This is a genomic window from Pseudoalteromonas sp. NFXS53 (assembly GCF_056629255.1).
In genome coordinates, this window is record NZ_JBWVBR010000023.1 from 1 (window position 1) to 57,671 (window position 57,671).

Annotated in this window: 46 protein-coding genes (1 of these 46 running past the window's edge); 28 read left to right on the forward strand and 18 right to left on the reverse strand. The window is 42.9% G+C overall.

Features of this window, described 5'->3' with window-relative positions; translation table 11 throughout:
• Positions 1-686 precede the first annotated feature (686 nt).
• Together AC1HJP_RS18970 and AC1HJP_RS18975 are read left to right on the forward strand one after the other, a co-directional pair.
• Complete coding sequence (locus tag AC1HJP_RS18970) at positions 687-1,295, forward strand: trimeric intracellular cation channel family protein (protein ID WP_480363129.1); 609 nt, start codon at positions 687-689, stop codon at positions 1,293-1,295.
• Positions 1,296-1,312: 17 nt separating this feature from the next.
• Entirely contained in the window at positions 1,313-2,824 is a 1,512-nt protein-coding gene (locus AC1HJP_RS18975; RefSeq protein ID WP_480363130.1) for a YifB family Mg chelatase-like AAA ATPase, read from the forward strand.
• Here AC1HJP_RS18975 and AC1HJP_RS18980 read toward each other — a convergent pair.
• The gene (locus AC1HJP_RS18980; protein ID WP_138481679.1) at positions 2,821-3,525 is read right to left on the reverse strand and encodes a response regulator transcription factor; all 705 of its coding nucleotides are present in this window, start codon (positions 3,523-3,525) and stop codon (positions 2,821-2,823) included. The two genes, AC1HJP_RS18975 and AC1HJP_RS18980, sit on opposite strands and share 4 nt — an antisense overlap.
• 178 nt (positions 3,526-3,703) lie before the next feature.
• The gene (locus tag AC1HJP_RS18985) at positions 3,704-6,154 is read right to left on the reverse strand and encodes an alpha/beta hydrolase family protein (RefSeq protein ID WP_480363131.1); all 2,451 of its coding nucleotides are present in this window, start codon (positions 6,152-6,154) and stop codon (positions 3,704-3,706) included.
• A 109-nt stretch (positions 6,155-6,263) separates the two neighbouring features.
• Here AC1HJP_RS18985 and AC1HJP_RS18990 point away from each other — a divergent pair, with 109 nt between their 5' ends.
• Positions 6,264-7,340 (forward strand): hemolysin family protein, encoded by a 1,077-nt coding sequence (locus AC1HJP_RS18990; protein WP_480363132.1) that lies wholly within the window; start codon positions 6,264-6,266, stop codon positions 7,338-7,340.
• Here AC1HJP_RS18990 and AC1HJP_RS18995 read toward each other — a convergent pair.
• A complete protein-coding gene (locus AC1HJP_RS18995; protein WP_480363133.1) occupies positions 7,330-8,538 on the reverse strand; it encodes an EAL domain-containing response regulator in 1,209 nt (402 codons plus the stop codon). The genes AC1HJP_RS18990 and AC1HJP_RS18995 overlap by 11 nt on opposite strands.
• Positions 8,539-8,676: 138 nt before the next feature.
• Here AC1HJP_RS18995 and AC1HJP_RS19000 point away from each other — a divergent pair, with 138 nt between their 5' ends.
• Positions 8,677-9,690, forward strand: coding sequence for a site-2 protease family protein (locus AC1HJP_RS19000; RefSeq protein WP_480363164.1), 1,014 nt, complete (start codon positions 8,677-8,679; stop codon positions 9,688-9,690).
• A 58-nt stretch (positions 9,691-9,748) separates the two neighbouring features.
• Here AC1HJP_RS19000 and AC1HJP_RS19005 read toward each other — a convergent pair whose 3' ends face one another.
• Complete coding sequence (locus AC1HJP_RS19005) at positions 9,749-11,059, reverse strand: short-chain fatty acid transporter (RefSeq protein ID WP_480363134.1); 1,311 nt, start codon at positions 11,057-11,059, stop codon at positions 9,749-9,751.
• Between the two features lie 292 nt (positions 11,060-11,351).
• Here AC1HJP_RS19005 and AC1HJP_RS19010 point away from each other — a divergent pair, with 292 nt between their 5' ends.
• Complete coding sequence (locus AC1HJP_RS19010) at positions 11,352-11,591, forward strand: hypothetical protein (RefSeq protein WP_130255620.1); 240 nt, start codon at positions 11,352-11,354, stop codon at positions 11,589-11,591.
• Here the strand turns inward: AC1HJP_RS19010 and AC1HJP_RS19015 are convergent.
• A complete protein-coding gene (locus tag AC1HJP_RS19015; RefSeq protein ID WP_480363135.1) occupies positions 11,574-12,485 on the reverse strand; it encodes an AEC family transporter in 912 nt (303 codons plus the stop codon). The two genes, AC1HJP_RS19010 and AC1HJP_RS19015, sit on opposite strands and share 18 nt — an antisense overlap.
• A gap of 132 nt (positions 12,486-12,617) precedes the next feature.
• Here AC1HJP_RS19015 and AC1HJP_RS19020 point away from each other — a divergent pair, with 132 nt between their 5' ends.
• Entirely contained in the window at positions 12,618-12,989 is a 372-nt protein-coding gene (locus tag AC1HJP_RS19020; RefSeq protein ID WP_480363136.1) for a YacL family protein, read from the forward strand.
• A 20-nt stretch (positions 12,990-13,009) separates the two neighbouring features.
• Here AC1HJP_RS19020 and AC1HJP_RS19025 read toward each other — a convergent pair whose 3' ends face one another.
• A complete protein-coding gene (locus tag AC1HJP_RS19025) occupies positions 13,010-13,726 on the reverse strand; it encodes a 2OG-Fe(II) oxygenase (RefSeq protein WP_480363137.1) in 717 nt (238 codons plus the stop codon).
• 29 nt (positions 13,727-13,755) lie between these two features.
• Between AC1HJP_RS19025 and AC1HJP_RS19030 the strand changes: the two genes are divergently transcribed.
• Positions 13,756-14,145, forward strand: a complete 390-nt coding sequence (locus tag AC1HJP_RS19030) for an acyl-CoA thioesterase (RefSeq protein WP_480363138.1) — start codon at positions 13,756-13,758, stop codon at positions 14,143-14,145.
• On the opposite strand, the gene AC1HJP_RS19035 is transcribed toward AC1HJP_RS19030, so the two are convergent.
• From AC1HJP_RS19035 to uvrA, 3 genes are all read right to left on the reverse strand, one after another.
• Positions 14,126-15,298, reverse strand: coding sequence for a hypothetical protein (locus AC1HJP_RS19035; RefSeq protein ID WP_480363139.1), 1,173 nt, complete (start codon positions 15,296-15,298; stop codon positions 14,126-14,128). The two genes, AC1HJP_RS19030 and AC1HJP_RS19035, sit on opposite strands and share 20 nt — an antisense overlap.
• A 23-nt stretch (positions 15,299-15,321) precedes the next feature.
• A complete protein-coding gene (locus AC1HJP_RS19040) occupies positions 15,322-16,434 on the reverse strand; it encodes a hypothetical protein (RefSeq protein ID WP_480363140.1) in 1,113 nt (370 codons plus the stop codon).
• 142 nt (positions 16,435-16,576) lie between these two features.
• A complete protein-coding gene (uvrA, locus tag AC1HJP_RS19045) occupies positions 16,577-19,396 on the reverse strand; it encodes an excinuclease ABC subunit UvrA (protein WP_480363141.1) in 2,820 nt (939 codons plus the stop codon).
• 127 nt (positions 19,397-19,523) lie between these two features.
• On the opposite strand from uvrA, the gene AC1HJP_RS19050 reads away from it, so the two are divergent.
• From AC1HJP_RS19050 to AC1HJP_RS19065, 4 genes are all read left to right on the forward strand, one after another.
• Positions 19,524-20,303 (forward strand): substrate-binding periplasmic protein, encoded by a 780-nt coding sequence (locus AC1HJP_RS19050; RefSeq protein ID WP_480363142.1) that lies wholly within the window; start codon positions 19,524-19,526, stop codon positions 20,301-20,303.
• A gap of 68 nt (positions 20,304-20,371) precedes the next feature.
• Positions 20,372-21,739 carry an MFS transporter gene (locus AC1HJP_RS19055; protein WP_480363143.1) on the forward strand — a complete coding sequence of 456 codons (1,368 nt, stop codon included), beginning with the start codon at positions 20,372-20,374 and terminating at the stop codon, positions 21,737-21,739.
• A gap of 17 nt (positions 21,740-21,756) precedes the next feature.
• The gene (gene ssb, locus AC1HJP_RS19060; RefSeq protein WP_480363144.1) at positions 21,757-22,425 is read left to right on the forward strand and encodes a single-stranded DNA-binding protein; all 669 of its coding nucleotides are present in this window, start codon (positions 21,757-21,759) and stop codon (positions 22,423-22,425) included.
• A 200-nt stretch (positions 22,426-22,625) separates the two neighbouring features.
• Complete coding sequence (locus tag AC1HJP_RS19065) at positions 22,626-24,275, forward strand: EAL domain-containing protein (protein WP_480363145.1); 1,650 nt, start codon at positions 22,626-22,628, stop codon at positions 24,273-24,275.
• Here AC1HJP_RS19065 and AC1HJP_RS19070 read toward each other — a convergent pair.
• A complete protein-coding gene (locus AC1HJP_RS19070) occupies positions 24,255-25,175 on the reverse strand; it encodes a 1-aminocyclopropane-1-carboxylate deaminase/D-cysteine desulfhydrase (protein WP_480363146.1) in 921 nt (306 codons plus the stop codon). The two genes, AC1HJP_RS19065 and AC1HJP_RS19070, sit on opposite strands and share 21 nt — an antisense overlap.
• 213 nt (positions 25,176-25,388) lie before the next feature.
• Here AC1HJP_RS19070 and AC1HJP_RS19075 point away from each other — a divergent pair, with 213 nt between their 5' ends.
• The 9 genes from AC1HJP_RS19075 to tldD all read left to right on the forward strand — a co-directional run bounded on the left by AC1HJP_RS19075 (position 25,389) and on the right by tldD (position 38,158).
• Complete coding sequence (locus tag AC1HJP_RS19075) at positions 25,389-27,455, forward strand: SUMF1/EgtB/PvdO family nonheme iron enzyme (RefSeq protein WP_480363147.1); 2,067 nt, start codon at positions 25,389-25,391, stop codon at positions 27,453-27,455.
• Positions 27,456-27,523: 68 nt separating this feature from the next.
• Complete coding sequence (locus tag AC1HJP_RS19080; protein WP_058028534.1) at positions 27,524-28,567, forward strand: rod shape-determining protein; 1,044 nt, start codon at positions 27,524-27,526, stop codon at positions 28,565-28,567.
• A complete protein-coding gene (gene mreC, locus AC1HJP_RS19085; protein ID WP_138481648.1) occupies positions 28,567-29,406 on the forward strand; it encodes a rod shape-determining protein MreC in 840 nt (279 codons plus the stop codon). Before AC1HJP_RS19080 ends, mreC begins: the two co-directional genes overlap by 1 nt.
• The gene (mreD, locus tag AC1HJP_RS19090; RefSeq protein WP_138481646.1) at positions 29,399-29,878 is read left to right on the forward strand and encodes a rod shape-determining protein MreD; all 480 of its coding nucleotides are present in this window, start codon (positions 29,399-29,401) and stop codon (positions 29,876-29,878) included. The genes mreC and mreD overlap by 8 nt, the downstream gene beginning before the upstream one ends.
• A complete protein-coding gene (locus tag AC1HJP_RS19095) occupies positions 29,875-30,453 on the forward strand; it encodes a Maf family protein (protein ID WP_480363165.1) in 579 nt (192 codons plus the stop codon). The genes mreD and AC1HJP_RS19095 overlap by 4 nt, the downstream gene beginning before the upstream one ends.
• The gene (gene rng / locus AC1HJP_RS19100) at positions 30,446-31,918 is read left to right on the forward strand and encodes a ribonuclease G (protein WP_480363148.1); all 1,473 of its coding nucleotides are present in this window, start codon (positions 30,446-30,448) and stop codon (positions 31,916-31,918) included. Before AC1HJP_RS19095 ends, rng begins: the two co-directional genes overlap by 8 nt.
• A gap of 15 nt (positions 31,919-31,933) precedes the next feature.
• Positions 31,934-35,902, forward strand: a complete 3,969-nt coding sequence (locus AC1HJP_RS19105; protein ID WP_480363149.1) for a YhdP family protein — start codon at positions 31,934-31,936, stop codon at positions 35,900-35,902.
• On the forward strand, positions 35,902-36,726 hold the full coding sequence (locus tag AC1HJP_RS19110) for a carbon-nitrogen hydrolase family protein (RefSeq protein ID WP_480363150.1): 825 nt from the start codon (positions 35,902-35,904) through the stop codon (positions 36,724-36,726). The genes AC1HJP_RS19105 and AC1HJP_RS19110 overlap by 1 nt, the downstream gene beginning before the upstream one ends.
• Positions 36,719-38,158: a metalloprotease TldD gene (gene tldD, locus AC1HJP_RS19115; protein ID WP_475158380.1), complete on the forward strand. Its 1,440-nt coding sequence runs from the start codon at positions 36,719-36,721 to the stop codon at positions 38,156-38,158. The genes AC1HJP_RS19110 and tldD overlap by 8 nt, the downstream gene beginning before the upstream one ends.
• 76 nt (positions 38,159-38,234) lie before the next feature.
• Here the strand turns inward: tldD and accC are convergent, their stop codons facing one another.
• From accC to cutA, 5 genes are all read right to left on the reverse strand, one after another.
• The gene (accC, locus tag AC1HJP_RS19120; protein ID WP_138481634.1) at positions 38,235-39,578 is read right to left on the reverse strand and encodes an acetyl-CoA carboxylase biotin carboxylase subunit; all 1,344 of its coding nucleotides are present in this window, start codon (positions 39,576-39,578) and stop codon (positions 38,235-38,237) included.
• A 23-nt stretch (positions 39,579-39,601) separates the two neighbouring features.
• The gene (accB, locus tag AC1HJP_RS19125) at positions 39,602-40,066 is read right to left on the reverse strand and encodes an acetyl-CoA carboxylase biotin carboxyl carrier protein (protein WP_421965190.1); all 465 of its coding nucleotides are present in this window, start codon (positions 40,064-40,066) and stop codon (positions 39,602-39,604) included.
• Positions 40,067-40,083: 17 nt separating this feature from the next.
• On the reverse strand, positions 40,084-40,545 hold the full coding sequence (gene aroQ, locus AC1HJP_RS19130; protein ID WP_475158384.1) for a type II 3-dehydroquinate dehydratase: 462 nt from the start codon (positions 40,543-40,545) through the stop codon (positions 40,084-40,086).
• 231 nt (positions 40,546-40,776) lie between these two features.
• Entirely contained in the window at positions 40,777-42,531 is a 1,755-nt protein-coding gene (locus tag AC1HJP_RS19135) for a protein-disulfide reductase DsbD (RefSeq protein WP_480363151.1), read from the reverse strand.
• Positions 42,531-42,851, reverse strand: coding sequence for a divalent-cation tolerance protein CutA (gene cutA, locus AC1HJP_RS19140; RefSeq protein WP_058028546.1), 321 nt, complete (start codon positions 42,849-42,851; stop codon positions 42,531-42,533). Before cutA ends, AC1HJP_RS19135 begins: the two co-directional genes overlap by 1 nt.
• Before the next feature lie 188 nt (positions 42,852-43,039).
• Here cutA and AC1HJP_RS19145 point away from each other — a divergent pair, with 188 nt between their 5' ends.
• From AC1HJP_RS19145 to AC1HJP_RS19175, 7 genes are all read left to right on the forward strand, one after another.
• Positions 43,040-43,582, forward strand: a complete 543-nt coding sequence (locus tag AC1HJP_RS19145; RefSeq protein ID WP_480363152.1) for an FxsA family protein — start codon at positions 43,040-43,042, stop codon at positions 43,580-43,582.
• 149 nt (positions 43,583-43,731) lie between these two features.
• The gene (locus AC1HJP_RS19150) at positions 43,732-44,019 is read left to right on the forward strand and encodes a co-chaperone GroES (RefSeq protein WP_058028548.1); all 288 of its coding nucleotides are present in this window, start codon (positions 43,732-43,734) and stop codon (positions 44,017-44,019) included.
• A gap of 46 nt (positions 44,020-44,065) precedes the next feature.
• Positions 44,066-45,712 carry a chaperonin GroEL gene (gene groL, locus AC1HJP_RS19155; protein WP_480363153.1) on the forward strand — a complete coding sequence of 549 codons (1,647 nt, stop codon included), beginning with the start codon at positions 44,066-44,068 and terminating at the stop codon, positions 45,710-45,712.
• A gap of 181 nt (positions 45,713-45,893) precedes the next feature.
• Positions 45,894-47,147 carry an endonuclease/exonuclease/phosphatase family protein gene (locus tag AC1HJP_RS19160; RefSeq protein WP_480363154.1) on the forward strand — a complete coding sequence of 418 codons (1,254 nt, stop codon included), beginning with the start codon at positions 45,894-45,896 and terminating at the stop codon, positions 47,145-47,147.
• Between the two features lie 271 nt (positions 47,148-47,418).
• The gene (locus AC1HJP_RS19165; protein WP_480363155.1) at positions 47,419-48,483 is read left to right on the forward strand and encodes an efflux RND transporter periplasmic adaptor subunit; all 1,065 of its coding nucleotides are present in this window, start codon (positions 47,419-47,421) and stop codon (positions 48,481-48,483) included.
• Complete coding sequence (locus tag AC1HJP_RS19170; protein ID WP_480363156.1) at positions 48,483-51,536, forward strand: efflux RND transporter permease subunit; 3,054 nt, start codon at positions 48,483-48,485, stop codon at positions 51,534-51,536. Before AC1HJP_RS19165 ends, AC1HJP_RS19170 begins: the two co-directional genes overlap by 1 nt.
• A gap of 114 nt (positions 51,537-51,650) precedes the next feature.
• Entirely contained in the window at positions 51,651-52,136 is a 486-nt protein-coding gene (locus AC1HJP_RS19175) for a DUF3016 domain-containing protein (protein WP_480363157.1), read from the forward strand.
• Positions 52,137-52,215: 79 nt separating this feature from the next.
• On the opposite strand, the gene AC1HJP_RS19180 is transcribed toward AC1HJP_RS19175, so the two are convergent.
• The 3 genes from AC1HJP_RS19180 to coaBC all read right to left on the reverse strand — a co-directional run bounded on the left by AC1HJP_RS19180 (position 52,216) and on the right by coaBC (position 57,322).
• Entirely contained in the window at positions 52,216-54,972 is a 2,757-nt protein-coding gene (locus AC1HJP_RS19180; RefSeq protein WP_480363158.1) for a S9 family peptidase, read from the reverse strand.
• Between the two features lie 365 nt (positions 54,973-55,337).
• Positions 55,338-55,928 carry a nucleoid occlusion factor SlmA gene (gene slmA / locus AC1HJP_RS19185; RefSeq protein WP_058028554.1) on the reverse strand — a complete coding sequence of 197 codons (591 nt, stop codon included), beginning with the start codon at positions 55,926-55,928 and terminating at the stop codon, positions 55,338-55,340.
• 206 nt (positions 55,929-56,134) lie between these two features.
• Entirely contained in the window at positions 56,135-57,322 is a 1,188-nt protein-coding gene (gene coaBC, locus AC1HJP_RS19190) for a bifunctional phosphopantothenoylcysteine decarboxylase/phosphopantothenate--cysteine ligase CoaBC (protein WP_480363159.1), read from the reverse strand.
• Between the two features lie 132 nt (positions 57,323-57,454).
• Between coaBC and radC the strand changes: the two genes are divergently transcribed.
• A protein-coding gene (radC, locus tag AC1HJP_RS19195) for a RadC family protein (protein ID WP_480363160.1) crosses the window boundary here: on the forward strand, positions 57,455-57,671 show its 5' end (the start). It continues 458 nt past the right edge of the window; only the first 217 of its 675 coding nucleotides appear in the window; the start codon lies at positions 57,455-57,457; the stop codon falls past the right edge of the window.

Consider the following 57,671-nt stretch of genomic DNA (forward strand, 5'->3'; position numbering starts at 1 on the left):
GCACGGTGATGAGATTGTAAGCAGTGATAAAAAGACGAATTAGCGCAAGGTGAAATGAGCAGCCTTCACAGTAGCGTCTCTTATCACTCTGAAACATACCCCCCTCAGCTTCAGCTAAAATAGCTTATCTCACCTTGCGCAAAGCAAACGTATTCGCTTCGCTCATTGTCGTTAACACTTTGCACTACATTCATCCATGAAGCTGGGTTCCATCGCACATCCATGTGCTCATCTCAATGAACTGCGAAGCTTCGCTTCGGTTTCATTTCGTCCATGTGAAAGTAGAACATCGCCAGCAAAGGTTGCCCCGGGCAATTAAAGAAACCCGTTGCAGCAATGCAGCGGGTTTTTTGCGTTTAGGGTGCTAAATCGTCCTGCACAGTGATGAGGCAATACTCGGTGATAAAAAGACGAATTAGCGCAAGGTGAAGTGAGCAACCTTCACCGTACTTAATCTAGACGCCCTTAACTCCAGCTAAAATGGTTTATCTCACCTTGCGCGAAAAGAATGTCAGCGTTTCACGCTGTGTCATTAACCTTTCGCACGATATTCACCTTGCGCAAAAGAACCGGACTCACTACGTTCGCTGTCGGTAACCTTTTGCACTTTACTTCATTATTTAAAAAATTAATTTATAATTCGTTTTTAATTAGCTTTTCATATCTATCTATTTTCAGGAATTTTAATGAGCGATCTCATCCATTGGTTCGACTTACTCGGTGTCATGGTTTTTGCTATTTCAGGGACACTTATTGCCCATAAAAAGCATTTAGATGGTTTTGGTGTTGTCGTGCTAGCTGCGGTAACAGGTATTGGTGGCGGAACGCTGAGAGATATTATTTTAGATGAGCCGGTTTTTTGGCTGCATGATCCAAGTTATTTCATTGCTATTTTTAGTGCAGTATTGATTAGTATTGTAGTTTTGAACCAGCAAAAGCAAATTCCGAGTAAATTTTTACAGGTGGCAGATGCGTTCGGTTTGGCACTTTTTGCTGTTATGGGCACGCAAAAAGCCATGTCTATAGGTATGCCTGCTACAACGTCAGTGATCATGGGGGTGCTAACTGGGTGTTTTGGTGGGGTGATCCGTGATGTACTCGCTGGTGATATCCCTCTGCTTTTAAAAGGGCAGCTCTATGCTATTACCTGTATTTTGGGCGGGATCGTCTATACTCAATTTATGTCTTTTTCTATAGCGATAGAAGTAAGCATGTTATTTGGCATGTTAACCACCTTAGTTGTTCGATTAATGGCGATGCGTTACAACTGGGTGATACACGTTTTTAAATATTAACTGATAGGGACAAGGATATGTCTTTAGCAAAAATTTTTACCCGTGCACAAGTTGGAGTTAAAGCACCTAAAGTAACGGTGGAAGTTCACCTAAGTAATGGTCTTCCTGCTTTTATCATTGTTGGTCTACCTGAAGCTTCAGTAAAAGAGTCTAAGGAACGAGTTCGCTCTGCACTCGTTAATTCAGGCTTTTTGTTCCCAGACCAACGTATAACAGTAAACTTAGCCCCTGCAGATTTGCCAAAAGAAGGCGGACGATATGACCTTGCAATTGCTGTTGGGATTTTGGTTGCCTCAGGCCAAATACAAAATACAGAGATAAGTAACTTTGAATTTTTTGGGGAGCTAGCATTAAGTGGTGAGCTTTCTGCTATTACTGCTATTTTGCCTTCGGTTATGGCTGCTACTGAAGAGAATCATGTTGCTTATATCCCTAAAGGTAACGATCAACTTGCAAGTCTAGTATCTCAGTCAAATAGAAAAGCTGTCACCAGCTTGCAAGAAATTTGGCTGGATCTGCATGGGCAGCAATCACTCACTTTAAATATTATTTACGACGAAGTTTCTGAACAGTCTTTTGAGCAATTAGATATGAGTGATGTGAAAGGTCAGAAAATAGCAAAGAGGGTATTAGAAATTGCTGCGGCAGGTGGTCATAACCTCCTTTTCTTGGGGCCGCCTGGTACCGGTAAATCTATGTTGGCTCAACGTATTCCAACAATTATGTCTCAAATGACAACGCAGCAAGCACTTGAAACTGCTGCTGTGTACTCTCTAGTAGGGCAGTCGGTCACACATCAAAATTGGTTGAACCGTCCATTCAGATCTCCGCACCATACTTGCTCAGCAGTTGCATTAGTTGGTGGGTCGTCCAACCCTAAGCCTGGAGAAATATCATTGGCGCATAATGGTATTTTGTTTTTAGATGAGCTGCCTGAATTTGATAGAAAGGTTTTAGATTCGCTGAGAACGCCGATGGAGACGGGCCGAGTCACTATTTCTCGTGCTGCTAGGCAGGTCGACTTTCCTGCAAACTTTCAGTTGGTTGCGGCACTTAATCCCAGCCCGACTGGGCATCATAGCGATAAACGGGCAACACCTGATCAAGTGTTAAAATACTTATCAAAAGTATCAGGACCATTTCTAGATAGAATAGACCTGCAAGTTGAATTGCCAAGGTTGACGACTGAAGAACTTCAGTCTAATCAGCCTGAAGAATCGAGCGCTGACATTCGTATGCGGGTAGAAAAAGCCGTTCAGTTTGCTTATCAACGACAAGAAAAAAACAACGCAGAGTTATCAACCAAAGAGCTGCAATTACATTGTTCATTATCAAAAGCAGATGCTATGTTTCTGGGAAAAGCGGCCGAGAAATTGGCTTTGTCACCACGTTCATATCACAAAGTTTTGAAGGTGGCGCGCACTATTGCAGATTTAAACTTGCAGGAGGATATAGATTTAGTCTCTCTAAAAGAGGCGCTAAGTTATCGCGCTTTCGAGCGATTACTTGCTCAGCTAACCGCGTATTAAGTAGATAGCATGTAGCCTTTACCGCGAACCGTAACGATGCGTTTTTGTTCTTTTTCATCGCCTAGCTTCTTACGCAAGCGACCAATGAGCACGTCAACTGTTCGGTCACTTGGGCTCCAGTCTGGTTGGCCGATATCTTCTGAAATTTTTTCTCTAGAAGTCGCCTTGCCTGCATTGGCGATTAAACAAATAAGTACTTTGTGCTCAGCTTCAGTTAATCGTGACTCTTCCGCTGCGCCATTAATCAGAGTGCGATTATCTGGATGAAGTTTGAAATCTGAGTATTCAATAAACTCTTCAGACTCATCGTCATCATTTGCAATCGTTAAACGCTTACACAAAGCACGCATTCTCAATTCAAGCTCGAGTAGGTCAACTGGTTTACAAACATAGTCATCAGCACCTTGTGCTAAGCCTGCGATCCTATCAGCTTGAGAGTCTCTGCTAGATAGCATGATGACACCAATATCTGTCAAGGTATTGAGTTCTTTCGCTAATGCTAAACCGTCAGTGGCAGGTAAAACAATATCGACGATAGCCAGCACAAATCGTTCTTGAGCTTGCGTTGCTTGCTGGACTTTGGCTAATGCAGTTGCACCGGTACTATCAATTTCGATGCTAAATTCTGTTTCAGCAAAATGGCTTATAATGCGTTTTGCTAAAAGTTCATCATCTTCTACTAATAATACTTTGATACTCATAGGTCAGCTATCTATTCAATAATTATGTATATATTAGCACTGTGAAAACATTGCTGAGAAGTGAATAATGACAATTTGTAACAATTGCATAAACATTTATGCAATTGGTTCTGTTAAGGGTGATTAAAATGGTTCACCTTAGAGTGCATACCCTAAGGTGAACATAGTATATGCATACTTATTTATAAATATACTGCCACCACTGTGGTTGATCTTTTAAGTGCATATCAAAATAAGCGAGCATTGTATCCCACCAGTGGAAGCGACGGTCACGGGCAAATACTTGGTGATCAGTGCCTTTATACTCAATCAACTCTACGTCTTTACCAAGCAACTTAAGTGCCGTGTACATGTTGTGGCTTTCACCTGGAGGCACATTGGTGTCAGCGTCACCATGGATAAGTAATAACGGTGAGTTTACTTTGTCAGCATGGAAAACTGGGCTGTGATCAGAATAAAGTTTCGGGTTATTCCATGGGAAGCTGTTTTTCGAAGCTTCGCCAGAGTATAGGTAGCCCCACCAACCTTGACCCCAATAAGAAGTAATGTTTGAGATGCCTGCGTGAGAAATCGATGCACTGAATAAGTCCGTTTTAGTCGCAAGTAGCATGGTCATAAAGCCACCGTAAGATGCACCTAAGTTACCTACTTTGTCTTTATTTACATAAGGGTGTGCAGCTAAGAACTTTTTAGTGCCTTCGATAATATCGTTTGCAGTGTACTCACCCCATGCATTCACGTGCTTAGCAGAGAATTCCTGACCAAAGCCAGTTGCACCAGTTGGTTGTAGCACATACACAACATAACCTTGTGCTGCCCATAGGTTAAACGGATAACGACCCGTAAAGCCACGTGAAACAGGAGAAGTACCACCATAATAGTAAACTAGAGCAGGGTACTGCTTGCTTTCATCTAAGTTATGAGGCGTGTATACACGACCCTTAATCTCAACGCCTTCTTTATTGGTGAAGTTAAACTCAGATAGGGTTGCGATTTCGCTATTTTCATAAGCAAGTGCTTTTGAATCCCACAGCGTTTTAGCGCGGTTTTTAGAAATATCTAAGCGCTTCAATTGCTGAGGGTGAGATGCTTGTGTGCCAGTCACGAGCAAGTCTGGGTTGCGCTCGTCAGAAATACTGAATCTGCCAACGACATCAAAGCCTGTTTTTAGCTTGGTGAATCGAGCTTTGCTTTCATCGTATAAATACAGTTGTTGCGTATCACGCTCAGTCACTTTGATCACGACATCATCATTGCGTAATACTTGCATTGAACCAATAGCAGGGTCGAATGATTTACTTAATGCTTTGGCATTTTTACCTTGACGGTCTAGCTTGTAAAGCTGGCCATCGTAGTTGTTCGCAAGCATATTCTCAGGAATTGCGCGGCCTAAACCATTCGCAAAGTCAGGGCCCGCAACCACATAGATACCATCATCGGCATATTTTGCTGAGCTAAATGTACGGTATTGACCAAGTACAGTCTGCTGGTTGTCTTTTAAATTAACTTCTACAAGCTCAGTTAGCATGTGAGGCGGTTTAGCATAATCGCTAGGATTACGCGTCACCAAGATTGTGCCAGCTTCATTATCAAAATCGGCCAATGAGTGACTCAACTTGCCTTCAGTGATAGGGTTAATAAATCCAGAGTTGATGTCTAACATGAAGACTTGGCTGTTATTACGAGCATAAGACCAGCGATCTTCTAACCCTCTGAAGTGTTTAACTAATGTATGCTTACTTTTATCCGACTTAGACCAAGCAAATACAAGTGTGTTGTTGTCAAAGTACTGGAAGCCATATGCGCCATCTAGTTGTTCAGCGACCACTTTCTCTTCTAAGTCTTTAAGGTTTAAAACCGTAACGGCTTTATTGCGAACAAATACAACCTGTTTGCTATCTGCGCGCCATTTAATTTGATTCGCAGATAAGCCGTCAAAGCGGTAAAGGACTTTACCCTCTTCATCGGTTAACGTTGTTTTATTGATGGCTTTATTACCATGATTACTCTGGTAATGACGCTCAGTAACAACATAGTATTCGCCGTTTGGAGAAATCGATACAGAACTGATTGTTGGTGCATCAAAAAGTTGCTTAGCTGAAAGTGCGCGAGTTTCTTTTGTTGTCAGTGTAATAGCGTCATGTTCTGCTTTAGGTAGGTACTCAAGCGAGACTTTTTTCCAGTCATCAGCTTGTTCTACCACGATCACAACTTGGTGGTCGCCCGTAACCGCATTGATGTCGTATTCTTTATTTCCAGACAAGGTTTCACCATTTAAAAATACATGGGCTTTTTCGATACCATTAAGTTTTAACTTACCTTGCACAAAGCGCTCTGCTGAAAAGTTGAACTTAATCGCTTGCAGGCCTGCAATTGTTAGATCATTCACTTCACCAAGTGGTTGCCAAGTCACTTTTTTACCTAATACCGACAGTGTCTTTGAATCACTTTGTAATTTAGGTAATAAGTTATTAATGATGGTAGCTTGGTAAGGCGTGTTATTTGGCTTGATTGTTGCTGTATCAGCAAGGGGTCCAATAAACTTTACTTTATTTGCGTCTAGCTCTGCAGCGACAAGTTGCGTAGACAGTGCCGAAAATAGTAAAGTGGCGACCGTTGTTAATTTCATTGATGCACCTATTGTAGGGAAAATAATTGCCCCAATATAGCACATCAAATTAAATCTTCAGCAGAGTTGCGATTAAGTCGCGAGAGTCTGCGAAATTAAGGAGTTTAGGTTGTTTCTGTTATTCAGTTACATGTTTTTGGCCATTGCCATTTCATTTCTATGTTCGGTGATGGAGGCGGTGTTACTCAGTATTACACCAAGTCATGTAGCGATATTAAAAAAAGATAAACCGCTACTCGCACAGCGAGTGCAGGGTTTAAAAGACAATATTGATAAGCCATTATCAGCTATCTTGACCTTAAATACGGTTGCGCACACTGCGGGGGCTGCGGGTGTTGGTGCACAAGCGGCTGCAGTATTTGGTGATGCTGCTGTGGGTATTGCGTCTGCTGTGATGACGTTATTGGTATTAGTGCTTTCAGAAATTATTCCTAAAACGTTAGGTGCAACTTATTGGCGTGCACTAACGCCAATTGTGTCACTGGCTTTAACTTGGATGGTTCGAATTCTAAAACCGTTCGTGTGGTTGTCAGATCAGCTCACTAAATTAATTGGCTCCAAACAAGACGAAGCGCATTTTATTCGTCAAGAAATTGAGGCTATGGCTGAAATGGGTAGCGAAGCAGGTGCACTGCAACAAGAAGAAAGTGAGACTATTCGTAGCTTATTGCAGTTTAGGCATGCCAAGCTTGAAAACGTCATGACGCCAAGGACTGTGCTTTTTAAAGTGCATAAAGATATGACCGTGAATGAGTATTTGTCTGAGCATGGCTCGGTATCTTTCTCTCGTATTTTGGTTTATTCAGAAAATACCGATGACATTATTGGCTTCGTGCATAAGAACGACATTATGTTGGCCTTCCATCGCTTAGGGGAAGATTACAAAATCGGTAAGTTAGTAAAGCCTATTTATACTGTGCCTGAGACGCTAGGTGCGCCAGTGCTGTTCCAAGCCTTACTAGAGAAGCGTATCCATATTGCGCTGATTATCGATGAGTATGGTGATGTGCAAGGTATCGTCACTCTTGAAGATATGATCGAGTCATTAATGGGCATGGATATTGTTGATGAGCGTGAGCAATCGACCAACATGCAGCAAGCCGCAAAACAAAAATGGCGTGATCGTGTCGACGGCCACTCTCATTTAATAGAAGCTGATACAGAAGAAGAACAGCCTAAGAATTAAAGTTTGTCATCCTAAGCCAAGAGTGGATCCAGCGAATAAGCTCATTCTTGGCTTTCGGGCGACTGATCAAAAAACCTTGCATCAATAAATCATGCTTGTATCGTTCTAGATACTGTAATTCCTCTATTCTTTCTACCCCTTCAGCAACAACTTTAAAGCCTTCTTTGATTGCTAAATCGACCAAGCTTTTGGTGATAACTTGTGAAAAGTAATCAGAATCAATGTGGGTGATCAAAGAGCGGTCTATTTTGATCTCTGTAAATGGTAGAGACTTCAGTTGGTTAATATTCGTAAAGCCGGTGCCAAAGTCATCGAGAGAAATTTCAAACCCTTTCATTCTTAAGCGATTTAGCGTTTCAAGCTGATTGGCACTTGATAGTGGTTTTTGTTCGGTGATCTCTAAAATGATATCACTTGGCTGAAGGTGATTTAACTCAAGTAATAAAGACAGCTTTGCCGGGCAATTCATATCTTCTAATTGGATTGGAGATAAGTTGAATGCCAATTTACATGGGTGAGGCAGCTCTTCTTTCAACGCTTCATATTCAGCCGTGGCTTTTTCAAATAACTGAAATGTTACTAAGTTTATTAAATCTAAATCTTCGGCAACATCAATAAATCTTGCTGGCAAAACAGTAAAACCGTGCTGCTCAGAGACAATACGAGCCAGCACTTCGAGGCTTTCAATCTGTTGGGTTGCACGATTTACCTTAGGTTGATAGAAAGGGGTGATCTCACTATTGCTCAATGCATGTAATAGCTCAGCTTCACTGATGAGTTGGCCATCTTCTGTCTGAGGCCGAGGGAGGGTGCTGAGCTTTTTAAGCAGTCTTTCTACTTCAACGAGTTGTATCGGCTTGGCAATATTACCCAAGAGCAATGCGTGATTCTGTCTAGCTAGGTTTGACGCGAGGTCAATAATGCGGCGGTCCATTTCTGAGATAATAATCACGCCGCCTTGATAGCTTTTCTGACCGAGTTGCCTTATCAGTTCCATGCCATCCATTTCAGGCATGTTTAAATCTGTAAAAATGGCATCAAAGGCTTTTGGTTGTTGCTCTACTAGTGACAATGCGGCTTGTGCTGACTCACAACAAGTCACGTGCTCAACGCCGAGCTCGGCCAAAATTGCCTGCATGACCATGAGTATGGCCTGTGAATCATCAACAACCAAAATACGCTGTGTTTTAAAGCTCATAAATCACTCCCTGAAATTGGTTAGGATATTTAAGTTTAGAACAGCGAAATAGAAATGACCAAATCGAGATCAAAAAATGATGGTTTGTCACTGTTAGAGTTTGTTGGGATAATAGAAAAAAACTTTAGTTTTAACGTCATGACTCGGATCGAACTTAACGTGGCTGGACAGCCAATTTCTCTGATTTTTAATCAACAACAAATAATTCAAGTTTTTCATCAACAACAAGCCTTAGTACTTGAATCGGAATCTGAGCATCTACAAAGTTGTCAGATAAACGAACAAGCAGTGAATTTTAATACCTCACAGCTTGCAGAAGGGCTGCTAGGGGTTGCTGTGAATGCGCAACCGCTACAGTGGCTCGAAGTGCCTCACCAACAAGCTGAAAGTAAGCGAGGCTGGTTGGGTTTAGCGATGCTTAGCTTTAAAATTTTCAAGAGTGCTAAGGTCGTAAAGGCTGCACTTGCGGGTGCCTCAGTTGCTGGCTATGCATGGCTATTCTCGTTGGAATTTGCCCTGATGATAATTGCTTGCTTGGTGGTACATGAATATGGTCATGTGCGTGCGATGAAGTACTTTGGTATCAAGACGAAGGGGATCTATTTAATTCCTTTCGTAGGTGGCTTAGCGGTTAGTGATGAAAAAATTACAACCCGTTGGCAAGATGTGGTGATCTCTTTAATGGGGCCTGCATTTGGCTTAATTACCTCAGTGTTGGGGGTGGTGCTGTATTACGTAACAGATATGGAGATTTTTGCCGGTGTCGCCGTGCTTAGTGCACTACTTAACTTATTTAACTTGTTACCTATTCTACCTCTGGATGGCGGTCACGTACTAAAAAGTATCAGTTTCTCTATGCGTTCTTGGGTGGGTCTCCTAGCCTGTTTTGGTGGGGTGTTACTGGGGCTTTATATCAGTTGGACATTTGGTTTGATGCTACTGGTGTTTTTTATCTTTATAGGCAGTTTAGAGATAGTGTTTGAGTGGCGTGAGCGTCATATTTCTCATCTGTTACCCCTTGATAGATATGGTCAGATTGTCTCAGCGCTGATGTATGTGGTTGTCGCTGTGGGGCACATTGCAGTGATGATGCACTTTGCTGGTTCAGACAATGTGATTTTAAGCTTACCAATGAAGATCTTATCGAATTAAGTATGTATGTCGCCGTTGATGATTGTAACGGCGACATATTTTCAGTCATTCGCAATATTTAAGCGAAAGTGAGTATTGCTGCAATGATAATGCCACTCACTGCTAACTGGATCAGACAAAAGCCCATAATATCTTTGGCCTTTAAGCCAGCGATTGCTAGTACTGGCAATGCCCAAAATGGCTGAATGAGGTTTGTCCAAGCGTCACCCCAAGCAACAGCCATTGCTACACGGTTTATTTCTGCGCCAAGCTCTATCGCCGCTGGTAAAACAATCGGGGCTTGCACAGCCCATTGACCGCCACCTGAAGGGACAAAAATATTCACTAAGCCGGCACTAATAAAGCTCCAAAATGGCAATGTGTCAGCGCTACTCATTGAGACAAAGACATTGGAAATTTGTTGAGCGAGACCTGAGTCTTTCATGATTGCCATGATCCCAGCATAAAACGGAAATTGAATAATAATACCGGCACCGCCGCTCACTGCTTCTTGCAAGCTTTTAAGTAGATTTGCAGGCGTTTGATGAAGCAAAATAGCCAAAAATAAGAATAGGCCGATCACACTATTTAGATTGAGCCCACCACCGAGCGCAATAAAGTAATAGCCCATATAACCACAGCCCAAGGTGCCAATGAGTATGCCGAGTAACTTACTGTGTTCTAGTTTTTCAGCTGGGGTATCGATACTAACAACCGCAGCCCTTTTTTCTTCAAGCTTTTCTTTATCAACAATGATTTGTTGGTCTTTAGGCGGAAGTAGCAAGGCATTTAGAAGAGGAAGCACAACCAGTAATACGGCCATTAAAATTAAATTAAAATGCGAAAACAGGGTATCTTGCGTTGTAATAATCCCAATACTGTCGCTAGAAAAATGGCCTTCTGTTGCAATGGTTAAGGGCACTGAACCCGATAACCCACCATGCCACACAATAAAACCAGAATAGGCACTGGCGACTAATACGCGGTAATCGACTTGTACATGGCGAGCGAGCGCTTTGGCAAATAATGCCCCAACAACCAATCCAAAGCCCCAGTTTATCCAACTGGCAAGCATAGATACTAAGGTCACCATGACAATTGCTGTAGAACCTGAATTTGCTCTTTGCGCGAGTTTATCAAGCAGCGACTTACAAACAGGCGTACTAGCTAGCATAAAACCTGCTACGAGTACCATTAACATCTGCATCGCAAAGGTCAGCAACGCCCAAAAGCCTTGGCCCCAAGACGTCACAGCTTGCTCAAATGAAAAAGGGGTCAAGGTAATGCTCAGTGATAAAACAACCAGTGTTAATAAAAGTACGATAACGTAGGGGTCGGGTAAATAACGTTCGACCAATTTAGTAACGGGCTGAGAGAGTTTAAAAAGCATGATGAAATCCTGTTATTATTCTTTTAGCTATCAAGAAATTAATCTTGTGCTTTGTTATCTTTTAAGCATAACTAAATATCGAATGGACTGCCTTACTATTTATATCTAAAATTCAGTATGTTAAATGACGCCCAATAAAGTGAGTAAAAAAACTAATAAATGGCTTATTAAACCACTTTTATAACTTTAAAATAGAATGTGATTTATTTAACTGTTTGAATTATATGAACTAATATTTTTGGCACGATTACTGTTTAGTTAATAACAGAAATCTTAAATAAGAGAGGTTACCATGGCAGAACAAGGTTCAGGCGGTAATGTAATCGCCGCAATTTGTAATATATTTTTTCCTGGTTTAGGCCAGCTGGTACAAGGTCGTATTATTCCAGCACTTATTTTTGCAATCATCGTGTTTGGCGGTTATGCGCTTTGGTTCTTAGTACTTCCAGCGATCATTGCAGCGGTTGCACACTTATGGGCAATCATAGATGCAGCGAAATATACTAGCTATCGTTCACGGTACGAGCGTTAGCAACCACATACTTAAAGTAAAGACGCTGAGCAGTGTTGAGAGCACAACACTGCTGGCAGCAACATCTTGTTTTACGGTTAATTGCCTTGCGACCAAATAGGCATTCACGCCCAGTGGCGATGCTGCCATCAGCGTGACAACGGCAACATGTGCTTCTGGTAGGTTAAACACCCAAGTGGCAAAAGAAAAGACAGCGGCGGGTAGCAGACCGAGCTTAATAACGCTGATTATTAATGCGCCTTTCCAAGCTTCTTTCATCGAATATTGATTTAAACTTGCACCTAACACAAATAACGCCCCAGCAATTGCTGGCTCGCTCAGTAAATCTAGCCCATTGATGAGTGTTGTAGGCAGTGGAACTGACATGGCATTTGCCACAATACCTAAGCTTATACTCAGTACGACAGGATTGAGCAGTAAAGGCTTTAATAACTCACCCAAGCTCCCTTTCACATTACTACTTAAAGCAAAGGTCAATGCAAATAAGAGTGCACTATGAAAAGTGATCACCATAAACACTAATGCGCCATAATGCTCACCAAGTGCCATGATTATGATGGGCAAGCCAACTAATACCGTATTTGAATAACACCCAGAAAGCGAAAGAACCGCAGATTCAGCCAGTGATAGCTTACCAAGCGCTTTAAAAGCAATGCATACTGCAAAATACACAAGCACCACAGGCAGATAAAAGCTGAGTAGTAGATTGAGTGACAATGCCTGTTGTAAATCGGCTTTGTACATACTAAGAAAAAGAAAAACTGGAATGGCTAAATTGAAAATAAAGGTGCGCAGCCCTTCAAAATGGGTAGAGGATAAAAATTGTATTTTGGCACAAATAAACCCAGCGGTGACCACGAAGATCAGCGGGAACAGAATATCAATTGGGTTCATATCTACTCGAAATGGTGTCGGAGTGTGAATTATCCTGTTTACGCTATGAAAGCTCAAGTCGCTGGGCAGTTTATGCCATGCAAAGTATAATATTCTTGGTTTATAAGTTTATTAATTTTGAGAGACAGTCGTATGGAGTATCAATTTATTCGTGACCCAATCAGTGGTTTCAGGGTCAAGATCAGTGACGAGCAAGCTTTGATTGGTCGCTGGTTTAACGAAGAGCTGGCTCACAATGAAGTTAAAGACTTACTTGCGCAATGTCGTATTATTAAGTCATTAAACACGCCTTTGATCAGACTGGGCAAAGAAGTTCGCTTTAAGTTGTGTGAGCAAGAGGCATTATTTGAAGCGCATAGTTTGTTTCATAACAGTGATGACTTAGCGCAATATCAAGATGATGCACTTGAGCTAGACGAGCACGGTCTAATGGCGGTGTGTGGTTTTGAAGATTTTGTTGAATTGTTAGAAGCTTGGAGCGACTTTATTGGAAGAGGCCGCTAGGGCTTCTTCCAAATTCAGCTTTACATCACAGCCTGTTCTGGTGGAGCACCGTAGATTTGTTCGGCTCTGTTAAATAGCACCCAAGACGTCAATATATACTTATCGTTAGAAACTGGAATACAGCCTCGGTGTGTATGGGTAAAATAAGCCGGTGCGACAACCATAGCGCCTTTTTTAGGGGCTATTTTTTTATTCTGGTAGTGAAACTCAGTTTCTCCACCTTCTTCAACATCATTCAAATAAAACATAAATAACAGCACGCGATGAAGTGCTTCATTATGACCGACTTGCGGGTAAACCTCACTGTGCCAATACGGATAACCGCCTTTTCCTGCTTGATATTTTTGCGCTTGAATATTGCCTAAACGAAACAGCTGCTGCGTAAGCACATGAATTTGTGGTTTACCAACCTCTTCGAAATTATCGACAGTTAAGTCAACAGGTTGCCCTGTTTTTGGGTGGTACACCTTTAAACCAAATGCACCGATCATCATAAAGAAGTGTTCTTCAATATACTTGAACACATGCTGTGCGGTGACTTGTTGAATGTGTTGTAAAGTCTGTGCGTACTCAGGGTGCGCATTTAAATACAGATCGTGACTAATTTTTTTGCTTAGATCGACACCACCAGACGTGACCCCTTGCTTTAGGTGAGGGCTTTGGTCAAACTGCTGCACAAATGAATCGCAAAAGTCAGTTGAGAGTGCGTTGTCGTAAACGCGAATAAAATCTGTCATCTGAGTACCTACAGGATATTAGAATTATTATGTTGTCAGAAAAACTCATGCCGCGTTTTAGTGAAACCGACGTGCTCGGACACATCAACAATACCGCACTACCGGTTTGGTTTGAAGCCGCGCGTGTGCCTATTTTTAAGATTTTTACCCCAGACTTAGATCCAAAACAATGGAAATTGATTGTTGCCAAGGTCGAAGTGACTTTTAAAGGCGAGTTGTTTTATGGTCAAGAAGTCGAAGTTAAAACTGCCATTGAGCGCATAGGGTCAAGCTCATTTGTGATTTTACAGCAAGCCTGGCAGCACGGAGCGTGCTGCGCAGAGGGCAAAACCGTGATGGTACGTTATGATTTTGAGAATAAAAGCTCACAACCATTAAGTGAAGAAGAAAAACAGCAGCTTACTGCTTTTCTTCTGTAGGCATTGAAGTCGAAGATTTAAATTGGTGGCCAATGGCCACCGAAATACAAGGTTTGACTTCGTATTTATAGGTACGCTCTTGCTCAGACAGTTGCGTGATCTCTAAAATCTCATAATCATTTAGCTCTACCATGCGGCTCCCCTCAGTGACCTGACAGCGAGAATAGCTATCTGCTTCTAGCTCGTAGATAAAATAAGCCAGAATGGTTTTGATTTTATTATCGTATGCTTCGGCACGTTCAGAGAGTGAAATGGTTGCCGCGTCACCTTCTCCGATATTCAAAGATAAAATTGGACTTTGATCTTTTTGCGCTTGAGCAATGGCTTGATCGACTTGTTCCGTATGCGCTTCTTCTGGTTTAGCTGGTTCAGACAGTTCTTTGTCAACCTCTTCAGTTACGTTATTACTTACTGTGGTATTGCTAAAACTTTCGATCACATTAGTGAACATGGTACTCATGCCACCAAACATACCCGACGTAAATGTGAACATAAGTACAAAAACAAAGAGCATGACGCACAGTGTCATACGTACAAAGCTGGTAATAATTGGAAAGCGGTATTCAGGTGGGTGCCACATGGTGTGTAAACCAAAAGGGCGCATGAGTAATAAAAGCAAGACATAGAAGGGCTGTAACAGTGGCACTAATAGTAAAATACTGAGTGTGCTGATGAAGAACCAAGACGGTAAAGACAGCATTAAACTGAGGTTATGGGTATACGGGAAGTGGTCAGCACTGACTCCCGTAATATCATTGATTGCGCCGGCCGCATAAGCTAACGCATAGTTGGCGATAAACGCATAAAAAATCAATATTACGGCTTTACCGGGTAAACTGTCCCAGAACTTCATTAATTTTGGCCACAGCTCACTTAAAAGCGCGATGATTATGATCGCAACCATTAAAAACGTAGAGGGCGAAAACAAGTCATTTAAAAACTGTTCGTTTTCAGAGACACCAGTTACAGGCTCAGACTCGCTGTTTAATAATAGAAAAAACAACACAATGGCCGTGAAATATAAGCGTTGAGAAAACGTCAGTGATCGCCAGAACGTGAGCCACCGCGTTTTTAAGCTATAGTAAAAACCTGATAGGTGCTTGGGAGAAGGGAGCTTTTCCATGAGTTGGTCCATTTTCTTATTGTTGTTCATTGTTAGCACCTCTTTATTCTTAACTAATATAGCGCTTTAGCTTGGCTAGACAAATGAAGTTTTATGCCAGGTGAAATACAAGGCTTCACTTCAAAGTGATAGGCTTTTTCTTTACCTTCTACCGGCCAGATCTCTAAAATATCGTAATCATTGAGCTCTACAACACGCCTTCCTGGTGTGACCTGACAGCGAGAGTAGCTATCGGCTTCTAGTTCATAAATAAAGTAAGCAAGAATTTGCTTTATACGGTTGTCGTAGCTGTTAACGCGTTCTTTGTAGAGTGTTAGCTCTCTATCAACCTCATCAGAGTCTGTATTAAGTGTTGCTTTACTTTTTTCAGGATTTGACATGGATGAGTTTTCGATAGCTGAAGGCTGCTCTTGGTCAAAATTGCTTATGCCATAGGTTACTTTTACCGGCGTAAAATTACTGACTAGAGTGCTGAAAATGGTATTCATACTGCCAGCAACACCAGAAGACATAGTTATAAAGAAAAAAAGGGCTGCGAGAAGTGTACATAAAAACATACGAACAACACTCGTTATGATAGGGAACCTATATTCTGGTGAATGCCAGCGAGTGTGTAGCCCAAAGGGTCTCATTAACAATAAAAAGGCCATATAAATAGGTTGTAATAATGGTATCAGAACAAGCACCATGAAGGTGCTGAGCATAAACCAAGTAGGTATTGATAGGATTAAGCTTAAATTATGGGTATATGGGAAGTGTTCAGCACTGACACCCGTAATATCATTAATGGTGCCTGAGGCATAAGCCAGCGCATAGTTAGCTAAAAAAGCATAAAAAATAAAAGTAACGCTTTTACCGACAGTACTCTCCCAAAATTTTACAATTCTTGGCCAAAGCTCGCATATTAATCCAACAAGAATAGCCAGCGTAAGCAAGTAAGTACTCGCGCTGAATGAATCGGCCCAAACTATATTTTCACTATTTTTATGTGCGTCATGGTCTCCAAAAAGCGCTGAAATAAAATCAGGCATCTCAGGAGAAAAAATGAGAAAAGCAATTAGATAAAATCTCTGTGGGAGTGTCAAAGACTGCCAAAAATTCACAAATTTACTGGCTAAATTTTTTATCGTTATAGAGGCGCTTTTAATATTTGCTAGAACTTGCATGAATACGTCCGTTATTCGTTTTATTATTTTTATTCTGGCTTTTCAATCTTTCAAAGATAAGAAAAAGGCTTGCCCCTATTATGAAGGCAAGCCTTAAAAAATTAAATAAAATTTAACACTATGCTAATTAGTGCTGAGACTCCTAAAGCAAAGGCTTTAAATATCTACCTGTATGTGATGCATCACACTCAGCTACTGCTTCAGGTGTGCCAGAGATAAGAATTTGACCACCGCCGGCACCGCCTTCAGGACCTAAGTCGACGATCCAATCAGCTGTTTTTATCACATCGAGATTGTGTTCAATCACTACTATAGTGTTGCCATGGTCGCGCAAGCGATGCAGTACAGCCAGTAATTGTTGAATATCGTGGAAGTGTAAGCCTGTGGTCGGCTCATCCAAAATATATAGAGTTTTACCAGTATCGCGCTTAGATAATTCTCTAGCGAGTTTCACACGCTGCGCTTCACCACCAGAAAGCGTAGTAGCTGCTTGCCCTAAACGAATATAGGTTAAGCCTACATCCATTAATGTTTGCAGCTTACGGCTGATCGCTGGAATTTTATCGAAGAACTCACGGGCATCTTCAACTGTCATCTCTAGCACTTCATGGATGTTTTTGCCTTTATAAAGTACTTCTAAGGTTTCACGGTTATAACGTTTACCTGCACACACATCACATGGTACATAAACGTCTGGTAAGAAGTGCATTTCTACTTTGATAACACCATCGCCCTGACATGCTTCACAGCGACCACCTTTTACGTTAAAGCTAAAACGGCCGACTTTATAGCCACGAGAGCGCGCTTCTTGTGTACCCGCAAACAGTTCACGAATAGCCGTAAAGATACCTGTATAGGTTGCAGGGTTTGAACGCGGTGTACGGCCAATCGGGCTTTGGTCAATGTCGATCACTTTATCGAAATGCTCAAGGCCTTGAATGTCTTTGTGAGGGGCAGGCTCTGCTGTTGTCGCTCCATTCAGTGCTGTGTGAGCCAGCTTAAATAGCGTGTCATTAATAAGGGTTGATTTACCCGAGCCCGACACACCTGTGATACAGGTCATTAAGCCAAATGGAATACGCAGGTCGACATTTTTTAAGTTATTGCCTGTGGCGCCAAAGAGTTCTAGCCACTTATCTTCTGGCTGGTGGCGTTGCTCAGGTACTAGAATGGCTTTTGCGCCACTTAAGTACTGGCCTGTTAAAGACTCAGGTGAATTAAGAATATCGTCACGTGAACCTTGTGCAACAACATGACCGCCATGTACACCCGCACCTGGGCCGATATCGATAATATGATCCGCCGCGCGAATGGCATCTTCGTCGTGCTCAACCACAATTACGGTATTACCTAGATCACGTAGATGAGTTAACGTGCTAAGCAAACGGTCATTATCGCGTTGATGAAGACCAATTGATGGTTCGTCTAGCACATACATAACACCAACGAGGCCTGCACCAATTTGACTGGCAAGACGAATACGCTGCGCTTCACCGCCTGAAAGGGTATCGGCACTACGCTCTAGAGATAAATAATTCAAACCAACATTGATTAAGAAAGATAAACGGTCGCGGATCTCTTTTAATATTTTTTCAGCGATTTGTGCGCGTTGCCCTGTGAGTTCTAACTTATCGAAGAAGGTCATTGCGTCGCCGATGCTCATTAATGTCACATCTGGCAGCGTTGTTTTGCCAATAAACACATGGCGGGCTTCTTCACGTAAACGAGAGCCATTACAGCTAGGACAGGCTTGATTGGTTTGATATTTGGCAAGCTCTTCGCGCACAGAGGTTGATTCTGTCTCACGATAACGGCGACTCATATTATTCAGCACGCCTTCGAATTCGTGATTTCGGGTGATCACATCACCGCGGTCATTGCGATAGTTAAAGGCAATCTTAGTCTTACCTGAGCCTTCTAGCACAACTTTTTGCGCATCTTTAGATAACTTCTCAAAAGGGGCTTCTAAATCAAATTCATAATGCTCAGCCACAGATTGCAGCATTTGGAAGTAATAGAAACTGCGTTTATCCCAGCCTTTAATCGCACCGCCACTTAAACTAAGTTCAGGATTTTGTACAACGCGACTTGGGTCAAAATATTGTCTTACACCTAAGCCATCACAGCTTTGACAAGCGCCTGCTGGGTTATTGAACGAGAATAAACGCGGCTCTAGCTCAGTCATGGCATAGCCACAAGTCGGGCAGGCAAAATTAGCAGAGAAGGTAAGCTCTGCTTGTTCTGCATCGTCCATATTCGCAACAACGGCCACACCACCCGATAATTCTAAGGCGGTTTCGAAGGACTCTGCCAAACGTTGTTGCAAGCCATCTTTTACTTTAAAACGGTCAACAACCACTTCAATAGTGTGTTTTTTATGTAATTCTAAGGTTGGAGGATCGCTTAAATCACACACTTCACCATCAACACGGGCGCGAATGTAGCCTTGAGCACTCAATTGCTCGAATAGTTTGACGTGTTCACCCTTACGATTTTTTACCACAGGCGCTAACAGCATCAATTTGCTACCTTCGGGTTGCTCTAAAACAGTATCGACCATTTGGCTGATAGTCTGTGCTGCAAGCGGTAAATCATGAGTCGGACAGCGAGGTTCACCCACACGTGCGAAAAGTAAGCGTAGGTAATCGTAAATCTCGGTAATAGTACCCACAGTGGAGCGAGGGTTGTGAGATGTCGATTTTTGCTCAATAGAAATCGCAGGTGAAAGACCTTCAATATGGTCTACATCGGGTTTTTCCATCAAAGATAAAAATTGGCGCGCATAAGCTGAAAGCGACTCGACATAACGACGTTGGCCTTCTGCATATAAAGTATCAAACGCGAGAGAGGATTTACCGGAACCAGATAACCCCGTGATAACAATCAACTTATCACGTGGAATAGTCAGTGAAATATTCTTCAGGTTATGGGTGCGGGCGCCTCTTACTTCTATATTATCCATGATGCTCCAGTAACTGCTTGAGGGTGTAATCAAACTTCGCCACAGTATCGCACATTTTTGTGAAAATTATCGCTTCTTTGTAAAAGCATCTACACTGAGTAGGTGGTAAAAATGTGGCTAATAAATTTTGAAAAGACTATACGTACTCCTTCTCTTTTTGGTTTTCAGTCTCAATGTGCAGGCGCTTACGGGTCCGCGCATTAACCCTGATTGTAATTTAGTGGTGCGTTTTGAAAATTTTGCCCGTTATAACAACCAAACTGATACTTTGAGCTGGCATGGTCTAGATGTTGATTTTGCCAAAGCGCTTTTAGAAGAAGCAGACTGTAGCTATAAATTTGTAAGTTTACCTTGGGGCCGTTCAATCAAAATGCTTGAGTCGGGTGAGATAGCTATGATGCTCAGTATGTCACCAACCAAACAGCGTGAGCGGTTTGCTTATTTTATTGGCCCACAGCGCAACGAAACCATTGTGTTTGTAACTCATAAGTCTCGACCTTATAAGCTTAAGAGCTATCAAGACCTCTTAACTCTTCCCGCACCTATCGCAATTCATCGAGATGCGGTCTATGGGGCTGAAGTAGACTCATTATTAAAAAACACGCCAAATGTCGAAGAGCGTTTTACAGTGATCACAAATAATAAGTTGCGAGTTAGTATGCTCAAGCATGGCCGCATTTCAGGCTTTTTTGCTGAAAAATATAATATGCTCTATCAATCTGAAAATAACCCAGACTACATGCAAGTCGAAATAAACCCTTTCGTTATTAATCGAGAGCCGGTTTACATTGCACTGAGCAAGCAGAGTGTCTCTCCAAAAATAAAAGCGCGTTTGGAGCGGGCTTTAGAAGCGCTAAAGCAAACTGGCAAGATCAGTGAGATCCTAAAAAAATACAAATTAGATTAAGTTTTTTGCAACGGCTATTTTTTTGTTAAACTGTCGCGCGCATTTGCGAGCCAGTAATAACGAGAACTATGTCTAACCAATCATTAAACGCCTTAGAAAAACGCGCTGCTTTTTCGCTAGCCAGTGTATTCGCATTCAGAATGCTCGGTTTATTTATGCTGATGCCTGTACTGGCCATTTATGGTCAGTCACTTGAGCATGTCTCGCCAATGTGGATCGGTTTAGCAATCGGCGCATATGGTTTAACTCAAGCTTTACTACAGATCCCTATGGGCTGGTTATCAGATAAAGTGGGAAGAAAGCCGGTCATTATTGGTGGCTTAGTCGTGTTTGCTATTGGCTCCGTGATTGCCGCGGTCGCAGATTCAATTTACTGGGTAACGGTTGGCCGAGCTTTACAAGGTATGGGCGCCATTGCCAGTGCTTTGTTGGCTTTAGCTGCTGATTTAAGTCGAGATGAACAACGCCCTAAAGTGATGGCCGTGATAGGTATGTGTATCGGTCTAAGTTTTGCGGTTGCTATGCTACTTGGGCCAATGGTGGCGGCATCATTTGGTATTTCGGGGGTATTCTGGTTAACGGCAGGGTTAGCTATTTTAGGGATTATTATTGTAACTTTAGTTGTCCCGAACGCATTAAATCGCGCCCCAAAAGGCGATACAGTCGCCTCTGTTGCTGATATAAAACGACTGGCAAAGCATCCGCAGTTACTTCGCTTAGATCTTGGTGTGATGTTACTTCACCTCACACTCACAACCTTATTTGTGGTTTTGCCAGGTCAGTTAATCATTGGCGGTTTAGCGGCTGAGAGCCATTGGCAGCTTTATATTCCCGTTTTATTGGCTGCATTTATTTTAATGGCGCCTTTAATGATCATTGCCATCAAAAAACAAAAAGAAAAACAGGTCTTTTTACTTTCTATTTTCGTGCTAATTTTTAGTGCGTTAGGTCTTATTTTATTGCCAACGTCAATCATGGGTATTGCCTTGTGCATGTTGTTATACTTTATTGCTTTTAACTTTCTTGAAGCGACAATGCCGGCCTTGGTATCGCGCATAGCGCCGGCAAATCAGAAGGGCTCTGCTATGGGCGTTTTCTCATCGGGGCAATTCTTCGGTGCGTTTTTAGGTGGTATTTTAGGGGGTTATCTAGCACAAATTGGTGAAGCGAATACAGTGTTTGCGGCTGCAGCAGGAGTTGGGGTAATATGGCTATTTATTGCATGGCAAATGCAGATCCCTCCTAAGAGTAAAGTGATCAGTTTAATGGCTGATTTATCCGACCCATATAGAGCCGAGCAATTAGCTGAGCAATTGGTGGCGCTACCGGGAGTGATCGAAGCGACTATGGTGAACGACGAGAATCGTAGTTACCTAAAAGTAAATGATAAAGAATTTGATATAAACCAAGCAAAGCAAATACTTGGCTTGAATTAGTGTGAGGAGAGTGCGTCATGGCACGCGGTGTAAACAAAGTAATTTTGGTTGGTAACTTAGGCCAAGACCCAGAAGTTCGTTACATGCCAAATGGTAACGGTGTAGCAAACATCAGTATTGCTACAACAGATAGCTGGAAAGATAAAAACACAGGGCAAATGCAAGAGCGTACTGAATGGCACCGTGTTGTGTTGTTCGGTAAATTAGCTGAAGTTGCAGGTGAATACTTACGTAAGGGCTCACAAGTTTATATCGAAGGTCGTTTACAGACACGTAAATGGACAGACCAAAGCGGACAAGAAAAGTATACAACAGAAATCGTTGTAGACATGGGCGGTCAGATGCAAATGCTAGGTGGTCGTGGCGAACAGCAAGGCGGTGGCCAGTATCAAGGTCAGCAGTCTGGTGGTTTTAATAATCAACAGTCTCAATATAACCAAGCGCCACAGCAACAGCAGGCACCACAACAGCAAGGTGGTTTCGCACCGCAACAGCAGTCGGGCCAACAGCAGGGTGGTTTTGCACCTCAGCAGCAATCGGGCCAACAGCAGGGCGGTTTTGCACCGCAGCAGCAATCAGGCCAACAGCAAGGCGGGTTTGCACCTAAACCACAATCAGCACCACAAGGCGGTGCATCAAACCCGATGGAACCACCAATCGACTTTGATGACGATATTCCGTTCTAATTTCTGAACAGTTAACTAATTAGCGTATGCCGATTAGAATTATGAATTCAATAAAACCCTGCACATGCAGGGTTTTATTTTTTCAAAACAGTGAGTTCTGTGTTTTATAACTCAAACACTAGACTTTCAGTACCCTAAACTTGAGTTTTTAAGACTTGTGAACAACACTTAGTCAATGTTGATTGAGGTGTTGTATGGTGATGAAGCCGCTATTTAAACGCGTAACAGACACATTATCTAAGTGGTATTTAGCGATTGCCTCGATATTACTTGTATGCTTTCTTAATGCTCTGCTCATTCATTTATTCCACCTACAGATCCATCAAAGAGGCATGCAGTTTGTTCAGCAAGTTAGTTTACTGTCTAAAGCAGAGCGAACAGATGACAAACTCGATATATTGGCGAGACAATTTAACTTGCAGTTTGTCTCATTCGGCACAAAACCAAGTTCAAATATAAACAACCTAGACACCTTCGAGTTTGCGGGCTCAACAATTTATGTTCAACACCCAAAAGTATTGCAGGAGTATGCAAGCGCTTTATTGATGTTTAACTTATTGTTTATAGGATTTATTGTGTTTAGCTATCGCTGGTGGTTGATATACAGAGTGCGGCCTAAACCATTTCTTCGCCAACCACATAAATCTTTACCTATCGAAAGAGAAAATGTGCTGCCTTCAATCCAGCAACCAAGAAGTACAGACGAGAACTTGTTTAGTATTTTTGCGTTGATCAAATGGAGCTATCATTTAGAAGAAGGTATCGACGCACAGCAGCATTTCGCGATTCAATTCCACAAGCACTTTTCTAAATATGCCAAATGCTCAGTTAAATACTTAAACTCAGGTGCTTTGGCGGTCACTATCGAGCAAGTTGCTTGGGGGGATGTCTCAGCTGTCAGTAAAAAAATGCACGAAGTGGTGTATCAGATCCTGTTTGCCATTCGCGGCGACCTGTCACGCAAAGTGGTTAAATTAGGCGCTTGTTATTATCAGTCAAAATGTGATCAAACTCAGGTGTATCAGCTTGCACGTTCTGCATTGAGTGTCGCAACTAACAACGTATGGCAGCATATTCACCTTACGCCTCTCAATAAAACGCACGAAATATCAATGAAAAACTCAGAATCAGACTTCATTAAGTATATTGAGAACGGCCAGTTTATTCTCTTCTTCCAGCCCTTATTTTGTTTTGCGACTCAAGAGATTACTCAGAGTGAAGCATTATTGAGAGTGAGACATGAAAAGCTCGGTTTAATTGCGGCTAAGCAATTTGTTCCCCAGTTACATAGCAAAGAAAGCTTGTGGACATTAGACACCTTTATTGTTGAGCACACTTTTAAGGTATTGAGTAAAGATAAAAGCCATTTGTTGGCAAGTGTGAACATTCATACTATTAATTGGTGCGATCCTAAGTTTGCTAATTGGCTTTTGGAAAAGCTAGCACACAGCCAGTTGGCAAAACGGGTGTTATTTGAAATGACATTAGATGATTTTTGTCAGCAACGTGTATTACTTGAAGACATAGTGTTCAGACTAGAAACAGTTGGTACGGGGTTAGTACTTGATCAAGTATCAGAGTCTTTTAATGTGAAGGACTTAAAGCAAGTGCAATGTATAAAAGCCTTAAAGCTATCTTTTGATCTTGTTCATAACATAGATGAATCACATGCCCAGCAAAAAATTGTACGTCATATCGTTAGACAGGGTAAACAACTTGGCTTACCTGTTTATGCAGTGGGGGTTGAAACGCAAACAGAACTTCAGTGTCTTCAGCGTTTAGGTGTAAAAGGGGCTCAAGGGTATTATTTTTCGGAGCCACTTCAGCAGTTAGAGCTGGCGGGTTATTAAGCCGCGATATCTCAAACCATCAAGACCTTGCAAACCGCCAGTATGTATGGCAATGATACTACTGCCCTGTGGGAAGTAATCTTGGCTTATGAGTTGCCATACAGCAAACAGCATTTTACCTGTATATATAGGCTCTAAAGGCAATTGATATGTTTGCCTCATAAGTTGACAAAATGTCCAAACATCATCTGTGAATTTACCATATCCACCGTAGTGATGATCTGTTAATAACTGCCATGGTGCGCCACTATGGCTATCTGTCAGTAGTTGCGCGATTTCTTGATTAAGATAGTCAGCTTGCTTTAAGACTGCAATGCCCATAACTTGGGTGTTGTGCGTGCACCCTTTGGCAAGTCCAGCGACAGTACCGCCACTACCTGTTGCACAAATCACATAGTCTGATTGAGGTAAACTTTTCGCTAATTCAGCCACACCGCTCAGTGCCGCTTTATTAGTACCACCCTCGGGTATGATGAAGCTATTAGGAAATTCAGTTTGCAGGCTTTTCAGATAAGCAGGGTCATGGCGCAATCGATACGTTTTGCGGTTTACCGCATATAAGTTCATACCACAGGCACGGGCCATCTTAATGGTTGGGTTATTTTCATCAATGCCTGGCCCTCGAATGATTGCGTGGCCAGTTAAGTTGAAAGTTTTACATGCCATTGCACTGGCATATAAATGGTTCGAGAAAGCACCGCCAAAGGTGACAAAAGAGTCATAGCCTTTGCTTTTCATATTGATTAAGTTGTATTTGAGCTTGCGCCATTTATTACCTGAAATGACTGGATGCAGTAAGTCATCTCGTTTAATTGCGAGCTTGATCTTTTTTTGTTCAAGTAACGGATGTTGAATTTCTTGAACAGGAGATTCAGGCAATACAAACTGATTATTATCCATACTAATGATGATTGAGTGTAAAACCTCAGTCTAACAGCTGAGATCTTGAGATGAAAATATTTCTAGAAAGGTAGCAAGCGGGTGGATAATAGTTGTAAACTCACATATTAGTGTGTTCAAAGCTTGTGTTTTACTGTTTAAGTACATAGCATAAAGCATTAATTATAAAAAATAACAAAGACCAAATAATCGCCGCTTTTGGGAATGGAAAATATGCGAATCGCTCCTTTATCTCTCTTGATATCTGCTACATTACTGGCAGCCAATGTATTTGCACAAGATACCGCGACCGTCACAGCAATCGAAGCTGAATTGTCAGTCAAGCAAAACGAATTAGAAAATTATACTCAGATTTTAGATAAGCATCTCAGTGAAGAAACACGTTTAGTGTCACAATTAGATTTGCTAAGAAAGCGTTCTACCGAGCTAGATAAAGAAAAAAACCAAGCGCTCGATGCAATGAACGAATTATATCGCAGGCTTATTGATGATCCTTCTTTAAACATTTCAGCCGCTCAAACGCGATATCAAGAAGCGGTTGCTTTACACAAACAGAATAAAGAAGATATCACCATGCAATTGGCGGCGATTGCATCACATCGACAAGATATCAAACAGATTCGCATTACCAAACATACCTTAGTTAACACTCTTGAAAGCTTAAAAGATCAATTAAGCACAGCCCGAGTCGAGCGCTTAAGAAACGAATTTAGCCGTGAAGGCACGCTAGAAATCGAACATACCATTAACTGTAAGCGAACAGAAACGCTAGCGGCATGTGAGCAACGTGGTCAGCAGATGGGTCTGCAAAAGTCGACGCAACGTTTTATTGACCAGCTATTTGCAAACTTGACTGAGCAGCGTTTAGTTGAGCCAAAACGCAACCTTGCTGGTGCACAAGTGAAGGTAGTGAGCAGTCATGTCACTGCAAGCTCTTTCAGTGGTCAAGGTAATTACAGCGTAAACTTGAGTGTAACGATGCGAGGCGATGTGAATGCTAGTCGCTTATGTGGCTTACTGAGCGTCGATAACCGCTTCTGTTCAGAATATGGCACGCCATTATCTGGTGGTATTGGATATCAAAATAGTTACCCAACAACGTTTTCTGACACCCAGTTTAATTACGCAGAAGATAACGCTGTGACGCAACCGCGCACGGTTATGCCTGTGGTAGAGCGAGCGCCAACACCGGTTGCATCAGCACCAGTTCAGAAACAAACAGATAAGCTGGTTGAGCTAACATTGCGCTCTAACGTATACGACGATGAAGTATTCATTAATGGTGTGAGCTACGGCTCAACAAAACTGAATTTACAAATTCCGGTTGGCATGCATGAAATTGAAGTGCGTAAGTTGGGGTATGAACCTTATAAAACACGTGTGAACATTCGCCGTGCACAAACAATCCATGCGCAGCTTGTAAAAAAGCCTAGAGCGGCAAAGGTAGCTCAACCTTTGTCGTCGAACCCAAAAGTCGAGACTAAAAAGGTAGAGCAACCTGCAGTAAGCCTAGTTTCAGAGTCGCCAGTTACATCTCAGGCAGTGAGTTTGGTTAATCAGTCAGTGAACAACCAAATCAGTATTATTCCTGCGGGCTCATTTAAAATGGGTGACCTAACGGGTAATGGTTTGGCGAATGAAAGACCCGTTGTTGAGAAGGTACTGAGCAACTCATACGCGATGCAAAGCAAAGAAGTGACGGTTTCTGAATTTCGACGCTTTGTACAAAGCACTGGGTTTACAACCGATGCTGAAAAAGCAAAAGGCTGTGCTTACTACCGAAACGGCGAACCAGTATGGGAGCTAGATTATAACTGGCAAAACCCAGGTTATGAGCAAAGTGAGAACTTTCCAGTTGTTTGTGTGTCTTATGAAGACGCAAAAGCCTACGCAAACTGGTTATCTGGTGAAGAAGGCAAACAGTATCGTTTACCTAATGAGGTTGAGTGGGAGTACGCAGCGCGTGCAGGCACAACGTCAGAATACCCTTGGGGTAATGAGATTGGTAAAAACCTAGCAAACTGTGGCTGGTGTGGCAGTGAATGGTCAAATAAGAGTGCAGCCCCTGTTGGTGAGTTTGCACCTAATAACTATGGCCTATATGACACGGTAGGTAACGTCTGGGAGTGGACACAAAAACGTGCCTCTCAGAATGATGTTACTGTACGCGGTGGTGCTTGGAACTTTGCACCAAGTCTTGCGCGTGTATCGACACGTTTGGCGTTAGCCCCCGATTTCAGAGCAAATTATATCGGCTTTCGTTTAGTACGAGAGCGCTAAAAATTATTAGTGGCAGTCTAGTTGGCTGCCACTGTGTTTAAAAGAATTCTTTAAGGTTATTCAACCTCATGTTTAAAAAATTACGCGGATTATTCTCTAACGACCTATCAATCGATTTAGGTACGGCAAACACCCTTATTTATGTTAAAGAAGAAGGTATTGTATTAAACGAACCTTCAGTAGTTGCTATTCGTCAAGAACGAGCTGGTGGGCCCAAAAGTGTGGCGTCAGTGGGTACTGCGGCAAAGCAAATGCTCGGTCGTACACCTGGTAACATTAAAGCAATTCGCCCAATGAAAGATGGGGTGATTGCAGACTTCTATGTGACTGAAAAAATGCTACAGCACTTCATCAAGCAAGTGCACAATAATAATTTTATGCGCCCAAGCCCACGTGTACTTATTTGTGTACCTTGTGGTGCAACGCAAGTTGAAAAGCGTGCTATTCGCGAATCAGCAATGGGCGCTGGTGCACGCGAGGTTTACCTAATCGAAGAGCCTATGGCCGCTGCGATTGGTGCTGGCTTACCTGTATCTGAAGCAACGGGTTCTATGGTTGTTGATATTGGTGGTGGTACAACCGAAGTTGCGATTATCTCGTTAAACGGTGTGGTTTATTCGTCATCTGTGCGTATCGGTGGTGATAAGTTTGACGAAGCGATTATCAACTATGTGCGTCGTAACTTTGGTAGCTTAATCGGTGAAGCAACGGCAGAGACTATCAAGCATGAAATTGGTTCGGCATTTAAGAGCGAAGAGCCTATTGAAATTGAAGTTCGCGGCCGTAACCTAGCGGAAGGTGTACCACGTTCATTTACTCTAAACTCACACGAAATTTTAGAGGCACTTCAAGAGCCGTTAATGGGTATCGTAAGTGCGGTAATGGTTGCATTAGAACAATCTCCACCAGAACTTGCTTCTGATATCTCAGCACACGGTATGGTGTTAACTGGTGGTGGTGCACTACTTAAAGACCTAGATAGACTACTGATGGAAGAAACAGGTATTCCAGTTGTGGTTGCTGACGACCCACTAACGTGTGTTGCTCGTGGTGGTGGTAAAGCACTTGAAATGATTGATATGCATGGTGGTGATGTATTTAGTTACGACTAATGAACTTATTATTTGGCCGTACGATATCACTACAATTTAGGCTGACCGTCGCGGTCATTTTAAGTATTTTACTGATACTTGGTGATCGCTATACGAGCGGCGGTACTGTGCTGCGTACCAGCTTGCATACACTGGTAAGCCCACTGCTGTACTTTGCTAATGTGCCTTATGAGGTGCTGAGCCTTGGTGCGCGCAGCTTACAAACTCGAGATCAACTACTTGACGAAAACCAAGCGCTCAGAGAAAAGCAGTTACTTCAGAGTGAGCAGCTGCAACAACTACAATTCCTACAAAAAGAAAATCAAGAGCTCAGAGCGTTATTAAATGCTTCTTCGCGTGAGAAAAGCTCGCGTCTTATTGGCCAAGTACTCTCTGTGCATTCAAATCGATATAGTCATCAAGTGGTGATAAACCGAGGCACTATCGATGGGTTGCAAGTGGGGCAAGCGGTTATTGATGAGCTTGGTATTGTAGGTCAAGTGACGCATACCGGCACCACAACTTCTCGCGTCTTACTCGTGACAGACACCACACACGCAACGCCAGTGCGAATTTTAAGAAATGATGTGCGCACGGTCGTTGAGGGTATGGGTAAATTAAATCAGTTAACCCTGTCACATGTACCCCATAGTTTAGATGTTAGAATCGGTGACGTGTTGGTGACTTCAGGGTTGGGAGGTACTTTTCCTGAGGGCTATCCAGTTGCTGTTGTAACCTCCATTGATCGTGATGAAAGTGTGCCTTTTGCGAAAGTGTATGCGGAGCCGATTGCACAATTAGACCGAGTCCGCTTATTGGTGGTATTGGGCAAACAAAGCTTGGAAAATCGTAATGATTAAGCGTCATTATTTATTGATTTGTTTTTCACTTTTTTTAGCATTAGTCATGGCACTGATGCCGTTACCCTTGTCTACAGATATCTTTCGACCTGACTGGGTACTGTTAGTACTCATGTATTGGTCATTGGCTTTACCCCACCGAGTTAACATTGGCTGGGCGTGGGTGACAGGGCTTATTATTGATTTAGCAACCGGCTCGCCGCTGGGGGTTAACTCATTGTGTTACTCGATATGTATTTATATTACCGTGAGTAATTTTCAAAAAATTCGTAACTTTTCGATTTGGCAGCAAGCAGTATTAGTTGGTTTGTTCTTAGCCTTATATCATTTGCTACAATTTTGGTTGAATCACTTCTTACTCGATATTTATTTTAATCCTGAGTATTTATGGCCCGCCCTTACGGGGATGTTCTGTTGGCCGTGGATCTTTTTACTACTGCGTAAATATCGAAGACAATTTAGGATCAGATAATGACCACGCTTTACCTCGCTTCAGCTTCAGCAAGACGAAAACAACTGCTTGCGCAATTAGGCTATGAGTTTACTCAATTTTCAGTCGACGCAGATGAATCGCAACTCGTTGGAGAAACGCCATTACAATTAGTTGAACGTTTGGCCCGTCTTAAGGCTCAAACAGGTGTGGCTATGGGGTATGACGATAAACCAGTTCTAGGCAGTGATACTGTGGTTGTGGTGGATAATTTAGCACTGGGTAAACCTGTTGATGAAGCAGATTTCACCGCTATGATGCAGCGTTTATCGGGGCGAACTCATCAAGTCCTAACCGCTATTGCTGTTGCCGATAAACACAAGGTATTGAGTCAAGTTGTGGCGACAGATGTAACGTTCAAAGCGCTAACAGGTGAAGAAATTAGCGCGTATTGGCAATCGGGCGAGCCGCAAGACAAAGCCGGCGGTTATGGTATCCAAGGTCTTGGAGGTCGTTTTGTTACCCAGATGTCGGGTAGCTATTTTGCCGTAGTCGGCTTACCTTTATATGAGACAGATGAATTAATAAAAGCATTTATAGCGGGGGCGCATGAGTAGTGAATTATTAATTAATGTGACACCTAGTGAGAGTCGTGTTGCATTAATCGAAAATGGCGTGCTGCAAGAAATACAAGTTGAGCGAGTGGGCAACCTAGGTATTGTAGGCAATATTTACTTGGGTAAAGTCAGCCGAGTGCTACCGGGTATGCAGGCCGCCTTTGTAGATATAGGCCTAGAAAAAGCCGCGTTTTTACATGCCTCAGATATCGTCAATAGTGCATCGATTGACGAAGGCGTAGACGACCAACCAGTCAAGAAAGTTCAAGATATTCGTGAGTTGGTTAAGCAAGGCCAATACATCATGGTACAAGTGGTCAAAGATCCATTAGGCACCAAAGGGGCACGTTTAACCACAGACATTACCATTCCTTCGCGTTATTTGGTGTTTATGCCAGATGCCACGCATGTTGGCGTAAGTCAGCGCATTGAAACTGAAGAAGAACGCAGTCGTCTTAAAAAGATTGTGGCGCAATACAATGATGAAAATGGTGGCTTCATCGTTCGTACTGCTGCTGAAGGCGCGACTGAGGCTGAACTGCAACATGATGCTGAGTTTTTGAAAAAACTATGGCAGAAAATCATTGGACGTCGTCGAAAAACCAGCAAAGCCGCTATTTTGCATGAAGATCTGACTCTGGCATTTAGAACATTACGTGATTATGTTGGTGAAGACATGGAACGTATCCGTGTGGATTCGAAGCTGACCTATCAAGAGCTTAAAACCTTCACCGAAGAGTTCGTACCGCTGTTGTCTAATGCCTTAGAGTACTATCCGGGTGAGCGACCAATTTTTGATTTATTTGATGTTGAGAGTGAAATTCAAAAAGCGCTTCATCGAAAAGTGGAATTAAAATCAGGCGGTTATCTGATCATAGATCAAACCGAAGCGATGACGACGGTTGACGTAAACACCGGTGCGTTTGTTGGCCATCGCAATTTAGAAGAAACCATTTTTAATACCAATGTTGAGGCTACATCTGCAATTGCGCGTCAGCTAAGACTACGTAACCTAGGTGGTATTATTATCATCGACTTCATCGATATGGTCTCAGATGAGCACAAGCGTCGAGTATTACATTCTCTAGAAACAGCACTTGCTAAAGACAGAGCAAAAGCGAATATTAATGGTTTATCAGCTTTGGGCTTAGTAGAGATGACGCGCAAGCGAACGCGCGAGAGTTTAGAGCACATCTTATGTGATGTATGCCCATCATGTTCAGGCCGCGGCTCATTGAAAACTGTTGAGACAGTCTGCTATGAGATCTTACGGGAAATAGTGCGAGTAAATCGCGCTTATGATGCTGATAAGTTCATGGTTTATGCGTCGGCAGCGGTGAGTGAAGCGTTAATTAATGACGAGTATCACAACCTTGCAGAGCTTGAGCTGTTTATTGGTAAACAAGTTAGTATTCAAACAGAGAACTTGTATAGCCAAGAGCAGTTTGACGTTGTCATGATGTAAGGCGATTAAACACCCATGCAAGTCAAAGCGGTTTGTTTTTTTTGTTTGCGAAAAGTGTGGCAACTGATTGCTGTCACACTGGTTTTGCTTGCCGTTTTGGTTTCTGTTTTTCGCTATAGCCTGCCTTACGCGAATGACTATAAACATGACCTAGAAGTACTTATCAATGAGCAGTTTAATGTCGACTTACGTATCGGCTCAATCACTGCGAGTTGGGAGGGCGTAGGTCCTGCCTTGGTGCTTGAAGACGTCACCTTTGACGATAACAACAATTCACCAATTCGACTTCGTATCGATAACACCAGCCTACAAATTAACGTCATTGAGTCATTACGCTTTTTGCAATTCAGATCTGACTATTTTGTTTTAGAAGGCTTTGCTGCAGATGTCGATTTAAATGCACTAGATATCTCAACTCAACAAAGCGACACTGAGTTTGAACAACAGGCATTAATAGAAAGCTTATTTCTGGGGGAATCAGGGCACTTTGCAATCAAAAATAGTAGCCTCAACCTCACGATGCGCAATGGCAAAGAGCATACCTTACTTCTTGAGGATGTGATTTGGCAAAACAATGTGTTGGCACACCGAGGCACAGGTGTGGTTGGGATCCCCGGGCTCACCGAAGGGCAATTAAGTGCTGATTTACTCTTAACGGGTAAGACATTGGCTGAATTAGCTGGAGAGGTTTACTTTCAAGCTTCCCAAGTAGATCTGCAAGATTGGCTATCGCCTTATTTAGACGAAAATAAAAAAGACCTACACACCGATATCAACGGTCAAATGTGGATGTCATTGGCACATGGTAAGGTTAAAAACATTCAGTTGAATATGCAGCCGAGCCATATTCATTGGCAACAAGATAATCAAGCACAGCAACTTAGCTTAATGCAGGCAAAAAGCTTGATGTTGCCAAGCAAATCAGGTTGGTCGTTACAAAGTTCAGAGATTAACTTTACCCGTAATAATCTTGCTTACACTGATATTTCGATAGTTGCTGAATTGGCTGAGCGCCGATCCGTATGGTTTAAGGGATTGGATTTACCACTTATTTCAGAGTTTATTCAATTAACCAATTTACCAAATACAGACTTAATTGCTGAGTTAGCGCCAGAGGGAGCACTACAAGGCAAGTTAGAATTTGAAACCAATACTGCACCAAAAGTGTGGCTCTACTCTGACAAACTAAAATGGCAGTATGCCCGAGGTATCCCAGCCACTGAGCCGCTGCGATTAGAAGTGAAAGCGATAGGTGAGCAGGCAGTCATAGAGCTTTATTCGCAACAAGGGCAATTACATACTGCGGATATGTTTGCCAAACCGATTGCTTATGAGCAGTTAGCTGGGCGTTTTGATATAGATAAGTTTAATGGTCATTGGCGTGTTACCAGTGACTCTATCTGGTTAGATAATCAAGATTTAACCCTCGCAGCAGAAATGCAGTTGCGGTTACTTGAACAGCCTGAGCTTGATTTATACGTTGAAGTGAAAGGTGGCAACGGGCAAATCGCGAAGAACTATTTTCCACAGACGTTAATGGCTGAGTCACTCATCAACTACTTAAATGATGCGATTAAAGCGGGTCAGCATCTGGGTTCTCAAGTGTTGCTTTCTGGCAAGTTAGCAGATTTTCCACATATAGATAAAACAGGTAGATTCGAAGTTCTATCAGAACTCAGCCAGACAGAGTTTGCCTTTGCACCCGAGTGGCCGGCAGTCAAAAACGCGGCTGCAACACTGCATTTTGTCAACGAGCGCATGGACATTTATGTTGATGAGGGCAAGCTGATCAATCAGTCTATTGACGGTGGTGTGCAAGTGAGTCTGGCAAATTTAGAACAGGCAAATAGCCTCACAGTCGATATCAAACAAACAACGCAAGCACAAAGCTTAGGTGCATTTTTTGCCAAAACGCCTTTAAAAGACCCCTTAACAAACGTCTTTGATGTTGTACAAGCACAAGGCTCGGTGACGGGAGATGTGTTACTTGATATTGACCTAAAAAGTCTCGCTGTAAACGCCACAGGTCGAGTGCTATTGGATGATAACTCAGTCTATTTGGCTCAACCGGGCATGCAGTTAAATCAGGTAAGGGGGACATTAACATTTGATGATGAGGTTATAGATTTAAAGTCGGCGACCGCTTCTTGGTTAGAGATGCCTCTGACCTTGTCTGTACATGGCGCATCACAGGCACAAGTTTACAAGGTTGAAATAGATACGTTACTTAAAGCGAGTACGGACAAGCTATTACCTTATGGGCATGGGATCATGGACGGTTACCTAGCAGGAACAACCGACTTAAACACGCAAGTTACATTAGACTTTGCACCACAAGGGTTTACATATAACGCTAACTTCACATCGGACTTAATCGGCTTAGAAAGTTCTCTACCATTGCCTTACAGCAAAAAAGCTGAAACCAGTTGGCCTTTATCTGGTCAAGTACGTGGCGACGACATTTCAAACCTTATCACGGCGAGTATTCAAGAAAAGCTATTCTTTAATGCCATTTTAGAAAATGAAACCGGTCGTTTTAGCAATACCCATATCATTGCAGCACGACAAGACCGAGGCTTAGCGCAACAAGATTTTCAGGTGTCTATTGAGCTACCAGAAATAGCATTGGTACCGTGGATAGATTTTATTGATCGATTAATTCAGATCAGCGCTCAGCCTTCAGACAACCCTAGTATGTTGCCAAAGCTCCACGAAATTACCGCGCAAATTGATGCGTTAACAATTTCAGGCTTACCGTTTAACGATTTTGAAATGCGTTTAGAGCCAGTTGCAACAGGCACACAAATCCGTCTCAATGCTAAAGAGTTACGTGCGACAGTCGCGGTTCCAGAAGGTGGTTCAAGTCGACCTATCCAGATAGACAGTGATTATTTACGTTTAAATGTGCCTGAAGCAGAACCTGATGCAATTCCGTCAAAACCTGACAGTGCTGAGTCGTTACAATGGCTCACCCGTATGCCTGCTATTGAGATGTTGTGTGCTGATTGTAAAGTGAAAACCTACCAACTAGATAAAGTGTCATTGTCTATGTTTGGTGATGGGGAAAAGTTTAATATTTCAGAGTTAGTGGTTGATAAGCAAGATCATGTATTTAGAGGTCAAGGTAGTTGGCAAGACGGCATGACTGAGATCAGCGGCATCATGAATAGTCGCGATATTGGTGAGCTGCTTTCAGAGTTCGACTTAACCTCGTCAATTAAAGATTCAAAAGCCAATATGCACTATCAGCTGAGTTGGCAAGGCGCGCCTTATAAAGTCCATGTGCCTAGCCTAGCGGGAGACATTCAATGGGAGTTAGGCGAAGGTCATTTATCTGAGATCAGTGACAAAGGCGCACGTGTGTTCTCATTACTGAGTTTAGACTCGCTAGTACGTAAACTAAAACTCGATTTTCGTGATGTCTTCTCAAAAGGCTTCTTCTACAACAGTATGGAAGGCAGCATGCAAATCGCAGAAGGGATCGCGTACACCAAAGACACAAAAATGGACGGGGTTCCCGCTGATTTGACCATTCAAGGCTTTGCCAATTTAGACACTCAAGAAATTAACTATGATTTGGCGGTTGCGCCTCAGGTGACGTCGAGTTTGCCTGTGATTGTGGGGTGGATGGTGAATCCAGTAACGGGTATTGCCGCTTTGGCACTCGACCAAGTATTACACTCGGCAAGGGTTATTTCTGAAATTAAGTTTAAAGTCACAGGTACCATGCAAGAGCCTGTGGTGACGGAGATCGACAGAAAGAGTCGCGAAATCGAGATCCCTAAGCCTGCGCAAAGTGAACCCCCAGCACCGAGTGAGCAACCTGCTTCGCAGCCAGTTGTTGAAGGTGAGGCCGTAAGTCAGCCTTCTTCGAGTGCCAGCCCGGTTATGGTTGAGAAGTTAGAGACAAGTCAAACCCCATTAAAAACACAACAAAACGTACAAAGCAAAAACAAAGATAAAGCGAATGAAGGAGGAAATTAATGCATCCTCAAGCCTTTATTGTGCAGATGTGCTCAACCATGAGCGCAGAGCAAAACTTCAACTACCTGCAACAGCAACTTACCCAAGCAAATTTAAAACAACCGACTTTAGTCTGTTTGCCAGAAACTTGGTTATGTTTTAACAAAGACGGCGCAATAACGCTTGAACAGAGCAAAAGCAACCACCTTTGGGTTGAGAAGTTAGCGCAGTTGTGTCGTCAATTTAATATTTGGCTCGCGGCAGGCACCATTGCATTACCCTCTGAAAATACTGGTAAATACTATGCTGCCAGCCTACTCTTTAATGAGCAGGGTGAGGTTGTTGCGCAATATAACAAGATCCATTTATTTGATGCGCAAGTACAAGATGGCAGTGGTGGCTATCAAGAGTCCAAGTTTACCCAAGCGGGCCATGATGTGGTGGTAGTTGATTCGCCCTTTGGCAGAATTGCTTTAAGTGTATGTTATGATGTGCGTTTTGCAGGCCTTTATCAGAAGATGATGGCACTGGGTGCAGATATCATTTTAGTCCCCAGCGCATTTACCACAGTCACTGGCGAAGCGCATTGGTTGCCTTTACTACAAGCCCGAGCTATAGAAACACAATGCTATGTACTGGCGGCAGCACAAGTCGGGCAGCATGACAATGGCAGAGCGACTTACGGGCACAGTGTCGCTATCTCACCTTGGGGTGAGGTGTTAGCGAATGCCAAAACTGAGCTGACAAACATAGAGTGTCAGCTAGATTTATCAGAACTCCAACAAGTTCGTGCCAGTTTACCTGTGCACCAACATAACCGATTTAAGAGCACGTTTTATGAATAATGTTGAGCAGAACTTATTAACGGATAGCCAGCTTACCAGAGAGCAACTTGAGCAAACTCTAAGCTATATTCACCAACATCAAGTTGATTACGCAGATTTATACTTTCAATCAAGTTATAACGAGACTTGGGTGCTAGAAGACGGCCTAGTAAAAGAAGGCAGTTATAACATCGAGCGTGGTGTCGGTGTACGTGCGGTATCAGGTGAGAAAACGGGTTTTTCATATTCAGATGCCATCAATATTGAAGCATTAAATAAAGCGGCAATGGCGGCGCGTAGTATTGCGCAAGCGGGTGAAAGCAAAACAGTACAAGTATTTAGTGATGTCTCAGCAAAGCAGCAATTTGCACCATTACAGCCAATCACCAGCATGAGTGATAATGATAAGGTTGCACTATTAAAAGAGATTGAAAACTACATTCGTGAGCTTGCGCCGGATGCACAGCAGGTTGTCAGCTCGATGTCTGCTGTTTATGAAGAAGTGTTAGTGGCAGCCAGTGACGGTACTTTTGCAACCGATATTCGTCCGCTGATCCGCCTCAATTGCTCTGTATTACTTGAGAAGAATGGCCGCCGTGAACGTGGCGGTGCAGGTGGCGGTGCACGTCTAGATTATGGCTACTTTAAAGAGCTAGTTGACGGCAAGCCTCGCTGGATGGAATACGCCAAAGAAGCGGTTCGTATGGCAAAGGTAAACCTGGAGGCGATTGACGCACCAGCAGGTGCTATGCCGGTTGTATTGGGTGCTGGTTGGCCGGGCGTACTGTTGCATGAAGCGGTAGGTCATGGTTTAGAAGGCGACTTTAACCGTAAAGGCGCATCGGCATTTAGCGGTAAAGTGGGCGAGCAAGTTGCTTCTAGCTTATGTACAGTAGTCGATGATGGCACTATGGCCGACCGTCGTGGCTCCTTAAACATAGATGATGAAGGCACGCCAGCGGGTTATAACGTGCTTATTGAGAATGGTATTCTGAAAGGCTATATGCAAGATAAGATGAATGCGCGGCTGATGGGTGTGGCTCCAACCGGTAATGGTCGTCGCGAGTCTTACGCGCACTTACCTATGCCACGTATGACCAATACCTATATGTTACCGGGTGAGCACAGCCAAGAAGAGATCATCAGTACCGTGAAAAAAGGTGTATTTGCGTCAAACTTTGGTGGTGGTCAAGTCGATATTACTTCGGGCAAGTTTGTATTCTCAGCCTCTGAAGCCTACTTAATCGAAGATGGTAAAATCACGCAACCAATTAAAGGTGCAACCTTAATCGGCAATGGACCAGATGTAATGCATAAGATCTCTATGGTCGGTAACGACTTAGAGCTAGATCGAGGTGTCGGCGTATGTGGTAAAGATGGTCAAAGTGTGCCGGTTGGTGTGGGCCAACCAAGCTTGAAAATCGACGAAATCACAGTCGGTGGTACAGCTTAAGCAATAGTTTAGTTTCGAATTAAAGACATAAAAAAACCGATATCATTGATATCGGTTTTTTTGTAAAAGCAGTGTCTTATTGAAGACCTAGCTTTTTCTCTAGGTAATGAATGTTTGTGCCACCATTTTGGAAATGCTCATCCGCTAGGATGTCTTTATGTAATGGTGTGTTGGTTTTAATACCATCGATCACTAATTCATTTAATGCATTACGTGCGCGTGCAATCGCAACATCACGGTTCTCACCATAAGTGATAAGTTTACCGATCATTGAGTCGTAATGTGGTGGTACGCTGTAGTCAGCATAAATGTGACTGTCCCAACGAATACCTAAACCGCCTGCAGGATGGAAACGTGTGATTTTACCCGGTGAAGGAATAAAGCTCACAGGATCTTCTGCGTTAATACGACACTCAATTGCATGACCTTTTATCACAACGTCATCTTGTGTAATTGACAGAGGTTGACCCGCAGCGATTTTCAACTGCTCTTTGATTAGGTCAACACCAGTAACCATTTCAGTTACAGGGTGCTCTACCTGAATACGTGTATTCATTTCGATGAAGTAGAATTCGCCATTTTCGTATAGGAATTCGAACGTTCCCGCACCGCGATAACCGATTTCGATACATGCACGTGTACAACGGTCACCGATGAACTTACGCATTTCAGCTGTGATACCTGGCGCTGGTGCTTCTTCAACGACTTTCTGGTGACGACGCTGCATTGAACAGTCACGCTCACCTAAGTGAATTGCATTACCTTGACCATCAGCTAACACTTGAACTTCGATGTGACGAGGGTTTTCAAGGAATTTCTCCATGTAAACCATGCCATTACCAAAGAACTGCTTTGCTTCTTGTTGAGTTAATGCGATTGAATCAATTAACTCTTGTTCAGAGCGAACAACACGCATACCACGACCACCGCCGCCGCCTGCTGCTTTGATGATTACCGGGTAACCAATACGCTTAGCGATTTGAACATTACGCTCGTTGTCTTCAGTCAGTGGACCGTCAGAACCTGGTACACAAGGTACACCCGCTTTACGCATCGCTTCGATGGCTGACACTTTGTCACCCATTAGACGAATTGTGTCGCCTTTAGGACCGATAAATACGAAGCCGCTTTGTTCAACTTGATCTGCAAAATCAGCATTTTCAGATAAGAAACCGTAGCCCGGGTGAATTGCAACTGCGTCAGTTACTTCAGCCGCAGCAATAATACGAGGAATATCTAAGTAACTCTCAGACGCTGCTGGTTTACCGATACAAATCGTTTCGTCTGCAAGTAGCACGTGCTTTAAGTCACGGTCAGCTGTTGAGTGTACAGCAACCGTTTTAATACCTAGCTCTTTACAGGCACGCAATACACGAAGTGCAATTTCACCTCGGTTCGCAATGACTACTTTGTCTAACATAGCATTTGCCTTCTATTGCGTGATTATTCGATGATGAATAGTGGTTGGTCGAACTCGATTGGCTCACCGTTTTCAACTAGGATAGCTTTAACTACACCTGCTTTGTCAGCTTCGATTTGGTTCATCATCTTCATCGCTTCAACGATACATAGTGTGTCGCCAACGTTTACAGACTGACCAACTTCAACGTATTTAGGTGCTTCAGGAGAAGCTGCTGCGTAGAAAGTACCAACCATCGGAGAAAGTACTTTATGGCCTGCAGGCTCTGCCGCTGCTGCCGGAGCCGCTTCAGCTGCTGGCGCAGGTGCCGCCGCAGGCGCTGCTACAGGTGCAGGTGCTGCAGCATAATGCTGTGGTTGTGCTGCGATAACTGGAGCGCTGCTGTGACGGTTAATACGTACCGACTCTTCACCTTCAGTGATCTCTAGCTCTGCAATACCTGATTCTTCTACTAATTCGATAAGTTTTTTAATTTTGCGAATGTCCATAATGGCCCGCCTGTTAGTTAATTTGCGTTATTTTTGTTGTGCAGTAGATGATGAGCGGCATTTAATGCTGCCTCATAACCTAGTGCGCCTAATCCACATATCACCCCTTCAGCCACGTCAGAAAAATAAGACTTATGACGAAAAGGTTCACGTGCATATACGTTAGTAATATGCACTTCAAAAAACGGTATGCTGACACTTAACAGCGCATCGCGTAGAGCGATACTGGTATGCGTAAAAGCGGCAGGATTAATGATAATGGCATCGATAGCTTGCCATGCATCATGAATTGTATTTATTAGCTCTGCTTCACTGTTACTTTGTACATGTGTCAGCGTGATATTCAGTTGCTCAGCCTGCTTTTCAAGGTTGTTCACAATGTCAGACAAAGTCTGTGAGCCATATTTCTCCGGCTCTCTACGGCCTAACATATTCAAGTTTGGGCCATTGAGTACTAAAATCTTAAATTTTGCAGACATAATTCGCGAAATTCCTTAAAAGCTATAACAAACTAAAAATTCACTCTATTCAGTTCGTTAAACTAAGCCGTTCGATTGAAAATAGCAACTTTTTCTCACGTTCGCAGACTATTATAGAGAGTTCGTGTTAAATAGCAGCAAAATACTGGTCTAATCAGCAGGGTGAAGAGGTAGGTCAATAGCCTAGGCTGCGAGCTTAATTTATCAGCTCACAGCCTAAGTTTTGTATGCTTATTGTACGGTTTGGCGTACTTTTTCTAGGTGGGCGGTAAACTCTTCGGCGCTTTGAAAGCCGGTGATCCGTAAATTGCTTAGCTCATTGCCTTGCGCATCAAAAAATAAGATGGCAGGTAAACCAACCACATTAAAGGTTTGATAAATCTCTTTACTCACCTCATTGGTAACGGTGAGGTCGAGCTTTAATAAAGAGAAGTTTTTGAATGCTTGTTTTACCTTGTCATCAGAGAAGGTGTATTTCTCAAACTCTTTACAGGCGGCACACCAATCGGCGTATAAGTCGACCATGGCAATTTTGCCCTGCTGATTAGCCTGCGCGACGGCTTCGCGCAGGGCAGCTAAATCAGGCAGTTGCTCAAACTTACCATCGGATGCTGTGACCGCCGCTGGTGGCATTAAGACGTGCTTTGCCGTTAAAACACCACCTATCATGAATAACACGGCAGCAGCCCAAAGTGTTGTTTTAAGCTTACTGGCTTGCTCTTGGCTTTGCCAATGGTGCAAAAATAGCGCGGTTATAACCAGCCATACGCTGCCAAGTAAAAGAATAGTATTCCATTCAAGAATACGTTCTAACAAAACTAAAGGCACTACAAGCATTACGAAGCCAAACAGCATTTTCACTTGTTCCATCCAAGCGCCTGCTTTAGGCAGCAATTTACCGCCAGAAGTTCCCAATAGTAACAGTGGCAGACCCATGCCAAGGCTTAGCACATAGAGAGTTAAACCACCCACGAGATAGTCGCCACTTTGCGCAACATAAAGTAGGGCGGCAGAGAGCGGAGCCGTGGTACACGGTGAAGCAATTAAACCAGAAAGCACACCCATAAAGAATACGCCTGTATAGTTACCCCCTTTTTGTTGGTTGCTGACGTTAGTTAAACGCGTCATAAACTTCTCTGGCAGTTTAATCTCGTACCAACCAAACATGGCAAAAGCCAATAATACAAACAGTAAACTGAAGCTAATCAGTACCGCAGGGCTTTGTAAGTAACCTTGAATTTGCCCACCAACCGCAGCTACTACTAAACCAAGCGCAGCATAAGTGACAGCCATACCTTGCACATAAACAAATGACAGTGCGAAGGCTTTTTTCGTCGATAACTTTGATTGACCCGCAATCAAGCTCGACAAGATAGGGAACATAGGAAACACACATGGCGTAAACGCCAGTAGCACACCAACTCCGAAGAACACCGCAAGGTTGGTTAAAAAGTCTTGCTCTGCGAGCTTATTGACGAAGTCGTTACTATTATTACTTGATGGTGCAGCCGTTTCAGTGGTTTTACTTGGCTTATCTGATGCTTTGTTCAGCATCGAAAGCGGAATAGTGATCACTTCAGGTGGGTAACAGAGTCCGGCTTCGGCACAGCCTTGATAGCGAATTTTAACGACGGCATCTTCACCAATTTCACTCAGTCTAGAAACAACAACCAGCTCATCAAAATACACTTCGGTCTTACCAAAGAACTCATCTTCTATTTCAACACCTGGGTCGAGTTCCGGCACTTTGATTTTGGCATTCTTCGCAATGATCTCGAGCTTATGCTTATATATGTAGTAACCAGGTGCAATGTCCCAGCCAGTGAATAAAATGGTGCCTTGTTGATCGAAATCGAACTGAAAAGCTTCGTTTACCGGTAAGAAGGTTTGTTGTTTTGGGGCTAAAAGGCTATTTAACACCGTGTTGTTCGCTGCCTGTGCGGGAAGCATAAACAGCAAGCAAAGCAAAAATGCCACTATGCGCATTAACTCAGTACCTCATTTATCCAATTAAAATAGTCAGGGTTGCCAGTCGATACATCAAGAACTTGGATCTCAGGCACATCATAGCTGTGGTGGCATTTAATACATGCCATTAATTCTTCCAAGCGTTGTACGTTGGTCTTAATGAAAAGTTTACTTTCTGTTTGTTGTTCAACTTTTCCTTGCCATACATACACAGACTCCACTTCGGGCAAAATGTTTACACAGGCAGCCAATTTTTTTTCAACGAGTATCGCAGCAAGTTTGCGCGCGTCATTTTTAGTCTCACATGTAGTGAGTACAATTTTATAATCGCTTGTCATAAGGTGTTTTTCTCTAAAACCTGTTCACCAAAACCACGTATCATACTAGCGCAATGAATGGGCTAGCCCAAACGCTCGTTTACGCAAACTTACAATATAGTTGCTATATAAAGGTGTATTTTGCGCCAGATTACTTGAAAATAGACCGAACTAGCCATATTTCTCTTTCATTGACTTTAGGAGACCCTATGTTCCGTATTTTATTTTTGCTTTTTATTGTGGTTCCCATTATTGAGATTGCGCTACTTATTCAAGTGAGTGATGTGATTGGTGGGTTTGCGACCATCGCATTAGTCATTATTACCGCCATCATCGGTGCTAAGTGTGTTAAACAACAAGGTTTAGGTGCATATACCAATGTGCAGCAACAAATGGCACAGGGCCAGTTGCCGGGCGAGCACATTTTTACCGGTCTGTGTGTAATCATCGCAGGTGTGTTATTGATGACGCCGGGTATCATGACAGACGTACTTGGTTTTCTTTTATTAACCCCAGCTGTGCGCCGCTCATTATCTAAAACGTTATTGGCGCAAGCATCAGTCAAAGTACAAACTGGCTTTGGTGGTGGTTTTGGCGCAGGCTTTGGTCAAAACGGCCAACAAAGCACGCAGCAAAACAACCCTTTTGAGCAGCAAGCGAATCGTCCATTTGAAGACGCACAACCTCGTCAACCAGAGCGTAACGTTGATGGCTCGAACACCTTTGAAGGTGAATATAAGCGTAAAGATTAAAATTTTTTAATTTTTTCTCTTGGGTTTTGAAAAATACATCCCCATAAAGAGTTGCAACACAGATTTAAAGTTTTAGCCCAAGGCAATTGGGCTAATTGGTAGAAAATTAACATTCTGTCATTGTTCAAATTGTTAGGAGAACTACACACATGAACATTCGTCCTTTACATGATCGCGTTATTGTTAAGCGTCTAGAAGAAGAAACAAAGTCTGCTGGCGGTATCGTACTAACTGGTTCTGCAGCAGAAAAATCAACACGTGGTGAAATCGTTGCTGTTGGTAACGGTCGCGTGTTGGACAATGGTGAAGTGAGAGCACTTCAAGTAAAAGCAGGCGACACTGTACTGTTTGGCTCATACATTGAGAAAACAGAGAAGATCGAAGGTCAAGAGTACCTGATCATGCGCGAAGACAATATCTTAGGTATTGTTGAATAAGTCGAACTTACGGTTTTTACATACAGAATTTAGAGGAATATAAAACATGGCAGCTAAAGAAGTATTATTCGCAGGTGACGCACGCACAAAAATGTTAGCGGGCGTAAACGTACTAGCAAACGCAGTAAAAGTAACTTTAGGTCCAAAAGGCCGTAACGTAGTACTAGACAAGTCATTCGGCGCACCAACTATCACGAAAGACGGTGTATCTGTAGCGAAAGAAATCGAACTAGAAGACAAGTTCGAAAACATGGGCGCACAGATGGTTAAAGAAGTTGCGTCTAAAGCAAATGACGCTGCAGGTGACGGTACAACAACTGCAACGGTACTAGCACAAGCTATCGTGAATGAAGGCCTTAAAGCGGTTGCTGCGGGTATGAACCCAATGGACCTTAAGCGTGGTATCGACAAAGCAGTCGTTGCTGCAGTTGAAGAACTAAAAGCGCTTTCAGTTCCTTGTGCAGATGCAACTGCAATCGCACAAGTAGGTACTATTTCAGCTAACTCAGACAAAGAAATCGGTGACATCATTGCAGAAGCAATGGAAAAAGTAGGCCGTGAGTCTGGTGTTATCACAGTTGAAGAAGGTCAGTCTCTAGAGAACGAACTAGACGTAGTAGAAGGTATGCAGTTTGACCGCGGTTACCTATCTCCGTACTTCATCAACAACGCTGAAAAAGGCCAAGTTGAACTAGATAACCCACACATTCTTTTAGTAGACAAAAAAGTATCTAACATCCGTGAGCTACTGCCTACGCTAGAAGCGGTTGCTAAAACAAGCAAGCCACTACTAATTATTGCTGAAGACCTTGAAGGTGAAGCACTAGCTACTCTAGTAGTTAACAACATGCGTGGCATCGTGAAAGTAGCTGCTGTTAAAGCACCTGGTTTCGGTGACCGTCGTAAAGCTATGTTACAAGACATCGCGATTCTAACTGGCGGTACAGTTATCTCTGAAGAGATTGGTCTAGAGCTTGAAAAAGCAACGATTGAAGACCTAGGTACAGCTAAGCGCGTTGTGATCACTAAAGATGACACAACAATCATCGACGGTGTTGGCGAGCAAGCAGCAATCGATGGTCGTGTTGAGCAGATCAAAGCACAAATCGCAGAAGCAACTTCTGATTACGACAAAGAAAAGCTACAAGAGCGCATGGCTAAACTAGCTGGCGGCGTAGCTGTAATCAAAGTAGGTGCTGCTACTGAAGTTGAAATGAAAGAGAAGAAAGACCGCGTTGAAGATGCACTACACGCTACTCGCGCAGCGGTTGAAGAAGGTGTTGTACCAGGTGGTGGTGTTGCATTAGTTCGCGTAGCAAGCAAGATTGCTGAGCTGACAGGTGATAACGAAGACCAAAACCACGGTGTTAAAGTAGCACTTCGTGCAATGGAAGCGCCACTTCGTCAAATCGTTTCAAACGCAGGTGACGAAGCATCAGTTGTTGTAAATAACGTGAAAGGTGGCGAAGGTAACTATGGTTACAACGCGGCAAACGGTACTTACAGCGACATGATCGAAATGGGTATCCTAGATCCAACTAAAGTAACGCGTTCAGCACTTCAGTTCGCTGCATCAGTTGCGGGTCTTATGATCACAACAGAAGCAATGGTTTCTGAAATCCCGCAAGAAGCACCAGCTGCACCAGACATGGGTGGCATGGGCGGAATGGGTGGCATGGGCGGCATGATGTAGTCCGAACCCAAGCACTAAACGCTTATAAAAAACCTCGCTTTTGCGAGGTTTTTTGCGTTAAGGGCTATGCTTAGTCACTCGTCGTAATGCGTTGAGTTATTTGAATTAACTATTTACGCTAAGGCGATTTTAAATTCTAACAACTGCTGGGAACCGGGCTCAGCACGTAAAGGATATTCTCATGAATAAAAGTGTATTGGCGTTTAGCTTATTAGCTAGTTTAAGTGTGGCGGGGTGTTCTGTGAATCATTCAAACACCGGTGAGCCGGCTGGATTGTCATCTCAAGAAACGCAAAGTCAAACCAGTGATTTGGGTGTGCCTGCTAAGCAAGGTGAGCTTCGAGTTGCGGTTTTTAATGCGTATTTAAATCGCAAAAATGCCGGCGATATTCTGGCCGATGTACAAAGCGGTGACGATACACAAATTAAAAAAGTAGCAGAGATTATCCAACGCGTTCGCCCTGAGGTGTTATTACTGGCAGAGTTCGATTATGTGGCAGATGGTAGTGCGGTTAAAGGACTGCTGAAAAATTACTTAAACGTCAGTCAAAATGGCGTAAAAGGTATCGATTACCCTTATTTTTACCTTGCTGAATCTAACACGGGTATTGTCACTGAATTTGATTTAAATAATGACGGCAAAGCGGGTGTCGGCGGTGGCGACGCTTATGGCTTTGGGGTATTTGAGGGCCAATATGCCATGGTGTTGTTATCGCAGCATCCAATCATCACTGATGAAGTACGCACCTTTCAAAAGTTCTTATGGAAAGACATGCCCAATGTGACCTTGCCAGTAAACCCAGAGACAGGCGAAGCCTGGTATAGCGATGAAGAGCTTGAAATATTTAGGTTGTCGTCGAAAAGCCATTGGGATGTGCCAGTAAAAGTGGGTAATGAAGTCATTCATGTGCTTGCCAGTCACCCAACACCGCCCGTGTTTGATGGTAAAGAAGACCGCAATGGCTTACGTAACCATGATGAAATTCGTTTTTGGTGGGATTATGTGAACCCAAATGCATCTGACTACATTTATGACGATAAAGGTCAAAAGGGTGGATTAGGCAAGAACAAGCGCTTTGTGATCATGGGAGATTTAAATGCTTCTCCTGATGAAGGCAATGGCACGGGCAACCCAATGGCTAAATTATTTGCCAGTGAATATATCAATGGCAAGCTCGCGCCTGTTAGCGTGGGCGCAGTTGAGAATGCACCCAATAATCAGTTTGCCGCGACTCATACTGCAGATTGGAAGATGCGTGCTGATTATGTGATCCCATCAACATTTGGCATTCAGGTTGAGCAAACAGCGGTATTTTGGCCGAGTAAAAGCGATGCAAACTATCATCTAGTCGGGCCGGGTCTGCAAAGCTCAGATCATCGTTTGGTTTGGTCTGATATCACATTAAATAAGCAGGCAACTGACGATACTAAGTAAAGCGATAAAATAATTTTTGCACCGCATTATTTATTTTGAAACTTTCTTGCAAACCGAAGCTCAAAGGCTTCGGTTTTTTATACCCATATTTTAGTAAATCTCTTACCCAAAGTTCAGGTTAGTTAACCCAGGTTAAGTATAAGTCTGATATGCTTAATAAAAGTGCAGGCTTACCTCACGAATGCTGAAAAGTTAGCTACAGTTAATGAGATAACACAAGGCTATCCTTCCAGCCTGTTTCGTCTAATAAGAACATCACGGTGATAAGACAATGAAAACAACATACTCGCTTTTGCTCGTTACAACATTTGCACTCATATTAATTGGCTGTTCTGAGCAGCAATTAGAGTCAGACAAAAAAGCGCAGTTGCGGCCAGTTCGAACTTTACAACTTGTGGAGCAAAGTGAAGGGCCTTTGCAAGAGTTCCCAGCGGTGGTGGATGCAGCAAGTACAGCTGACTTGTCATTTAAAGTGCCGGGCACAGTGACCGATTTGTACGTTAAACAAGGGCAGTCGGTGCAAGTTGGCGACCTTATCGCACATATTGATGATACAGATTACAAGCTATCTCTCGATGAAGCACAGGCAAATTACGAGAAAGCCAAAGCTGACTTTGCGCGTGCAGAGCAGTTAATTGTTTCTGGCACCATTAGCCAGTCTGATTACGACACCTTAAAGTCGCAATTTACCAGTGCCAAAACTAAGCTAGCGAATGCAAAAAACAACCTAGCATATACCACCTTAAAGGCTTCTTTCACTGGCATTGTATCGCGCACCCATGTTGAACAATTTGAGGAAGTACAAGCCAAACAAGCCATTGCGACTTTACAAGATATTAAACACATTAACTTAAAAGTGAATGTGCCTGAAAGCATCATGATCCGTGTAAGTAAAGAGGCACCAAAACAAGTATTTGCTGAGTTTGCTGCGATTAAAGATAAGCGTTTTCCCTTAGAGTTTTTTGAAGTGAGTACACAAGCGGATGAAGCGACAAAAACTTATGAGGTGACATTCAGCATGTTGCCACCTGATGGCTACAATATTTTACCTGGTATGACAGCAAAAGTGATGGCGGGGACACCAAGTCGTTCTAATTCAAATCTTTACCTACCTTTAGCGACGGTCTTAAAAGACAACCAAGGCAACTACGTTTGGACTGTTGAACCTCAAGCAGAAGGGCAGGGAAAAATTGTAAAAACTCCTGTTGTGATTGGCGAAATTTCATCGTTAGGCTTTTCTGTTATATCAGGTGTTGAGCGAGGCGCTTTCATAGTGACTGCAGGTATGAGCAAGGTAACCGATGGGCAAATAGTGAAGTTTTCAGGAGGTAAGTAATGAATATTACTCGCCTCGCCTTAGAAAACAATCGCACCACATGGGTGTTGATCTTGGTGCTGTTACTGTCGGGTATACTCGCCTTTGACAAAATGCCGAAAGACTATGACCCAGGTTTTATTATCCGTACTGCGCAAGTGGTGACTTACTTTCCGGGGGCAAGCCCACAGCGTGTTGAAGAACTTGTAACAGATAAAATCGAGAAAGTAGTACAGCAAATTCCTGAACTCGATTTTGTCAGTAGCACTTCAAAAACTGGGGTATCGATTGTCAGTGTCAACATTAAAGAAAGCTACAAAGAGATGCGGCCGATATGGGATAACTTGCGCCGTAAAATTCAATCGATAGAGAAAGATTTACCGAGTGATGCACAAGCCCCGATCGTCAATGATGAGTTTGGGGATGTGTTTGGCGTAGTCATTGGTTTAACCGCCGAAGGCTACACCTATCGCGAAATGGAAGATGTGGCTGAGCAAGTGCGAGATCAACTGCTGCGCTTGCCAGAAGCGGCGAAAGTCGAGATCTTTGGTATACAAGAACAGCGAGTGTTCATTGAGTTTGAAAATGCCAAAATGGCAGCGCTCGGTATCACGCCAAATCAATTAAAAGATCAACTTGCGGCTCGCAATATCGTTAATCCTGGCGGTTCAATTTATATTGAAGATGAAACTTTGGCGTTAGAGCCAAGTGGTAATTTTGAGTCAGTCGAAGATATTGCCAATACCATCATCAATGTGTCGGGTAGTCAGCAAGTGATCTTGCTTAGTGATATTGCTCGTGTCTATCGCGATTATGTTGACCCTGCGAAGAGCAAGGTGCGAGTTGCCCAGCAAAGTGGCATGACTATCGCCATTTCTATGCGTCAAGGTGGTAACAACCTACTGCTCGGTGAACAAGTCATTAATGCTCTGCATCATCTTGAATCGGTTTATCCGATTGGGGTTGAGTTCAAGCTGCTGTCATTCTTACCCAAAGAAGTTGAAAAGAAAGTCTCGGACTTTGTGTCTAACCTTGTACAAGCTGTGTTAGTCGTGACTGTGGTCATGTTGTTTAGTCTTGGTCTGAGAACTGGCCTGATTGTCGCGAGTCTTATTCCAATGAGTATGGTGTTAGGCATTTTGGTGATGTCGTTTTTCAATATCAGCATCGACCAAATTTCTTTGGCTGCATTGATCATCGCATTGGGTATGTTGGTAGACAACGGCATCGTGATGTCTGAGAATATCATGGTTCAGATGGAACGAGGGAAAGCGGCTATAGACGCAGCTGTTGATTCGGCACAAGAGCTGAAAATTCCATTGCTGGTGTCGTCTCTCACAACGGGCGCGGCATTTTTACCTATCTTTTTGGCAGAATCGACGACGGGGGAATATACCGCCTCGCTATTTAAAGTGGTGACCATTACCTTGCTATGTTCTTGGTTATTGGCGATGACCATGATCCCTATGCTATGTGTGTACTTCACGAAAGTGAAAAAAGAGTCTGCTAATTACGATACGGGCTTTTATCTGACTTATAAAAATATTTTAGCAGGACTGATTAAGTATCGTTGGTTCACGGTTCTAGGTTGTGTGGGTATGTTGTTTATTGCCATACAAGGTATGCAATATGTGCCTAAATTGTTCTTCCCACCGTCAGATCGTGATTATTTCAAAGTTGAGTTAGAGCTTCCTATAGGGACGCGCATTACTACGACAGAGTCGGTTGTACGTGATGTGGAGTCGTTTATTGCTAACAACTTAAAAGTAAATGAACAAACAGAGCAAGGTGTTACGGGTTGGGTAAGCTATATCGGTAACGGTGGACCTAGGTTCTTGTTAACACACAGTCCTGAGCCAACCAGCTCGAACTATGCCTTAATGATCATTACCACGACGTCGTACAAGCACATCGATAAGGTGATGAAGCAAATAGAAGAGTATGCGTTAGCACGTCACCCTGATCTGCTCTTAAAGCTGCGCAAAATCGAAAATGGCGCACCGATAGCCAACCCGGTTGAAGTGAGGTTGCTCGGTGATGACATCAATGTGCTTATGGGGATTGTTGATGAGTTAAAAGCGAAAATGCGTGAAACATCAGGCTTAAAGTCAATCAGCGATGATTGGGGTTTACCAATTAAAAAGCTGCAGATAAAAATAGACCAAGCACGGGCTCGCAGAGCGGGCTTGTCTAGCCGAGATATTGCAAACTCTCTACAAACTGGTTTAAGCGGTATGGAGCTCACTAAGTATCGTGAAGGTGACGAGCTTATACCAATTACCTTGCGTTCAATCGCAGGTGATAGGCAAGATATTGGCAAACTTGAAGCCATGGTAGTTTATTCACAAGCAACAGGCCGTTCTGTGCCACTTAAGCAAGTTGCTGACATCGAAGTTGTTTGGGAAAGCGCCCAGATTTTACGTCGTGATCGCCTTAAAGCCGTAAAAGTTGGGGCGCAAATCGAAGGCATTACCGCCAATGAAGGATTTGCCCAGCTGGTTCCTTGGCTTGAAGAGCAAAAAGCAAATTGGCCTTATGGTTATGACTATGAACTTGGTGGTGAGGCCGAATCATCGGGCAAAGCCAATCAGTCAATTGCCGATAAGATGCCGATTGCCATCTTTATTATCGTGATTTTATTAATTGGCCAGTTTAACTCAATCCGTAAGTCAGTCATTGTGCTTACAACGATCCCACTGGGTTTTGTCGGAGTCGTTGCTGCGCTCTTACTTGGCCAGTCATTCTTTGGCTTTATGACGTTACTGGGTGTGATTTCACTGGCGGGTATCGTGATCAATAACGCGATTGTATTGCTTGAGCGTATTAAGATGGAGTTAGATGAAGATAACAGTAATCCCATACAGGCCATTATTTATGCTGCACAACAGCGTATGCGACCGATTTTACTGACAACCGCGACAACAGTTTTGGGATTAATTCCACTGTACTTAGGCGGTGGCGAAATGTGGGAGCCGATGGCGCTGACCATTATGGGCGGGTTGTTGTTCTCGACCCTTTTGACCTTAGGTGTTGTGCCAGTACTGTATGCGTTACTTTTCGGTATAAAAAAGTAACAGTTTAGAATTTAGCGTTTATAAGTGTAAAAGTGTGTAATTGTGGCCCTAAAAAGGTTCCCATTACGCACTTTTTTGCTCATTATAGAGACGAAAGTCTTTTAGGAGGTCATCATGAAAAAGTTATGTTTCACCTTACTCGCTTTGAGTATGTCATTTTTAAGTATTGCTGGAGAGGCGAAAGTTACTTGGAAAGACTTTAACGATTACCGCGATGTCTATCCAGGAAACGAAGTGAAAGGCGCATATCACAAACGTGTCGCTAAGCAGTTTGAAAAGCATATTAGCAAACTGGCTGAGCAGTTACCTGAAGGTTACAAACTGAATGTGACTTTTGATGACATAGACCTTGCTGGCGACGCGAGAATGAATATGCAAGATATACGTGTGATAAAGCCAATTTATTTCCCTAGATTGACCATCAGTTATACCGTACAAGATAAATCAGGCGCGACGGTAAGTAGTGCTGAAAAGCTAGTATTAAAAGATATGAGCTTTATGGATCGTATCAAGAGAGGTCGTGAGACGTCTTTCTACTATGAAAAACAGCTATTGAGTGAGTGGTTTGCAGATCAGGTGTTAATTAAAACCAACGCATAGTTAGCCAGACCAAATTGCCCTAAATAATAAAGCCTGCAGTTGCAGGCTTTATTATTTGCATTACTTAACGCGTTTTCAATTACTCAGGCTGGTGTTTAACCCCGTTTTTGATCCAATCAGCCGCAGGTTTTCCTTTGAGGTGATGATCAAAGTATTCCATCATACGGACTGAGAAATCCACTTGATTCGGGAATTTCTTCAGGTGATGCGGTTCGCCCTCGTATTGTAAGAAGATAGCATCTTTATTATGCCTGCGAAGTGCAAGGTAGTATTGAATACCTTCTTGCCAAGGCACAGCACCATCGTCATCACCAAACATGATCAGCACAGGTGTATTTACTTTGTCGGCAAAGAATACAGGCGAGTTTTCAATGTATAAATCGAGTGCTTGTGTCAGGGGTTTACCAATACGGCTCTGACCAGTTTCATACTGGAACTGACGAGCAAGGCCCGACTTTAAACGAATACCACTATATGCCGATGTCATATTCGATACAGGGGCACCTGATACAACGGCTTTAAACATATCGGTTTGCGTGATCATAAAGGCACTTTGGTAGCCTGCCCAAGAGTGGCCTTGTAAGCCAATTTTCTCAGGATGTGCTACACCCATATCAATCAGTTTTTGTGCGGCGTTGATCATGGTTTGAGTTGATGATGGACCTGGCTTACCAATTTCAAAACGAATATCAGGTAAGAACAATGCGTAACCGTTCGAGGTAAACATTGGGAAGTTCGGTCTGTGGTTTAACTCCATTTTCGGGAAGTTATACATGCGTTGGCTCATATAGCGGTAGAAATAAATCACCGTAGGTACTTTATCGCCTTCTTTATAGCCAGCAGGTTTGATTAGCACACCTTGTAAGTCTTCGCCGTTATAACCTTTATACTGCACTAATTCAGGCTTGCCACCCCATGCAAAGTTTTTAACTTGTGGGTTTAAGTTTGTCACTTTTTTAGGTTTAGCGAATGTGCTGATGGTTTGCCAAAAATCAGGGAACTGATGATAGCTTTCTTTGGTGAAAATGAGCTTGTCGGCGTGTTTAGCTTTAGCGACTAGTGCATAGCGGGCTTCGCCTTCTAGCACTGTTTTTACTTTACCTGTTGCTAAATCGAGTGTTGCTACGCCCGACTGTTTATTTTCAGTGTTGTGGGTATGCAGCATTAAGGTGTCGTTTGCAGTAAAACCAAGCTGGTTTTTATCAAGATACTTTACGCGGTATTGGGTGTTTGTTTCGCGGCCCTTTGTTAAACGCGTTGCTTGTTTTGTTTTGACATCGAACGCCCAAATATCATACTTCGAGTAGACATACACAACTGAACCATCAAGTTGCCAACCTGCAAAGCCATAGCCAGGTTGCTCGCTCGGGTAGTCATGCTTGTCGTCGGCGAAAATCGCCTCTCTGATAGCTTTGGTTAGAGGTGACAGAGATTGCGATGTTAAGTCTTTTAACCAAACCTGCTGGTCTTTAAAGAATGCAGCATGGCTACCTGTCGGAGATAGGCTAGGTCTAAACGGCGAGCCTTCGATGATCTTGGTTTGCTCGCCAGTTTTCACATTAATGGCTGCATAATCGTTGAAGAAGCCTTCATACATGATGCGCTTTAAATGTGGCTTATCGTTACTTGCGAGTAAGAAGTTCGCTTCGGTGTTTAAGCGAATATTTGGCGCTTGCTCGTTAGCAAGCTGCACAACTTGCTCACCATTTAGATGATAAACCGCTTGATAGTGGCGGTTTTTGTTCGCTTGTTGCCATGTTTTAGCTTCACGGGTTTTAATTTCAGCATCATTATTGTGCCAAACCTGTAGGCCTTTTTGAGCGCGAATGGTGTCGAAGTCAGTGAGTGACGCCTCGTCTTCGTATTTTAGCTCTTTTTCTTTAGCTTCAAGCAGGGGGCGGTTTTGGAAGTATAAGCGCTCGCCTTGCTCAGACCAGGTTAGTTTGGCCGTTTTACCAATGAACCACCCTGTTGGGTTATCAATCTCTTTTAATGTATTGGTGTCGCTGTGCCATAGGGTAATTTGATGATCGCGACGGCGAGTATCGTCGTTGACATAATTTGCCATGTTAAAGGCAACAATAGGCTTGTTAGGGTGCCAAATTGCTTGGCTTAAGGTGACACCTGGCTCGTCAAATAAACTGCTTTGCGTTTGTGTATTTAAATCAAAAAATCCAATGTGGTTTTTTGCGCCATGTTCATCGTGAACATTAAATAAAACGCCATATTCTTTAGGGCTCAGTGCAAACTTACCAACATGCTCAATGGTAGTTTTGCTCATATCACGCAGGTTTACGATTACTAGTGAGTAAAACTTATCTTTCTTATCTGCCTTAATTTCATTTTCAGGCTTATCGTCTTTTTTGTCTGTTTTATCGCCTTCTGGTTTTTCTTTGGTGCGATAAGCAAGCCAGTTACCGTCATCACTGATTTGATAATCAACTACTTCAGCAAAGGTGGTTTGCTTATGAGTTTGGGTATCAACCAAAATGAGATGATTTTTTAATTTCTTCTTATCTTTTTTCTTGGTGGTTTCTTTTTCTAAAAGGGTAGGCACTTGGGTGAATGTCACCCAGTTTGCAGCCTTGTTGATCTGTGGCTTAGTGCCTTGCGGAACACGCGCAATGACCTTGTTGGTATTTAAATCGTAGACTAAGCCTTCACTGTTGCCGCGATAGGGCTTTGCAGAAAAAGTCAGAAATTGGCCGTTTTCAGAAAGTTGCTGGCCTTGTGCATAGCGAAAATCAAATACATCTTTAAATTCAAGATTTGATTTCGCCGCAACAGGCAAGCTGCACAGCACACTGGCTGCAATAAGAGAGTGGAACGCCTTCATGGTGCAAACCTAATTTTACTTATAAAGGTTTTTTTTATCACGCAGCAGGTAAAGACAAAAGGGCGATGCGGTCAATAACAGTAAGATACCAATCCTCAATAATACTTAATCATTTTGAGGGATTAAAACTGACGTTAGCTTCGTTGAAAATTTCTTATTTAGAACAACTAAATAGCAAAATCTTCGCCTTGCCTACATGGAAGTAGGTACCTCAGCGATAGCAGGACGCCTAAGCGGTGCTACCGACAAATTTTACTTGCCTCAAAATAGATCACTTAATTAAGAGGATTGGTATGAGAGGTGAAACAGTGATTTGTGGACACAAAAAAAGCGACATCTGTCGCTTTTTGGAATTTAATTGGCGATTAAGCTAACCAGATTTTTTGTAATTCTTGCCACTGTGCTTCAAATTGACTGCTTGGGCGGGTTTTAAAATCACTGCGAACAAACTGGTTCATTTTTCCTTCGATGTAAGCCAAGAAGAAATTGGCTAATGCCGCTTCGTCGGTAGTAAAGGCTTTACCTTCTCGAAGTTTACGTTCACGAAGAACTTGTTTGAATTGGGTTTCTAACTTTTCAAACAGGCCTTGAATGCGCTCACGCAAACGCTCTTGTTCACCTTGTAGTGCATCCCCAGTAAGAATACGTGTGATCCCCGGGTTCTTTTCTGCAAACGCTAGAATAAGCAGCAAAATGTTATAAACACGACCCTGCGTTTCTTTTTCGTTATCTAAAATGATGTTGATACGAGAAAGTAGGGTGTCTTCAATGAATTCAATTAAACCTTCAAACATGCGGGCTTTGCTTGGGAAGTGACGATATAACGCCGCTTCAGATACGCCTACTTCAGCCGCTAATTTGGCTGTTGTGATACGTTGACCAGGGCTGGTTTCAAGCATTTGTGCGAGAGATTGTAGTATTTGCTCTTTGCGATTACTGCGCTTAGTCGCTGGCATGAATGGTCCTTTAATTTATCGTTATTATGTTCTATTTGTACTTTGTATTATGCGGGGCATAATTTAGTGTAAGCCCCAACAAGCTCACACTTTGTTGGGGTTATGTTAATGGTTTATTCAGCTTGGTGCCAGTGTTTTAAAGTGACTTTCATTCATGTTTTGTACTGAAAAAAATACACCTTTGTAAGCCTTTGTTTTAAAGGTTTTTATAGCTTTTCGGCAAGTGCCTCTAGTAGAGACGTTGCTAGCTCGGCTTTACTATTAACCCCTAAATTTCGCTGATCATCATGCCAGAACAATGTTAACGCATTGTGATCGGAGTTAAAGCCAAGTCCTTCTTGAGAGACATCATTGGCGCAGATCATATTGAGGTTTTTCTTTTCTAATTTTCCTTTGGCATATTTTTCAACATCTTGCGTTTCAGCCGCAAAACCTACCGTATAAGGACGATTGTTTTGAAGAGCGGCTACTTCGGCAATGATGTCTGGGTTTTTCACCATAGTGAGGGTGATCTCGTCACCTTGTTTTTTGATTTTTTGCTCTGCGACATTGGCTGCGCGATAGTCTGCAACGGCAGCACAACCGATAAAAATATCTGAGTTTTGTGCTTGCTCAAGCGCGGCATCTCGCATCTCTAATGCACTACTGACTTTGATGACTTCAGCCTCTGCTGGTGGCGTTAAAGTCACAGGGCCAGAAATAAGGGTCACTTTCGCGCCTAATTTAAGAGCCGCTTCAGCAATGGCATAGCCCATTTTGCCTGAGCTATGGTTGCTAATATAACGCACTGGGTCGAGGGCTTCACGGGTTGGGCCAGCAGTAATGGCAACCGTTTTACCTGCCAGCAAGGGTTCAATGTCATCGCGTGTACAAAGCTCAACGAGTTCCATTGGCTCTAGCATTCGACCCGCACCTACATCGCCACATGCTTGTTCGCCTTTACCCGGGCCCCAAATATCCACGCCACGATCAGCCAGGGTTTTTAAGTTGGCTTGCGTTGCTGCGTGGGCATACATTTGTTGGTTCATTGCGGGTGCAATAGCGATTTTTGCCGGTGTGGCAAGTAATAATGTGGTGAGTAAATCGTCGGCAATACCTGCTGCCATTTTCGCGATGATGTTTGAACTTGCTGGGGCAACGAGAATTAAGTCAGCCCATTTAGCAAACTCAATATGGCCCATGGCCGCCTCTGCGTTTGGATCGAGTAAAGAATCAGAAACAGGTTCTCCAGAGACCGCTTGCATAGTCAGTGGGGTAATAAAGTGCTTGGCAGAGTCGGTCATGACTACTTTGACGTTGCAGTTACGCTCTTTTAAGCGTCGTACTAATTCTGCACATTTATAAGCAGCAATACCGCCACTGATCCCCAAAACAATATTTTTTGCCTGTTTCATAGCTTGTTAAATCCAGTAAAAACATGCCTAAACTCTATCATAGAGAAGTGACTGAGGGGTAACCTGCTTTTGTCTTTTATATGCCTTCGACTACACTTTAGAGCCTAGGAACAAAGGAATTAAGGACAAATTATGCAATTGAGTGCATTACCAAAACATACCCTACCGAGAGAAAAGCTACTTAAAAAAGGCCCGCATGCATTGAGCGATGCAGAACTTTTGGCAATATTCTTAAGAACAGGTATCGCCGGCATGAATGCCATTGAATTGGCAGAATCACTATTAACGCAAAGTAGGTCATTACAAAACTTGTTTAATGCCAGTCTAAAAGAGTTTTCAGCGTTAAAGG

What these genes read in the sequence shown, in the direction of transcription:
- AC1HJP_RS18970 (WP_480363129.1), top strand. Translation starts at nt 687, where the DNA reads ATGAGCGATCTCATCCATTGGTTCGACTTACTCGGTGTCATGGTTTTT.
- AC1HJP_RS18975 (WP_480363130.1), top strand. Translation starts at nt 1,313, where the DNA reads ATGTCTTTAGCAAAAATTTTTACCCGTGCACAAGTTGGAGTTAAAGCA.
- AC1HJP_RS18980 (WP_138481679.1), bottom strand. Translation starts at nt 3,525, where the DNA reads ATGAGTATCAAAGTATTATTAGTAGAAGATGATGAACTTTTAGCAAAA.
- AC1HJP_RS18985 (WP_480363131.1), bottom strand. Translation starts at nt 6,154, where the DNA reads ATGAAATTAACAACGGTCGCCACTTTACTATTTTCGGCACTGTCTACG.
- AC1HJP_RS18995 (WP_480363133.1), bottom strand. Translation starts at nt 8,538, where the DNA reads ATGAGCTTTAAAACACAGCGTATTTTGGTTGTTGATGATTCACAGGCC.
- AC1HJP_RS19000 (WP_480363164.1), top strand. Translation starts at nt 8,677, where the DNA reads ATGACTCGGATCGAACTTAACGTGGCTGGACAGCCAATTTCTCTGATT.
- AC1HJP_RS19005 (WP_480363134.1), bottom strand. Translation starts at nt 11,059, where the DNA reads ATGCTTTTTAAACTCTCTCAGCCCGTTACTAAATTGGTCGAACGTTAT.
- AC1HJP_RS19010 (WP_130255620.1), top strand. Translation starts at nt 11,352, where the DNA reads ATGGCAGAACAAGGTTCAGGCGGTAATGTAATCGCCGCAATTTGTAAT.
- AC1HJP_RS19015 (WP_480363135.1), bottom strand. Translation starts at nt 12,485, where the DNA reads ATGAACCCAATTGATATTCTGTTCCCGCTGATCTTCGTGGTCACCGCT.
- AC1HJP_RS19020 (WP_480363136.1), top strand. Translation starts at nt 12,618, where the DNA reads ATGGAGTATCAATTTATTCGTGACCCAATCAGTGGTTTCAGGGTCAAG.
- AC1HJP_RS19025 (WP_480363137.1), bottom strand. Translation starts at nt 13,726, where the DNA reads ATGACAGATTTTATTCGCGTTTACGACAACGCACTCTCAACTGACTTT.
- AC1HJP_RS19030 (WP_480363138.1), top strand. Translation starts at nt 13,756, where the DNA reads ATGTTGTCAGAAAAACTCATGCCGCGTTTTAGTGAAACCGACGTGCTC.
- AC1HJP_RS19035 (WP_480363139.1), bottom strand. Translation starts at nt 15,298, where the DNA reads ATGAACAACAATAAGAAAATGGACCAACTCATGGAAAAGCTCCCTTCT.
- AC1HJP_RS19040 (WP_480363140.1), bottom strand. Translation starts at nt 16,434, where the DNA reads ATGCAAGTTCTAGCAAATATTAAAAGCGCCTCTATAACGATAAAAAAT.
- uvrA (WP_480363141.1), bottom strand. Translation starts at nt 19,396, where the DNA reads ATGGATAATATAGAAGTAAGAGGCGCCCGCACCCATAACCTGAAGAAT.
- AC1HJP_RS19055 (WP_480363143.1), top strand. Translation starts at nt 20,372, where the DNA reads ATGTCTAACCAATCATTAAACGCCTTAGAAAAACGCGCTGCTTTTTCG.
- ssb (WP_480363144.1), top strand. Translation starts at nt 21,757, where the DNA reads ATGGCACGCGGTGTAAACAAAGTAATTTTGGTTGGTAACTTAGGCCAA.
- AC1HJP_RS19065 (WP_480363145.1), top strand. Translation starts at nt 22,626, where the DNA reads ATGAAGCCGCTATTTAAACGCGTAACAGACACATTATCTAAGTGGTAT.
- AC1HJP_RS19070 (WP_480363146.1), bottom strand. Translation starts at nt 25,175, where the DNA reads ATGGATAATAATCAGTTTGTATTGCCTGAATCTCCTGTTCAAGAAATT.
- AC1HJP_RS19075 (WP_480363147.1), top strand. Translation starts at nt 25,389, where the DNA reads ATGCGAATCGCTCCTTTATCTCTCTTGATATCTGCTACATTACTGGCA.
- AC1HJP_RS19080 (WP_058028534.1), top strand. Translation starts at nt 27,524, where the DNA reads ATGTTTAAAAAATTACGCGGATTATTCTCTAACGACCTATCAATCGAT.
- mreC (WP_138481648.1), top strand. Translation starts at nt 28,567, where the DNA reads ATGAACTTATTATTTGGCCGTACGATATCACTACAATTTAGGCTGACC.
- mreD (WP_138481646.1), top strand. Translation starts at nt 29,399, where the DNA reads ATGATTAAGCGTCATTATTTATTGATTTGTTTTTCACTTTTTTTAGCA.
- rng (WP_480363148.1), top strand. Translation starts at nt 30,446, where the DNA reads ATGAGTAGTGAATTATTAATTAATGTGACACCTAGTGAGAGTCGTGTT.
- AC1HJP_RS19105 (WP_480363149.1), top strand. Translation starts at nt 31,934, where the DNA reads ATGCAAGTCAAAGCGGTTTGTTTTTTTTGTTTGCGAAAAGTGTGGCAA.
- AC1HJP_RS19110 (WP_480363150.1), top strand. Translation starts at nt 35,902, where the DNA reads ATGCATCCTCAAGCCTTTATTGTGCAGATGTGCTCAACCATGAGCGCA.
- tldD (WP_475158380.1), top strand. Translation starts at nt 36,719, where the DNA reads ATGAATAATGTTGAGCAGAACTTATTAACGGATAGCCAGCTTACCAGA.
- accC (WP_138481634.1), bottom strand. Translation starts at nt 39,578, where the DNA reads ATGTTAGACAAAGTAGTCATTGCGAACCGAGGTGAAATTGCACTTCGT.
- accB (WP_421965190.1), bottom strand. Translation starts at nt 40,066, where the DNA reads ATGGACATTCGCAAAATTAAAAAACTTATCGAATTAGTAGAAGAATCA.
- aroQ (WP_475158384.1), bottom strand. Translation starts at nt 40,545, where the DNA reads ATGTCTGCAAAATTTAAGATTTTAGTACTCAATGGCCCAAACTTGAAT.
- AC1HJP_RS19135 (WP_480363151.1), bottom strand. Translation starts at nt 42,531, where the DNA reads ATGCGCATAGTGGCATTTTTGCTTTGCTTGCTGTTTATGCTTCCCGCA.
- cutA (WP_058028546.1), bottom strand. Translation starts at nt 42,851, where the DNA reads ATGACAAGCGATTATAAAATTGTACTCACTACATGTGAGACTAAAAAT.
- AC1HJP_RS19145 (WP_480363152.1), top strand. Translation starts at nt 43,040, where the DNA reads ATGTTCCGTATTTTATTTTTGCTTTTTATTGTGGTTCCCATTATTGAG.
- AC1HJP_RS19150 (WP_058028548.1), top strand. Translation starts at nt 43,732, where the DNA reads ATGAACATTCGTCCTTTACATGATCGCGTTATTGTTAAGCGTCTAGAA.
- groL (WP_480363153.1), top strand. Translation starts at nt 44,066, where the DNA reads ATGGCAGCTAAAGAAGTATTATTCGCAGGTGACGCACGCACAAAAATG.
- AC1HJP_RS19160 (WP_480363154.1), top strand. Translation starts at nt 45,894, where the DNA reads ATGAATAAAAGTGTATTGGCGTTTAGCTTATTAGCTAGTTTAAGTGTG.
- AC1HJP_RS19165 (WP_480363155.1), top strand. Translation starts at nt 47,419, where the DNA reads ATGAAAACAACATACTCGCTTTTGCTCGTTACAACATTTGCACTCATA.
- AC1HJP_RS19170 (WP_480363156.1), top strand. Translation starts at nt 48,483, where the DNA reads ATGAATATTACTCGCCTCGCCTTAGAAAACAATCGCACCACATGGGTG.
- AC1HJP_RS19175 (WP_480363157.1), top strand. Translation starts at nt 51,651, where the DNA reads ATGAAAAAGTTATGTTTCACCTTACTCGCTTTGAGTATGTCATTTTTA.
- AC1HJP_RS19180 (WP_480363158.1), bottom strand. Translation starts at nt 54,972, where the DNA reads ATGAAGGCGTTCCACTCTCTTATTGCAGCCAGTGTGCTGTGCAGCTTG.
- slmA (WP_058028554.1), bottom strand. Translation starts at nt 55,928, where the DNA reads ATGCCAGCGACTAAGCGCAGTAATCGCAAAGAGCAAATACTACAATCT.
- coaBC (WP_480363159.1), bottom strand. Translation starts at nt 57,322, where the DNA reads ATGAAACAGGCAAAAAATATTGTTTTGGGGATCAGTGGCGGTATTGCT.